Below are 57671 nucleotides of genomic sequence, written 5' to 3'. Positions count from 1 at the left end.
GGTCGCCGAGCGGATGCCGGAGCCGCTCATCGACTACGTCAGGCTGCAGATCTCCGCCGTCCGGGCGAGGTAGTCGATGCGGGAGGCCGGGGCGATGATTGCGGCGACAATGGGGGCGGTGTCGACGAGACGCGCCGAGGGGTCCGGCAGCTTGCTGGCCAGACGCACAGCGCCCGGTGGCTACCGGCATCGGGCGGGTCACCGGATCAGGCGCGCTGAGCCGTAGGCTGGGTCAATGCGGTCCGGACGTGCCCTCGTCGGGCTCACCACGCTCCTGACCATCGTGTTCGCCGTTCCCGAGTGGCGGATCGTCGAGGAGCACCCGCTCCCCGCCATACCCCTGCTCCTCGCCAACACCCTGCCGGTGCTGGCGATCCGATGGAACCCCGTCGCCGTCGTACTCGTCTTCGGTGTCACGTACCCGCTCTGGCTCGAAACGCCCTTCGACGGAGCGCACGAGGGCCATATCCTCCAGTCGTTGCCGCTGATGGTCGCCCTCTACGCCGCCGGCGCCTGGCGCCGGCCACTCTGGCTGCGCGCCATGGCCCTCATCACCCCTGTGTGGATGATGGCCGCGGTCGTCGCCGGCCAGTGGCGGGTGAGCGTGACCGACCTGCTCTACGTCGCTGTGGTCTGCGGCGTCGTCTGGGCCCTCGGAGTCGCCATCGACGACCGGCAGCGCTACGCCGAGGACCTGGAGGTCAAGGCCGAGCAGTTGCGGGCGGCGCAGCAGGCGCTCGCCGAGCGCGCCGTCGCCGACGAACGGTCCCGGCTTGCCCGTGAACTGCACGACGTCATCGCCCACGCGATGAGTGTCATCACCGTGCAGGCCGGCGTCGGCGCGCACCTGATCGCCGCCCGCCCGGCGCAGGCCGCCAAGGCGCTCACCATCATCGAGCGGACCGGTCGGGAGGCGCTGTCGGAGATGCGCCGCATGCTGACCGTGCTGCGCGACCCGGCCCGGAGCGACCAGATCGTTCCGGCCCCCGCACCGCAGCCGGGCCTCGCCGACGTACCGTCGCTGGTGGCCGCCGCAGGCGACGCCGGGGTCGCCGTCACCGTCGCGGTCTCCGGACCGCCGGTGCCGCTTCCACCCGGCCTCGACCTGGCCGCCTACCGGGTGATCCAGGAGTCGCTCACCAACGTCATCAAACATGCTCCGGGCGTACGGACCCAGCTCACCATCAGCTACCAACCTGACCGGCTCACGGTAGAGGTCCACGACCCGGGGGCGGCCGATCCGGCATACATTCCCGGCCAGGGCCTGCGGGGGATGGCCGAGCGGGTAGCCCTCTACGACGGTGAGCTGTCGGCCGCTGGCGGACCCGGCGGATTCCGGGTGACCGCGACCTTCCCCTGGAGGTGCCGAGATCCGAGTGCTGATCGCCGATGACCAGGCGCTGCTGCGGGCCGGGTTCCGGGCGCTGCTCGACTCCGATCCGCAGATCGAGGTGGTGGCCGAGCCGGGTCCAAGCGGCAGTGGTCGCCTACGAGGCGGGGCTGGTTCAGACGCCCTTCTCGACAGCCACGACGTGACCGTGCTGAACCGTGGAACGCAGCCGCTCTGGGACGTGCCGGGTGACGGACGTACCGGGATCCAGGGTGGCCGCTGATGGCCTGCGTAGGCGCGGTTGACGCGTGCTTCGGTTCGGGGCAGGGCTGGAAAACTGGTGCGGTTGGGTTGGTTGGTTGGGGCAGGATGTCGGCATGCTCTGGGGCCGACGCGACAGTGCCGTTCGCCCGCCCTCGGTGGCGGGGGAGAGTGAGTTGCTCGGCGCGGTGCGGGTCGCGGTCCACGAGGCGTGCGATGGCCGGTGGGCGGCGTTGCACCGTCTGGTCAAGGTGTTGCTGAAGGTCGATGCCCTGGGCGACGAGGTGGTGGCGCGGTCGGCGTTGGCGTTGGTCGCCGGGCTGCCGGGGCTGGTGGTGCGGCTCGACGGGCACGCGCGGCCGGCGCCGTACGCCCAGTACCAGGAGCCTGCGATGCGGCGCGCCTCGACATGGTTCTCGGGTGTGTCGCCGGGGCCGGTAGCGACGGCCTTGGCGAGCATGCACGGGGACGGACGGATCCGTGAGCGTGCGGTCGCGGCGATGGTGAGTCAGCCGTACACGGAGATGATGCCGTTTCTGGTACTGCGTACCGCCGATTGGGTCAGGCCGGTGCGGGACCGGGCTCGCGCCGGGCTCGCGGTGCTGCTCGCCGACGACCCTGCGGTCTGCCTGCCTGCGGCGTTGCCGATGGCACTGCGCCTTGACGCGCGCCTGCGTGCTGGCTTCGCGGTCACCCAGGTTCAGGCGGCGGTGCTGGCGGTGACGGAGCAGGTGTGGCGCGGTGTCCTCGGCGAGGGCGGTCGTCGGGAGCGGCGGTTCGTCTTCGAGCTCGTTCTGACGCAGGGCCGGCTGCGTGTGCCGGATCTCGTGACCTTTGCCGAGTTGGATCCCGATGTACGGCTGCGGGCGCGGGCGGCAGAGGCGGCGTGTCGTGAGGCGGTGTGGACCCGTCGGCTGGATATCCTGCAGCGTCTGGCGCGGTCGGTCCGGGCCGAGGTGCGGGTGGTGGCGTTGACCGGACTGATCCGCGCCGGCAAGGACGCCGACGTCGTAGGACACCTGGATGATGACGCGCCGCTGGTACGGGCGGTGGCCCGAGACGCGGCCCGCCGCCTCGGTGTCGACGTGCGGACGCGCTATCGGACTGGCGTCGAGGTCGGTGAGCCTGGTTCGGGGGCGATCGCCGGACTCGCCGAGACCGGCTCCGCAGCGGACGCCCCGTTGCTACAGCGACTGCTCGGCCATGAGCGGGCAAGGGTCCGTGCTCAGGCGGTACGTGGTCTGCGACTGCTGGACGCGGTGGTGCCGGGGGAGTTGGCGGCACTGGTGCGGGATCCGTCACCGGCTGTGGTGCGGGAAGTGACCGCAGCGCTGCGCCCGGTGTCCGGCGCGCTGCCGCCGGACCTACCGTGGGAACTGCTTCGGGATGGGCGAGTGGAACTCCGTCGGGCCGGTTACCGGCTCCTGCGCGGTCGGGGTGTCGACGTGGAGCTGCGCGCCGCACTGATACTGGCCGTTGACGCGAACCCGCGCCTGGCTGAGCGGGGCAGGGCCGATGCCACCCGCATCGCCCGTGACGCGGCGCGGACGACGTGGCGCCGGATCCCGCGGCCGGAACTGCAGGTCACCGGTGCGCAACACGCTGAGCTTGTCGCGTTGGCGGCAAGAGCCGCCGCCGCGCTCGACGAGGAGACCAGTCAGCAACTCTCGGGCTGGCTCGCGAGCAGCCATCCCGGCGAATGACGGCCAGTCCTGAGCGCGGTGAGTTGCGCCGTTGACACGCTCATTCGTCCTCCTGCTCGCCGGTCTGCTCGGTGACGACCGTTCCGTTCAGCCGGCCGCGCAGTGGTGCACCGCAACGCCATTGCGTTAGGGCTGTGGCCAACGGGTCAACCCGCTGCTGACCACCGAGGCTTGTAGATCAAGCCACGTCGGGCAGGAGAATCGCGCCGATCTTGCACTTCCTGTCGCCGATTTAAGCGGGAATGTACCCTCACGTCGGGGCAGAAAGTGCAAGATCGCGATGCAGGATCGGTGGACGAACAGCAGTGGGGGATGGCATCACCGGTCGAGCGCGGCGGCCAGGCGCCTCGCCTCGGTGACCAGTCGGCTCGACCCGCCGCGCGCGGCGACCTCGGCCAGCCCGGGCACGTCGATCCGGACGCCTGTCGCGCCCGCCGTCTCCGCCGCCAGGGTCAGCAGGTCCGCGGTGCCGCGCGGGGCCTTCGGTGCCGCCAGCAGCGAAGGCAACGCGGCGGCGACCAGGCGCCAGAGGCTGAGCGGGGCACCGGCGGCGGCCGCGTCGCGCAGCGGCTGCAGGGTGCGGGTCAGCGTGAGGTCACCGACGGCGGCGAGGGTGCCGAGGTGGGCTCCGACCGTGGGAGCGACCAGGTCGCCGGAGGCAGCCAGCATCAGCAGGGCGTCGACGGCCGCGACCCGGTCGGACTCGTGCCGGGCACCCAGGCCGTACGCGAGGGCGAGGTCGACCGCCGGACCGCCGTCGCCGCCGCACTCGGCGAGCAGCGGCAGGATCGCGGCACCACCGGACAGGTCCTGGTCGGCACCGCTGGCGATGTCGGGCAGCGCGTACGCCGCGACCAGTCCCCGATAGCCGGGCAGCACGGCCGGCCAGAGCAGGGCCGCGTCGCCGACGTAGCTGTCGACCGATCTGGCCGGCACGGTGAGCAGGCCGAACGGGTCGCCGACGCCCTCCGGCGGGCTGAGCACCACGTGGGTCCGCTGCCGAGGCAGCTCGTCGTACCCCCAGTCGTAGCCGTGTCGGCGCTCCCGGCGGGGCAGCGTGACCACCCGTTGGTCCGGGGTCGGCAGGCCGCCGGCACGCAGCCATGCGGCGAGCCGGTCACCGGCGGGCGTGCCGAGCGCCGCGGCCCTGGCCGCGAGGGGCTCGTCGACACGCGCGGGAAGCCGCAGCAGGGCCTGCGTCAGGTCCATCTCCCACGCGTCGCGGTGGCCGAGCAGGGCCAGCCGGTCGTACAGCACCTCCGGATCGATGGCACCGTTCGCCATGGTCGGGGCCGCGAGTAGCCCGGGGTGCCGGGGCGGGCCGACGCGGTCACCGATCTCGGCCAGCCGGGCACGCAGCAACCGGTGCGGCGGGGGTACCCGTGGATCGAGGGACGGTCCTCCGCCCGGCGTGCGGCGGCGCATCGCCGTCAGCGCCGCGATCCACCGTCCCCGTCGTCCGCTCGCCTCGACCGGGTCGGCCGCCGCGTGCAGCACCCCGCCGAGGAGACCGCACAGGCAGCACGGAACCCACGAGTGTTCCGCTGCGCCGGCGCGGTGCCGCCACAGCACCGGAGTCAGGGCGTCTTTCAGCCGGGCCCGGTCGCCGCCGGCGAGCCGGACCACCGCGTCGAGGACCCGTTCCAGGCCGGACGCCGTCGTGGGGCCGCCGAGCAGGGAGGCGACCTCCTCCGCCAGCTCGTCCGGGTCGGTGATGGCCGGGGGAGCGGGCAGCGAGCCAGCCGGTGGTGGCAGGTCGTCGCCCACCGCACCGACCACGACCTGCGGGGCGACCACGTGCCCGTGCCGGGCGGCCAGCGTGCCGGCCCGGTCGCGGATGTCCGCCGCCGGGTGGTCGACAGCTGTCGCGATCACCTCGGCGATCTCCGCCGCCCGGTCGGGGTGCCGGCGGGCGAGCTGGTCCAGCCACGCAAGCTGGGTGCGGACCAGCGCCTTGTCGGGCCGGACCAGCACCGCCCGCGACGTGTCGAGCAGCCCCTCGACCTCCACGCCGTCGAGAGCCCGCAACGACTTCTGCGCCATCGACGCCACCGGCCCTGGGGCGTCGGCGAGCAGGCGCAGGTAGTCGCCGCGATGCCCGTCGACCTCGGTGGCGGTGGGCTCCAGCAGGGCGTGCAGGATGACGAACGCGCGCAACGCGGCCGGCCGGTCGCCACGCAACAGCCGGCTCACGCAACCGTCGAGCAGCATCCTCCGATTCAGGCGGCCCTCGCCGGCCAGTCGCGCCAGCGCGCGCGGCAGGGCGAACGTCTCGTCGGTCATGAACTCGTCGAAGGACATCCGCGTCCCGGCGCCGTCCAGCTCGAACAGGCGCGGCACCAGGGCGTCGAGAAACACGTCCGCCCGGAGCCGGTCCACCAGCGGGACCGGTCGCTGCCCCTCCGGCGGCCACGCCATCAGGGCGAGCCACCCCTGCACGAACTGGTCACCGGTGGGTGCCGCCGCCTTCTCGGCGGTGAGCAGCTCGGCGACGAATGCCCAGCCGTCCGTCGGGTCGTCGCGGCGGAGCCGGTCCGCCAGCCGGTGTGCCAGCTCGCCCAGCCAGGGCACCCCGCGCGTCCGCCCGACCTGGGCCACCAGCGCGGCGTCGACACCCCGCAGCGACACGTTCCGCCGACCGAGCAGCTCGGCCGCCGCGGCGGCGCTCGGCAGGCAGCCGACGGCGGCCACCGCCAGGGCACCCGCCTGATCGTTCCACCACCAGTTGTCGCGCCTCCGGCGCACGTGGGCCACCAGCCCACCGGCGAACGACCGCCGCCCCTGCTCGTCGAGGTCGGTGACCGCGTCGACGGCCGCGCGAACGTCGCCCTGGACCAGGAAATCGAACGGATCGCTCACGCCCCGACCTCCACCGAAGCGCCCAGCATCGACGTGGCGAGCGCGTGCTTGCACGGCCCGCGCTGACCGCGGTGCCGCGCCCACCAGGGACAGGAGCAGGTGTACGAGTGGTCCGCCTGGCGGCGCACCCGGTAGACCTCGTCGCCGTGGCGTACGGTCGCCGCCTCGCCGTCCAGGGTGACCGCGCCCGCCTCGACCAGCGCCCGCGCCGCGACCAGGCGAGGATTGTCCCGCTCGGCCCGGCCGGCGTCGTACGGCAGCACCCGGTGGAAGTAGCCCGCCTCGGTCACGTCGAACCCGACCCGTCCGGCGGTGCCCAGGTGGGCGAGGGCGGCCCGGACCCGGTCCGCCGGGATCCCCGCCGAGGCGGCCAACGCGTGGACATCGATCGTCGGGTCCCAGGACAGTAGTGCGGCGACCAGCGCGGCGTCGTCGGCGACGTCGTCCGTGGCGAGCGCGCTCAGCGCGCCGCCCTCGCCGGAGAAGCCCCGGTAGGGCTCCGGCGAGAGGGTCAGCGACAGCCGCAGCGCGCCGGTGTCGAGCTGCCACACACTCGGCAACGGCGGCGACCCGGCCGCCGCCGGTGGCCCGTACACCCGCAGGCTCTTCGCGTACCTGAGCAGCCCCCGCAGCGTGGCGAGCCGTCCGGCGCCGGCCAGGCACACCGCGCCGGGCACCGGTCGTGAGGTCAGCCGCAGCGAGCGTCCGGCCGGCACCACCCAGAGCACCGACCGGTCGTTGCCCGCCGGCAGCCGGCGCAAGAAGGCGGACGCCTCCGCCGCGGGAATCTCCGCCCGCGGTTGCATGGCCGCGGCGATCAGGTGGACCTCGGCGAACCCGCGCAGCCAACGTCCGGGCAGCGGCACCTTCTTCTCCACCACCTCCCCGTCGAGGGTGGACACCGTCAGGTCGTCCGGACCCACCGACAGGTGCAGCGGGTCGATGCCGCCCACCCGGGCCAGCGACTCCCGCAGCGGAGCGTTCACGTCGACGTTCGTGGTGCCGTGCTCGACGATGTCGCCGTCGAACCCGGCCGGCACGACGTCCAGCCGCGCGTACACCCCGCAGCAGCCGGAGAACGACTCGAAGCGCATCCGGTCCCGGCTGCCGGTGACCACGGGATCGAGGCTCGCCGGGCTGACCGGCTGGTGGTACCGGGTCCGGGCAACTTCCGCGACCGCCAGGAGCCCGGCGGCCGCCGCCTGCGGGGTCGTCAGATAACCCGAGAAGAACCGCGGGTTGACGGCGGGTCCGCCGCTGGTCTGCAGCGCCAGTTCACCGCTGTGCAGTGTGGACGGTCGGAGGTAGCGGTAGGCCTGGAGGGCGTTCACGACTGTAGAACGTACGACCGACCCCCGACATCCGGTGCGGAAGGTCAGTCCGTCAGCCGCACGGCCGGTATGGTCGGGTCGTGTCTGCGTTGGCCGGTGTGCCCCGTCCTGTCGTGGCGCTCGTCGCGGTGCTTGGCGCTGCCGCCTGTGACGGTGCCCCGCCGCCGGTGGCGGTGCCGACCACGGGTGCGACCACGGCCAGCGCCGCCGCCGGCACGCCCACGGCCTCGGCCGGCCCTGTCTTCCGCGCCCAGGATCTGGACCTGTGCAAGCGTACTGATCTTCGGCCGTTGGCAGAGCTGTCCCTGACGGTTGCCCGCACCGATCCGAAGCCACCGCTGGGGCACCCGGGGGCGGCGTGTCTGTTCGAGCTGCGGACCAGGACCGGCCATCAGGCGAACCTGCGGGTGGAGGCGTCCACGCTGGTCAGCGCGGCGGAGGCTGGGCGGCTCTACCGGGCGACGCAGCAGGTGACGGTCATGACCCCGGCCGGCGGCATCCCGGGTCTGGGCGATGAGGCCGAAGCCTTTACCAGGCGCTCTGATCCGGGCTTCAAGTACGCCGAGTACATGGTCCACGCCCGCACCGGCAACCTGGTGGTGAAGGTCTGGTTTTCCGTCGGGGGTGCTTCGTACGCCGCGACCGAAACGCTCAGGTCGAAGGCGCTGACGTTCCTCCGGGCGACGCAGGCGGCCGTACCCATCGTGTGACGCAGCCGTCGATCCTCCGGCCGGCGGCCTCCGGCCGGGCGTCGGCCGGCCGGCCGGCACATGATACTGAGCGGATGCGCGAAGACGACGTGTTGCGGGGTATCGCCGCTCGCGTGGCAGCTCGCGACTACAGCGATGACGTGTTGATCCGCCCCGGCGACCTGGACGCGAACGGCAACTGGCTGCTGAGCCCCGTGCCCGAGGGCACCCGGTGGCTGGTGGTACGCGGGTCGCAGGAGCATCTCGCGGCGCTGGCGGCGGACGTTGTCGACCCGTTGCCGCCGCTCGAACCGGCCTCGGTGCCGGCCGTGGACGACGCCGAACGGGTGCTGGGACATCCGCTGCCACCGCTGCTTCGACGCATCTACCTGGAGGTCGCCAACGGCGGCTTCGGCCCGGTGCTGGGCGTTGCTGGTGGTTGCACGGACGATCTCGGTCGTACCACGGCAGCCTCGAACAGCCGCACCTCGAATCGGATCGGACGTGAGCGTCGTGGCCCGGGTTGAGCGCTGACGCAACTCCCCCGGCGGCCGGCTCGTTGGTGCACCAGGGGCGGACGGAGGCAGACGATGGCGGCGGTGCGGGGTGCCGACCTGCTGCGTCCGCCCACCAGTTCGGGCCGCGCGACGTTCCTGGAGCTGTTCTTCGATCTGGCCTTCGTCGTGGCCCTCACCCGGGTCTCCCAACGATTCGCCAGCCTGAGCGATGACACCGGCTGGGCGCTCGTCAGCGGGTTCGGACGTACTCTGCTGCTCTTTCTCGCGCTCTGGCTGATCTGGTCGCACACGGCGTGGATCACCAGTCGCTACGAACCGGAGCGGCCGATCATTCAGGCCGTCGTGGTCGGCACCATGTTCGCTGGCCTGATCATGGCGGTGACGCTGTCCCGCGCCACGGAGGAGCGAGCGCTGGCGTTCGCGGCCGCGTACCTGATGGTGATGGTGGTGCGGCCGCTGGTGGTCGCCGCCGCGCTGCGGGGTCACCCGCGACGGCTCGTGCCGTTCCGGCTCGCCGTGTGGGCATCGGCGACCGCGCCGCTGTGGCTGGCCGGCGCGTTGGGTCCGGACCGACTGCGACTGCCGCTGTGGGCTGCCGCGCTCGCGATCGACTACGTCGCCTGGGCTCTGGGCTGGCCGCTGCCGTGGCTCGGGGCGTCGAAGGTGGGTCGCTGGCGGATCGCGGGCACCCATCTCGCCGACCGTTACCAGCAGGTGTTTCTCATCGCACTCGGTGAGTCTGTGCTGGTCATCGGCGTGGTTTTCGGCGGCACGGACTATTCCGGCGGGCGGGCCGCCGCCTTCACGGTCACGTTCGCCACCAGCGCGCTGCTCTGGCGGATCTACTTCCACCGCGCCGGTCTGCTGCTGACCGACACGTTGGATCGGGCGGACATGCCCGGCCGGCTGGGTGCGTTGTTGGAACGGACACATCTGCTGATCGTGTTCAGCGTGCTCGTCACGGCAGTCGGCTACGAGTTGGTGATCGACCAGCCGTTCGGGCAGCCGCGGCCCAGTTGGCTCCTGTTCGTGGTCGGCGGTCCGATGCTCTTCCTCGTCGCCCGCATGCGGCTGGAGTACGAGATCTTTGGCCGGGTCTCCCGTTCCCACGCCATCGGATTCGTGGCTCTGCTGCTGTCCACGCCGGCGTTGGCCCGCTGGTCACCGATGGTCGGGCTGAGCGTGGTGGCCGGAGTGCTGACCCTGGTCGCGCTGCTCGACACGCTGCGAAGCTGGGGACAGCCGCTGGAGGTGCCCGCTCCGCCGATCGGGCGGGAGACGACCGACGTTCGCGACTCCGAGGCGTGACCGCACGGGCGCACGCAGGACGAGGTGAGCGCCGGCCGGGTCGCGATGGTCTGGTCGAGGGCATGTCGCCGGTGACCATCGCGACGCGGCCGTCGCGGCGCAGAGGTGTCCGGGATCGTTGCTACAGGCCCAGGCTGCGCAGGGTCGGTACGGTCTGGCCCACCCAGGCGAGGGCGGCGTCCTCGCGGGCACCCTGGGTGCGTTGTGTGCCGGCCAGGAACCACAGGAAGTAGGTGGTGTAGCCGGGTGCGCTGACCACGGTGTGATAGCCCTCGGGCATCATCTGCATCACGTGGTCGCGGATGGTGACGTTCTCCTCGTACCCCTCGTCGGTGTAGACCCGGCTGATACCGAATCCGTCCGCCGGGTTGACGCGGTAGTAGTACATCTCCTCGTGTGCGGCCTCGGCGGGCAGGTCGTCGACCTTGTGCCGGTGTGGCGGGTAGGTGCTCCAGTTGCCCGAGGGCGTGTAGGTCTCGCCGACGATGAGCCGGCGGGCGGGCAGCTCCGGTTGGGCGATCTCGGTGAGGATCTGGTGATAGTTGCGGCCGAAGTTGGCCGCTCCCCAACGGCCGGTCGCGACCTGCTCCGGCGCGATGACATAGGGGTCGGTGGCCAGGTCGCTGGGGGCGCTGGGCAGTGCGATCTCCACGTCGGTGACGGCCTCGACGGTGATCGAGGAGCCGGCCGGGAGGTAGACCGAGTGCGGCTTGCCGGAGAACACGTCCGCACGACTGCCGACCTGTGGGAAGTGGTGGCCCGCGACGGTGAAGTTGGCGGTGCCACCGAGGATGACCGCCAGGATCTCCCGGTCACCGGACTCGCCGGTCCAGGACTCGCCGGCCGACAGCCGCAGCAGGGTGAAGTCCAGCAGCTGACAGGGATTGACGGGCAGCGTGTTCCGGCCCTCGGCGGCGGGAATGGTGCAGTGGTAGCGGTAGTTCATGGTCACCTTTCGGGATGCGGGGCGGTGCGGGTCGGTCGCGGTGGTCACCAGGGGCTGGCCCAGCCGGGGATCGTGGCGCGGGTGAGGGCTTCCAGGTAGAAGTAGTCGCCCCACAGGGTTCCCTCGTCGACGCCGACGTCCTTGGGCTTGTCGTAGACGCCGTGCAGGAGCAGCGCGTTCGAGCCCGGCTGGCCGCCGGTGGAGTAGTGGTCGATGAGTGAGCGCAGGATCTCGGCGGCGGCCGCCCGGTACCGGCCGGCGCTGGCCGGATCGGTGAGGTTGTCGGCGAGTTCGAGCAGGCCGCAGACGGCGATGGCCGCGGCCGAGCTGTCCCGCTCCTGGCCGCTGCCGTCGCCGAACTCCAGGTCCCAGTACGCGACGTGGTCGTCGGGCAGGTGGGCGAGGAAGTGGTCGGCGCAGGTTATCGCGGCGGCGAGCAGCGCGGGATCGCCGAGGTGCCGGTGGTTGAGGCTGAACCCGTAGATGCCCCAGGCCTGCCCGCGAGCCCAGCAGGAGTGGTCGGCGTGGCCCTGCTCGGTCTCGCCGCGCAGCGGGGCGCCGCTGTCGGTGTCCCAGTAGAAGGTGTGGAAGGTGGTGCCGTCCGGACGCACGATGTGCTGGCGCAGTTGCGTGGTGTGCCGGCGGGCCGCGGCGGCGTAGCGGTCGTCGCCGGTGGTCTGGCTGGCCCAGAAGAGCAGCGGTGTGTTCATGAGGCTGTCGATGATGGTGCGGCCCCGTTGGCGGGGGTCGTTGAGGTCGCCCCAGGCCTGGATGATTCCGGCGGGCTCGAGGACGCGCGTCATCAGGTGGTCGGCGGCGGCGAGAGCCGCGCCGCGGGCCCGCGAATCGTTGGTACGACGGGCCGGGGTGACGCAGGACAGGGTGTAGAGGAACCCGAGGTCGTGGGTGTCCAGGTCGATGCCGCGGTCCACCCGATCCGCGAAGCTGTCCACGTGCGACAGCGCGGCCCGCAGGTGGCGGTCGTCACCGGTCAGGTCGTGCGCCAGCCAGAGCTGCCCGGGCCAGAAGCTGGTGGTCCAGCCGACGTTGGCACCCTCGGGTTGGCCGGCGCTCGCCGGCCGCAGCGGGTAGCGGTTGGCGTCGGTGGTGTCCGCGGGGTACCGGTCGCCGAAGGTGGCGATGTTCGCGTCGACGGTGCGGATCGCGGCGGCCACCGCGGCCGCCGTGGCCTCTGCGTCGGAGCTGGGACGGACGTCGGTCGCCGTCATGGATGCTGTTCTCCCTCGTGGATCCGGTCCGGTGCCGGGCAGGCGTGCCAGCGGCGTCCCGGCCCAGTGGCAGGATCGTGGTGGTCAGATGCGTTGGGGTTCGACGGTCGGTGGGTCGAGGGCGGCGCGCAGGGTGAAGCGACTGTTGGCCCAGACGACGTAGAGCAGCGGCGCGGCGGCGAGGCCGAGCGCGATCGCGGGGCGGGCCGCCAGAAGCTGGGCGAGCAGCACGAGCACGAGCAGGGACACGGCGGTGAGGTACCACCGACGCACCGCCAGATACACGCAGGTGCGGGCCACCTCGCGTAACCGCGCGGTGGGCCGGTCGGCGAGGGTCACCAACCCGAGCAGCGCGGTCGCGACGGTGAGGACGATCAGGGTCGCCAGCACCGGCAGGGCAAGTGCTCCGACCCGGTGGCCCCACGCGGCGCGGGCGTCGACGGCGAGCACCACCAGGGCAGTCATGGCCGCCGCCGTCCACAGCATCGCCGGCCGGGCGGTGGCTCGCCAGGCGCGGCCGTAGGTGCGCAGCACACCGCCGGTGTCGCCGGCCGAGTAGGCGGACATGACCGCGAAGGCCGCACAGAGCCCGGGCGCGCAGAGCGGAGCGGTCAGCGCGTACAGCGGCCAGGACCGCGCCGCGTCGGTGGTGAACACGAGCGTCACCAGTGGCAGGCAACCGAGCACCAGCAGCACGTTGGTGGCGAGCGCGGCGTAGATCCCGTCGAAGACGGCGGAAATGCTGTGGTGGCGCGAACGCACGGGCCTCAACCCTTCAGTCCGGTCGAGGCGACGCCCTCGATGAAGTAGCGCTGGCCGAGCAGGAAGATGACAGCGACGGGCAGCACGGACAGCACCGAGCCCGTCATGATCAGCGCGTACTCGGCGTTGTACTGGGTGATGAAGGTGTTCAGCCCCAACTGGATGGTGCGCAGTTCCGGACTGCGCAGGTAGACGAGCGGCCCGAGGTAGTCGTTCCAGGTGGTCGTGAACGTCAGCAGGGCCAGGCTGGCAAGCGCCGGCCGGGACAACGGCAGGATGATCCGTCGGTAGATGCCGTACTCGCTGAGCCCGTCGACCCGCGCCGCCTCGCTGAGTTCCTCGGGGATCGTCTCGTAGAACTGCTTCATCAGGAACACGCCGATCGCGCCGAACGCCTGAATCGCGACGATCGACCACAGCGTGTTCGACAGGTGCAGCTTCGACATGAGGATGAACTGCGGGATCATGTACGACTGCCAGGGCACCGCGATCGTCCCGACGTACGCCAGGAAGAGCAGGTTGCGGCCGGGGAAGCGGACCCGGGCGAAGCCGTAGGCCGCGAAGCTGCCGGTGAACACCTGCAGGAAGGTGACGATCACCGACAGCAGCAGGGTGTTCCACAGCCACGTCGTCATGTCCGAGCGCTGCCAGATGTCGACGTAGTTTCGCCACACCACGGGATCGGGGAGCCAGGTGATCGGGATGGTGAAGACGTCGTTGTTGGTCTTCAACGACGCCACCACCATCCAGAAGAACGGCAGCAGCAGCCCGGCCGCCGCGAGCACGAGAGCGGCGTACCCGAGGAGCCGCCCGCCCCGGGACCGGACCGGTCGGCGGGGCGCGCCGCCATCGCCGGGCGCGGCGACGGCCGGGGTGGACAGGGAGAGGTCGGTCGCGGTCATCAGCTGTTCCTCCGCTTGTTGACCATGAACTGGATGACCGTGATGCCGAAGCAGATGGCGAACAGGACGATGGAGACCGCCGAGGCGTAGCCGAACTGGTTCTCCTCGAAGCCCTTCTGGTAGATGTACTGCGAGAGCACGAGTGTCGACTGGCCCGGTCCGCCGCCGGTCATCACGAGGATGAGGTCGAAGACCTTGAAGCTTTCGATGGTGAGCAGCACCGTGACGAAGAAGGTCGTGGTCCGTAACCCGGGGAGGGTCACGTGCACGAACCGCTGCCACGCTGAGGCGCCGTCGGTCTCGGCCGCCTCGTAGAGCTGGGCCGGGATGGTCTGCAGGCCGGCCAGGAACAGCAGCATGTAGTAGCCCATGTACCGCCAGGTGCCGACGATGATGACCGCCGGCATCGACCAGGTCGCCGACGCGGTCCAGCCCGGCGGATCGTCCACCCCGACGGCACCGAGAAGAGCGTTGATCGGGCCGTACTCCGGGCTGAACAGCTGGTTCCAGACGACCGCGATCGCCACGATCGAGGTGATGTAGGGGAAGAAGGCGATGGTACGGAAGAACCGCACGCCGCGCAGTTTGCGGTTGAGTAGCAGCGCCAGCCCGAGTGCTGCCGCGAGGGTCAGCGGAATGTGGAAGACCGCGTAGTAGACGGTGTTGCGCAGTGCGGTCCAGAAGCTGGAGTCGTCCCACATCCGCCGGAAGTTGGCGGTGCCGGTCCACTCGGCCACTCCGAAGACGTTCCAGTTGGTGAACGCCACGTAGAACAGCACGACGACGGGCAGCAGGGTGAGCAGGGCGAAGCCGAGGAAGTTGGGAAGGATGAACGACCAGCCGGCGACCGTGTTACGCGACACCAGCCGCCGGTTCCTGGGTCTCGTGCGCGGCAATGTTGCCATAGGGAGTCTCCGGGAGCGTTCGGCCTGGGGGCGGGACCGGCGTGCGGCTCAGGCGCGCCGGTCCCGCCATCAGCTCACTGGTTGAGGACTTCGTTCTTGGCGCGGTCCTGCGCCTTGTTCAGCTCCGCGTCGACGCCCTTGCTGTCGGAGAGGATCGCCGAGTGCGTCTCGTTGAGGAGGTTCTGCAGACCGGCGGTGTGCTTCGACACCGGGTTCTCCGGCTTGATGGTGTGCTTGGCGTAGGCGAACTTCGACAGCTCGTCCTGCGGTACGCCGTCCAGCCCGAACAGCGTCGCGGTGACCGCGTCGGTGACCTGGGCCGGGGTGATGCCGATCCCGGTCAGCGCCTTGCCGGCGTCCGGGCCGGCCGCGTACTTGAGGAAGTCCTTGGCCGCGGCGGTCTTGGACTTGCTGATCTTCGGGTTGATCCCCAGGCCGGTCGGGTCACCGAAGGTGACAGGCGTGGCGGAGGTACCGGTGGTGGACTTGTCGAACTGCGGCGCCGGCGCGATGCCCCACTGGAACTTGTCGGCGTCACCGCTCTTGCGCTGGTTGAGCAGCGTGGCCACGTACCAGGTGCCCATCAGCAGCATCGCCGACTGCTGCTTGCCGAACTGCGCCTGGTAGGTGAGCTTGTTGGTCTTCGCCGTGCCGAAGGTCGGCTGCGCGCCGGCCGCCTGCAGGTCCAGTGACTTCTCGTAGTACGGCTTCAGGAAGCCGAAGTTCCCGGAGAGCAGGTCCGCGTTGGGGGTCTGCGCGAGCGCGAATCCCTGCACCGTCGACTGGAAGGTGTGCTGGTACGCGCCGGTCGCGTTCGAGCCGGCCCCCTTCAGCCCGGTGTGCAGTCGCTTCGCCGCGTCGGTGTAGTCGTCCCAGGTCCAACTACCGTCCGGGGGCGTCACCTTCGCCTTCGCGAACAGGTCCTTGTTGTAGAAGAGCACCCACGAGTCCTGCCGGTACGGCACCGCGTACGCCTTGCCGTCCACCTGGTACGACGCGAGCCCCGGGATCGAGGCGAGACCGGAGGCGGCGTCGGAGACGTCGAGCAGCTGACCACCGCTCTGGTACGTGTAGAAGTTCTTGAGGTTCTTCATGACGTAGACGTCCGGGGCGGTGCCGGCGGCCAGGTCGGTGATCATCTGGGTGTCGTAGTCGTTGCCCGGGGCGTACTCCTTGAGCTCCACCGTCACGTTCGGGTGGGTCGCCTTGAAGCCGTCGGCGAGCGTCTTGAACTCGGGCGTGGAAGCCAGGCTCCAGCCGGCCAGGGTGATCGTCACAGGGGCGTTGGGGTCGACTGGCTCGTCTCCGCCCCCACAGCCGGTGAGTACGAGCGTCAGGGCCGTCGCAGCGCTGATGACGGCCGGTATCGCACGCTTCATCCCTTTCTCCTTCAGGTCAAGGGCCCGGATGGGCCCGCACTGCTACCAGGCCGCTTGGGTGGGCCTGGGATGTTCCGTGTCCAGACGGGTCGACGTGCTGATCCCGTCGGGCCAGTCGACCGCCAGGTGGAGGCCGTGGCCGTCCTCGTCGACCACGGCCTGGCATGCCTGCCCGGCCGTGGCCGCCGGCACCCTGGACAACTCGGTGAAGGTGGCGACCCATGCGCCCGGCCGGACGGGGTGGTCCAGCCAGGGCACGACCAGCCCGCCGGCCAGGGGTCCGCCCCGCGGGACGGCGGTGGCGCCGGCCGTCCCGCCGCCCTGCACGCTGGCGAGCAAGCTGGTCAGGCCGGCGCCGGTCACGACCGCCGCCCGGTCGCTGACGGTCGCCGTGGCGTCCCCGGAAACGGCCCAGCCACCGATCCGCAGCCACAGCGTGGCCGCCTCGACGCCGTCGGCGAGGCCGTCAACGCGGGTCAGGCGCAGCTCCCACGGGCCTCGGACCAGCGAGTACACCGTGAGGTGCCCGGCCGGTCGGTGACGGCCCACGTGGCCGCCGCCGTGATCGCGCTGACCCGGATCCGGGTCGACCCAGTGGGCGAGGGCACGTGACCCGGCCACACCCACCCCGTCGGTGTCGACGTGGACGGTCAGCAGGCGCATGCCGGCGCGGTGGGTGACCCGACCCGCGTCGTCGACGAGAGTGACGGACTGGTCGAGCGGGTTGGCCCAGCCGCTGTCGTCGAGGACGGGAGTGGTGGCGGTGGAGTAGCCCAGTCGGGCGTAGAGGGGGGAGTCCGAGACGGTGGCACCCTCGACGGCGTGGTCGGTGCCGTGATTGACGACGCGGACGATGCCGTCGGCGCGGGTGCTGGAGACCAGCCAACCGGGCGCGTGTATCGCCCGGACCGCGTCGCGCTCCTGCACCGGCAGCGGCTCCTCGGGAGCCGTCCACACCGGATGGTCCGCGGGTAGCGCGATGCCGAGCAGGCCCTTGCTGGCCCAGTACGGCGAACCCGGCCCGGAGTACGACTGCGCCAGTCGCGGCCACGGCCCGTGCCAGCCGAGGGTGAGTAGGCCGCGTTCGTCCAGGGCGTCGTTGGCGACGAAGTGGCGCACGATGCGGGTGGCCGCGCCGCGCAACCGGCCGAGGCTGACCGAGGGCACACCGGCGATGGCGCCGACCCAGAACGGCGCCGCCGCGGCGAAGCGGTAGATCAGGCTCCGCCCCTGGATCAACGGAGACCCGTCGGCGCCCACGAGCGCGATCGCGTCGCTCAGGAAGCGGTCGAGGCCGGCCAGGTCCCGTTCGCGGCGCTGCTCGGCCAGGTCGGCGGCGCCGGCCATCCGAGACCACAGCGTCGGGTAGAGGTGCAGGGCCCAGCCCACGTAGTGGTCGTAGGCGCGGTCCGGCCCGTCGGACATCCAGCCGTCGCCGCGGACAAAGCCGTCGTGCGTGGTCAGGTCCTCGTTCATCTCGTCGAGTGAGTGCGGCCCGCCCACCGATCGCAGGAACGTCTGGACGACCAGCCGGAACCAGACCCAGTTGATCCGGGGGTACGTGTCGTCGCCGACCGCCGGGCGCAGATAGTCCACCACCCGCCCCCGCACCGCCGACGGCAGCCGGTCCCAGATCCACGGGCGGGTCAGGTCCAGGACCAGCGCGATGGAGGCCGCCTCCACCTTGGCCTGGGGGTGCTCGTCCAGGCGTACCCAGCGGTCCGGAGAGCGCGGGTCGGTGCCAGCGGTGATGCCGGCCGTGTACCGGTCCACGAGGTCGTCCACGCCCACTGCCTGGGCGCCGGCGATGCGGAAGCCGGCCAGCAGGAAGGTGCGGGCGAAGCCCTCCAGGCCGTCGACGGCCTGTCCGTAACCGCCCGCCGGCCCGGGAAACGTGACGAGGGCGTGCCCGGGCGACGCGAACGGACGGGCGGCGGCCAGCATCCGGTCGGCGAGGGCCAACCAGTCGTCCCGGCTCCAGGTCGCGGCGGTGCTGGCATCCAGGTCTGTCCCCGGTGCCGGCCAGCCGGCCGTCCCGAACGTCATCCGAGGTCCTGTCGCATCGATCCGTCTCCGTGAAGGTGGCGAGCGGGGCGTGCCGCTAATGTGACGCGCAGGCATCCGCAGCGTTTCCGAAGTAAAACGCTCACAACAGAGCAAGTCAATGCTTCTCTTCGACCGATGTGAACACACCTGATCAAAAGGATGCACGTTGCGGCGTCGACATGGCGTCACCGCGGGCACTCGACTGCGCTAAGTGCTCTGATACGATCAAAATCGTTCAGACTCGCTCTATCAGTCCGAGGGGCCATGACCGTCGCAGAGCGCTTCGCGGGCCCTCTGGCTGCGGCCTGGCCGGGCAACCGCACGGACCTGCTGGCACGGGCACTCGCGCCACCGGACGGATCGTTGCCGGTGCCGCCGGCGCGCGAGCGTGCCGTGTGGGCGCACCCGCACGCCCCCACGATGCGACAGCTGCGCACCCGGGCCGAGGACGACCTCGCCACCCCCTGGCCACTCCCACTGGCCCACCAGTACGCCCGGTACTTCCGCGACGGCGAACGCGACACGTACGAGCAGGTGGTCTTCGCCCGGCAGCGGCGCCTGACCCGGGCCGCCATGCTCGCCGCGGTCACCCTCGACCCGACCTGGCTGGACGAGGTGGTCGACGGCGTGACCCTGCTGTGCGAGCAGAGCAGCTGGTGCTGGCCGGCGCATGACGACACCCGCACCGTGCACGGCGCGGTGCTGCCGACCGTGACCGATCCCTATGTCGACCTCGGGGCGGGAGAGGTCGCCGCCCAACTGGCCTGGGTCGACCACCTGCTCGGCGAGCCGCTCGACGCGCACGCCCCCGGCCTGCGGGCCCGGATCCGACACGAGGTCGACAGGCGCGTGCTCACACCGTTCGCCCAGCGCCGCGACTGGCACTGGCTCGGCCTCGACGGCGACGTGCACAACTGGAGCCCGTGGATCCACGGCAACGTGCTCGTCGCCGTACTGCGCCTGGTGGACGACCCACCCCGGCGCGCCGGGCTTGTCGACCTGGTGGTCGAAGGGCTCGACCGGTACGTGGCGTCGCTGCCCGGCGACGGGGCCATCGACGAGGGCTACGGCTACTGGTGGAACGGCGCGTGTCGGGCCCACGAGGCACTCGACCTGCTCGCCCACGCCACCGGTGGCACGTTCGACGGCGTGCCGGCCGACGCCCTGCGGCACACCGTCGCCTTCCCGCACCGGATGCACCTGGGCGGCGGCTGGTACCTCAACCACGCCGACGGGTCGGCCCGGCCCTCCGGGGGTCAGCCCTGGCACGCCCTACACCGGGCCGCCCGCCGGGTCGGGGACACCGACGCGTTGGCGTACGCCGCGGCGCACCGCCGTCCCGACGCGCCCGTTGCGGACGAGGAACACGGCCTGGGCCGGCTGCTGCTGGCGTTGACCGACCCGGCGTGGACCTCCGCCGCCCCGGCGTCCCCACCGCTGCCGCGCGACGTGTGGCTGCCCTCCGTCCAGGTGCTGCTCGCCCGCGCGGCGGCCGGCAGTCCCGGCGGGTTGACGCTGGCGGTCAAGGGCGGGCACAACGGCGAACACCACAACCACAACGACGTGGGCAGCATCGTGGTGGCCCTCAACGGGGTGCCGGTGGTCGTCGACGCCGGGCGTCCCACCTACACGGCGCACACCTTCGGACCCGGTCGGTACGACATCTGGACCATGCGCAGTGACTGGCACAACGTCCCGCACATTCGCGGCACCGCACAGGCGCCCGGCCACACTTTCGCCGCCCGGCACGTCACCGCCACCACCGAGGGCGTCGACGCCGAGTTGCGGCTGGACGTCGCCGGGGCGTACCCGCGCGCGGATGTCCGGCACTGGTGGCGCAGCTCGCGGCTGGAGCGCCACAGTGGACGCGTCGTCATCGTCGACGCCTGGGAGCTCGACCCCTGGGCACCCGACCGGGACCAGACAGCCCCGCCGACCCACGTCCACCTGCTCGTCGCCGGCCAGGTACGGCTCGGCGACGGCCGCGCCGAGGTCACCGCCCTGGACGGCGCCGGCCGGCTCGGGCTCAGCTGGCAGCCGGCATCGGCGCCCTGCGCCGCGACGATCCGGCAGATCGCGGATCCCCTGCACCTCGACGTTTGGGGAGAACAGCTGACCCGGCTCGCGATCGACGTCACCGCGTTCGGCCCAGCCGGCGAGCTCGTCGTCGTCATGCAAGAGCTCTCGCCGCACGAAGCGCTCCTCGGAGGTCCCCCATGACCAAGGACAGTCCCGTCGTCAGCACGGCGGAGTCCTCCCGCGGGCCGCTTCAGGTCGTCCGCCGCCAGCAACTGTTGGCAGCCCTGCAACGCGACGGCTCGATGCGCGTCTCCGACCTGTCCCAGGTGCTGGGCGCCGCACCGGTCACCATCCGGCGCGACATCGCGGAGCTGGCCGCCGAGGGGTTGGTCCGCCGCGTCCACGGCGGGGTCGCCCTGATCCTGCCGGACGACGCCCCGGCGGCAGACGAGGCGTCGGTCGCCGGTCTGACCCCACTGGGCGGGCGCGCCCTCGGGATGCTCGTGCCCTCGTTGGACTACTACTGGCCGGACGTGGCCCGCGGGGTCGAGGGCGCCGCCCGGGAGCTCGACATGCGTGTGGTTCTGCGCGGCTCCTCCTACGACACCGAGGACGACCAGCCGCAACTGGCCCGCCTGGTGGAGCGGATGGGCGTCGACGCGCTCATCGTCGCGCCGAGCATGGACGCGCCGAGCGCCGAGCACACCATCGAGTGGCTCGACCAGGTCGGCGTCCCGGTCGTCCTGTTGGAACGCACCGCCACGGTGGGCAGCCACCACGCGGTCATGGAGTCGGTGGTCACCGACCACGCGCTCGGTGCGGCCATGGCGGTACGCCACCTCACCTCGCTCGGACACCGCAAGGTCGGCCTGGTGCTCGACGCCAACAGCCCCACCAGCCAACACGTACGGCGCGGCTGGATCGACGCCACGATCGAGTACGGCCTCGACCCGGACGCGACGGTGGTGGCCACGGTGCCCGACGCCCGGTCACCGGAGCGGGACAGCGCGCTCAAGGACGTCCTCGACAGGTGCCGGGCGACCGGGACGACGGCGCTGCTGGTGCACGCCGACGCCGAGGCCATCGCACTGGTGCAGCACTGCGAGGAGCGGCACCTTTCCGTTCCCGGCGACCTCTCCATCGTGGCGTACGACGACGAGGTCGCCGGGCTCTTCAGCCCACCGCTGACCGCGGTCCGACCACCGCGACGCTCGATCGGGCGGGCCGCCGTGCGTCTCGTCGCCGACCGGCTCGTCGACCCCGACCTCCCCACCCACCGGATCGTCATCAGCCCGTCACTGCGGATCCGGGGATCGACCGCGGCGCCACCCGCGTAGGTTCTCTTCCGTCCTCGGCCACCGGCGGCGGACATGGCACGATGGCCGTGTCCTGCGCCGCCGGTGGCCGGGCACGACACTGATGGAGTCGGGATGTCAGAGCTGGCCGGCGCGCCGGTGCCGGGGTTGGCGAAACTGTGGACGCACGACCCGGTCACCGCCGGCCCGTACCGGCTGGTCGGCCGGCTGGGCGCGGGTGGGCAGGGGGTCGTCTATCTCGGTGAGGACGACGCCGGTGACCGGGTCGCGGTCAAGATGGTGAACGTCGATCTGAGTGATCCACGGGCACGGTCGCAGTTCGTGAAGGAGATCGCCGCCGCACGCCGGGTCGCTCCGTTCTGCACCGCGCAGGTCCTCTTCGCCGAGGTGGACGGCGAACGGCCCTACGTGGTCAGCGAGTTCATCGAGGGCCTGACCCTGCACCGGCACGTCCGCGAACGCGGTCCGGTGACCGGTAACGCCCTGCACCGGCTCGCGGTCGGCACCGTTACCGCGCTCGCCGCGATCCACAGTGCCGGCGTGGTGCACTGCGATCTGAAGCCGGACAACGTGGTGCTGGGCGAGGACGGTCCCCGGGTGATCGACTTCGGCATCGCCCGCGCGTTGGGCGTCACCGAGACGGCGACCAGCCGGGTCATGGGGACCACCGCGTACATGGCACCCGAGCGGTTCCGCAACGATGCGGTCGGTCCGCCCTGCGACGTCTTCGCCTGGGCCGCCACGATCGCCTTCGCCGCCGGTGGGCGGCCGCCGTTCGGCAACGACTCACTCTTCGCCGTGATGCACCGGGTGCTCAACGACCCGCCCGACCTGCCGGCGCTGCCTCCCGTCCTGGACGAGCTGATCCGGGAGTGCCTGGCCAAGGACCCGGCGGACCGGCCGGCCGCGGAGCGCGTGCTGGTGCGGCTGCTCCGCCAGGATGGCCGGGTCACCGATCCGCTGCGTCGGGACCACCTGCTCGAGGTCGGTAACAGGACCGCGGGCGCGCCCACACCGAACCACCCGCTGCCACCGGTCACACCCACGGCACCGCAGCCGCGCCCGACGCGACCGCAGATACCGACCCAGGCCCAGCCGACCCAGCCGGCGCACGTGTCGGTGCCGACCCGTTCGGCGCCCGTGCCGGTGACCCAGCCGGCGTACCCGCCGGCGACGGAGTCCGTCGTCGGCGCTGGTGATGGCGGCGCGATGCGGCGGCTACGGACGGAGGCCCCGGACGCCTGGGGCATCTCCACCGCGCTCTTCCTCGGCTCGGTCGGCGCCGCCGCCGGTTACGTCGCGTCGAGCGCGGTCGGTCCGGCCGCCGCGGTCGGGGCGGTCGCCTTCGTCGTGGTCTACCTGGTCCGGCTGCTGGTCGCGACGGCGATCGGGGGGCGACCCGACCGGGGGTGAGACGCGCGCTGGGGTCGGGGTCGCCGGCTGGCGTCGCATCGATAGGTTGACTGCCACCGCCCCGCCCGCCGAGGAGGACGTCCCGATGCCCCCAACCGCCACGCGTACGCGGCAGTGGTTGCCGTACACCGCTGCCGTCACCGCCGGCCTGGTGGTCATTGCCGGGGCGTTCGTGGTCGTCCGGCAGCGCGAAGCCGACTGCACCACCACCCTCGAAGTCAACTCCTCCACGGAGAAGTCGGCCCTGCTCGTCGACCTGGCCGAGCGCTACAACCGCGACGACCGGCCGATCGATGGTGGTGGCTGCGCCCAGGTGCACGTCAGCGCGTTGAACTCGGGCCAGGCCACCGAGGCGCTGGCCACCGGCTGGACCGATACCGGCCTGCCGCAACCACAGGTGTGGCTGCCGACGTCGAGTCTGTGGACCGGCCAGCTCCGGCTGCTCGACCAGGCCGCCGGACGGGAGCCACAGACCCCGGCCCAGTACCCGTCGATCGCCAACAGTCCACTGGTGATCGCGATGCCGCAGCCCAAGGCCGAGCTGGTGCGTCAGCGCGGGGCGCTGGGCTGGGGGGAGATCCTGGGCCTGTCCGGGCGGGACGGGTGGGCGAGCTTCGGCAAGCCGGAGTGGGGCCGCTTCACCTTCGGCAAGGACAACCCGAACCTGTCCACCTCCGGGCTGGCGGCAACCATCGCCACGTACTACGCGGCGGCGCAACTGTCCAGCGACCTGAAGCGGTCCGACCTGGCCAACCCCACGGTCACCCAGTTCGTCAGGCGGATCGAGGCCAACGTGGCGCACTACAGCGACGACTCGGTGGACCTGCTGCGCAGTCTTGCCGAGGCGGACCTGGCCGGTGGCGCGGGCCGCCCGGACGACATGAGCGCCATCGTCCTACAGGAGGAACTGGTCAACCTCTACAACACGGGTGCGCTGAGCCCCCGGCAGGACGGGCAGGAGCGGGGTCGCCGGCCGAACGTCCCGCTGGTCGCCGTCCATCCCAAGGAGGGCACGTTCAACCTGGACCACCCGTTCGTGGTGCTGCGCTCTGCCGATCGGCGGCAGCAGGCGGCGGCCGCCGACTTCCAGAAGTTCCTGACCGAGGACGACCAGCAGCAGAGCTTCACCCGCCTCGGCTTCCGCGATCACCAGGGCCGCGCCTCGGCGGAGCTGCTCGCCAGCGTCGGCCCCGAGCCCACCGCCGGACTCACCTACTTCACGCCCCCGGATCCGCAGGTGGTCGACGCGATGCTGGACGGTTGGCACACGCTGCGCAAGAAGGCCAACATCCTGATCGCCCTGGACACCTCGGGGTCGATGGATGTGCAGGTCGGCACCGCAGGTAGCCGTTTCCAGGTTGCCTCCGCGGCGGCGGGCAAGGGTCTCGCGTTGCTCAACACCGAGGACCGGGTGGGGCTCTGGTCGTTCTCCTCCGAGACACCCCCGAAGCGCCCCTACCGGGAGGAGGTCCCGCTCGGCGACTTCGACCAGAAGCGGATCAACAGCAAGATCGCCGGCCTTCAGGTCGCCGGCGGCACCGCCCTCTACGCGACGATCCGGGCCGCACACCGGGAACTGCGCGACAGGTACGACCCGCAGCGGATCAACGCGATCGTCGTGCTGACCGACGGCAAGAACGAGTACAACCAGGACAACGACCTGGACCGGTTGCTCGCCGAGGTGGCCCTGGACCCGGATCGTCCGGTGAAGGTGTTCTGCATCGCCTTTGACCGCGATTCGGACTTCGCCACCCTGGACCGGATCGCCAAGGCATCGGCGGGTAAGGCCTTCGACGCCACCGATCCCGCCACCATCGACGAGGCGTTCGTGAAGCTGGTCAGCAGCTTCTGACGTACTTCCCGGCCGGCTACGGTCCGGGGAGACTCGTCGCGGCCCTCACCGGCCCCCGGGAAACCTGCCCGCGTTGACCAGACCGGCGGGGCCGGGCGTTCGGCGTCCCCCCGCGGCCAGCAACGGCTCACCCAGCAGGAGAGCGACTGTGGCGAGGGTCAGCAGTGCCCCGACGAGGAACGCGCCGCGGACCCCGAACGCCGACAGCACGGCGCCGCCGACGAGTGCGCCGGCTGCGACGCCGACGTTGAAGGCGGCCGAGTTCGCGGCGAAGCCGATCTCCGTGCGGCCCGGACTCACGTGCAGGATGCGTGCCTGGGTGGCCGTGAAGATGGGTGCGGCGGAACAACCGAGCAGCGCGAGGCCGGTGATCACCATGCCCTGATTACCAGCGGACTGAAAGAGCAGCAGCATTGCCGCCGCCTGCGCGGAGACCGCGAGCATCAGCGACGCGCGCGGTTGTCGGTCCAGCAGGTGGCCGAGCGCCACGACGCCGAGGATTCCGGCGCCGCCGTAGACGAACAAGAGTGGGCCTACCATGTTTTCCGGGAAGCCGGCAACCTCGGTGATGAACCCACCGATGTAGGTGAAGCCGGTGTACAGACCGGTCGTCGCCACCGCCGTGGTGAGCAGCACGACCACGAAGTGCCGGCGGTCCGGGGCCGAGCCGAACGCGGCGTGGCTCTCCTCCGGGCGGGTGGTGGGCAGCAGCACGGCGATGAGGGCGGCGACGACGAGCGCGCTGATGCTGAGAACGATGAACGGCAGCTGCCATCGGCTGTGGTGAGCCAACCAGGTGCCGGCGGGAACGCCGAGCAGATTCGCGAGCGAGCCACACACGGACGTCACGGCGAGGACCCGGCCGCGTATCGCGGGTGCGAACAGCCCCACCGCCACCGAACCCATGACGGCCCAGAACACGGCCTGTGCAACGGCCACGACAATGCGAGCGCCCAGCAGGACGCCGTACGAGTCGGTGAGTACGGACCCGACGGTCGCCACGGCCAGTACGACAAGCACGCCGGAGAGCACGAAACGGCGGGGCAGATGCCGGGTGAGTTGCGCCATCGGCAATGACACGACGGCGACGGCGACGCCGTACCCGGTAACCAGGAAGCCGGCTGCCGGGAGGGACACGCCGAGGTCAGCCGACATCATATTGAGCAGGCCGATCGGCAGGTTCTCCGTGGTGTTGAAGATGAAGGCGGAGAGGGCGATGGCCAGCAGGACGCACACGTGGCGTCCGACAGCAAACGACATTCGTCGGTTGTTCCCTTCGAGTCGGCAGGCGTCCGCAAGAGTGTGCCGAATCGTCAGACTGAACGCCACCGGCTCGTCGCATTTCTATTCCGCCTCAGGGATTCCCCTGAGGCGACGACCCTACTTTCGGAACGGTGAAATCGTCCGCAGTGTCGACGCGGCATTCGCAAGCCGTGGATAAGTTGAAGCCGCGCAAGGCCGGCCGGGGCGGCCGGGCGGAACGCACATCGATGTGACCTCGACCGGACGGCGGTAGTCGACTGATGATTCGGGCCACCTTGAAGAGCCTGCTGAGCCGCAAGCTACGGCTGGCGATGTCCGCGCTGGCGGTCGTCCTCGGGGTCGCCTTCGTCTCCGGAGCGTTGGTCCTCACCGACACGCTGGGCCGCTCCTTCGACTCGATGTTCTCCTCGGTGTACTCGGACACCGACGTGGGCGTGACCGGCACGGCGAACGTCGACGTCGCCGAGGTCGATGGCGGTGGAGCGCCGCCGAGCGTGCCGGCGTCCCTCATCGACAGAGTCGCCGCGGTACCCGGCGTGGCGCAGGTGACCGGCGTCGTGTCGGTCGACGGCGTGCGGGTGGTCGGCGGCGATGGAAAGGTCATCCCGTCGGTCGGCGCGCCCCGGGTCGGAGAGAACTGGACTGGGGAAAGCTCGCTGGTCAGGTTGCGGGAGGGCCGAGGTCCTATCGCGCAGGACGAGATTGCCGTCAACGCCTCGCTCGCCAAGGCCGGCGGGTTCGCGGTCGGCGACTCGATCGACGTGTTGACTCTGGTGCCACGGCGCGCCTTCACGCTGGTCGGCATCTTCGGCTACAGCGGCGGGCGGGACACCCTGGGCGGCACCATGTCCGTCGCCTTCACCGAGCCGGTTGCGCAGCGCCTGATGCTCGGCGGTATCGACGTGTTCAGCAGACTCAACGTTCGTGCCGCCGAAGGAGTCGAGCCGATCGAGCTCCGTAATCGGGTGCGCGAGGCGCTCGGTGGCGGCTACCAGGTCAATACCGGTGCGGACCTGGCCGACGAGGCCGCTGCCGGCTTCAGGGACGGGCTGGCGTTCTTCGGCCAGATTCTGCTCGGCTTCGCCGCGGTCGCGTTGTTCGTCGGCATCTTCCTGGTCCTCAACACTTTCTCGATCATCGCTGCCCAACGCACCCGGGAGATGGCCCTGCTGCGCTCGATCGGCGCCAGCCGCCGGCAGGTGATGCTCTCGGTGCTGGGGGAGGCGACGGCCATCGGCCTGGTCGGCGCGGTGCTCGGTCTGGCTGCCGGGGTCGGTGTCGGTGCCGGGCTGGCGTTCCTGGTCAGCCGCTACAGCGGCAACCTGACCCTGGCCGGGCTGAGCGTGCCGCCGTCGGCGGTCGTCGCAGCCTTCGGGATGAGCATCGTGGTGACCGTGATCGCTGCGGTCGTTCCGGCGACTCGCGCTTCCCGCGTCCCGCCGATCGCCGCGATGGTGGACGCCGCCGGGCCGGACCGGCCGCTGACCCGCCTCGCGACGATCGGCGCCACGATTAGCGGTGTCGGCGCGGTGCTCCTGGTCCTCGGCCTCACCGACGTGGTGCCCGGCGCGACTGTCGCCGTGCTCTTCGGGGTGCTCGCCTCGTTCGTCGGGGTTTCGCTGCTTACTCCCGTGCTCAGCCGTCCTGCGGTGGCGCTGCTCGGAACCGCCTTCGCCGGCAGCATGCCGGGCAGGCTGGGCCAGCTCAACGCTGGCCGGAATCCGCGCCGCACCGCGATCACGTCGGCAGCGCTGATGGTGGGCATCGCCCTGGTCACCGCCGTCAGCGTGGTCCTCGGCTCGGCTTCGGAAAGTATCCGTGGGCTGGCCTCCGGGTCACTGCGTGCCGACCTCGTGGTGCGCGGCGAGCAGACCGGGCTCCAGCCGCCGGGCGTGCGTGCCGAGGTGTTCGACCAGGTGGCGGCGCTGCCCGGAGTGCGGGCGGCGGCAGCGGTCTACCGCGACCAGGCCCTTGTCAACGGCGACCAGCGGTACGTGACGGTCATCAATGACCTGGCGGCGCTGACCGAGGTCTTCGCGCTGCGTCCGGTTGAGGGCGATCCACGTACGCTCGGCCCTGGGGACATTGTCGTCGATCAGGACCACGCCACTGACCTGGGGCTGTCGCTGGGCAGCCCGGTGGCCGTCCAGTTCGCCAAGGGGCAGCAGCGGACGTACACGGTCACTGCCATCTACCCGGAATCCGATCTCCCTGGTGGGATGGCCCTGCCGGAGGACGCCGCGCAGTACCTCCGCGCGCCGACGATCTCGCTCGGGTACGTGCAACTCGCCGACGGCGTGCCGGTGGATCATGTCACGCCGCAAATCGAGGCGTTGCTCGCCGAGGATCCGGAGGTCTCGGTGGTCGACCTCTCCAGCTTCGCCGACCAGCAGACCGCGTCGCTCGACCAGATCCGGCTGATGATCCAGATGCTGCTGGGCCTTGCTATCTTCATCGCGATCCTGGGTGTGGTGAACACCCAGGCGCTGTCGGTCATCGAGCGGGTGAGGGAGATCGGCCTGCTTCGGGCGGTCGGGCTGAACCGGACGCAGACCGCAAAAATGATCATGGTGGAAGCGGTGATCATCTCGCTCTTCGGCGCGCTGCTCGGTGTTGTCGTCGGAGGCGCCCTGGGGGCAGCCGCCGTGCAGGTCCTCGAGGAGGAGGGCATTAGTGAACTCGTCGTGCCATGGGGGCAGATGGCTGTCTACTTCGTGGGAACCGGCGTGATCGGTGTGTTCGCAGCGGTCCTCCCCGCGCTGCGCGCAGCCCGGATCAACGTCCTGGACGCCATCGCCACGCCATAGCCTGCTGCCCGTTCCCAGCGATCGACTCAGGCGCTTCGAGGAAGCCGGGGCCTCGTTGGGGACCCCTGCGCCCCGAACACGTCGAGGACGGGCGTCGACGTGGTGCTCGGCAAGTTGGACGACGGCGAGACCGGGCCGTAGACCTCCATCGTGATCGGAAAGTCCGCGGTCGCGGGGAGTCGTGGCAGCGCCGGTTGTGCCCATGGGCACCGGCCGGACCGGGGCCGTCGCGCGAACTGCGGAGCGGGTGACAACGGGCGGTAGGGTGAGTTACCGATCAATACGAACGGTGGTGCCGGTGAGTCTGATCCAGGCGGGTGTCACCGCGACGACGACGATGCTGGCGGTCCTGATCGGTGGGTGGCTCACCGTACGGGCACAGGATCGGCTGTGGCGGCGCGACCAGGATCGACAGTGGCGTGACATTCGGCTGCACGCGTACACCGACTTCGTCGGCGCGGTCCGGGAGTACGTGGCTTTCGTCCTCAACCCGGCCGCCCGCATCACCGCGGTGCCGCGCCCGCGTGATCCAGGTGATCTCATGCCGTTCTTCGACGACGAGGGCAGCCGCTACCGGGAGCGACTGGAGAGCACCAAGACCGCGCTGCGGTTGGTGGCCGGCGACGTCGAGGTGGTGAGCGGTTCGTCGGAGCTGGTGCGCCAGGCCCGGCTCTTGGCGGCCACACGAGCGGGCAGCGGCGCCGAGGCGTTGCCCGCGGATCGGTTCGACGCCCTGTGGGAGGCCGAGCGCCGATTCGTCGAGGTGGCCCGGGCCGAACTCGGCCTGCCCTCCGCGTTCGCGCGCTGACTGACCAGTGCCCGCCGCGCCCGGCGGTGACCTGGGTACGGCCACCGCCGGTCCGGCCCGGCGTCAGAGCCGGGAGGTGAAGGTGGCCAGGAAGCGGTGTGGGGTGACCACGCCGGCGTTGTCGAAGCAGATCACGTCGACGTCGGCGTTCGTGGCGTACGGCCAGGGTTGGGTGAGGTGGCAGTAGTTACTGCCGGCGCCCTGCGCCACCACCTGGGCATGCGTCTCCTTGAGACCCACCTGCGGGAAGGTCGCCAGGTAGCGGCCGGCGGGCACCAGCGGCGCCACCGTGTTCGCGCCGACACCGAGCACCGAGTTGTCGTTCGTCGGACCGCCGACGGCGGTACCGAGGTAACCGAAGTACGACGGTGGGGCGAGGGAGCCGATCACGGGCCGACGACGGTGGTAGGAGAGGACGAAGTCGGTGTTGACGAACGCGCCGGCCTGGTCGTAGCAGAAGACGTACACCTGTACGCCGGTGCCGACCGCGCTCCAGGAGTAGACCTTGCACCGGCGGGGACCGGCGTTCGGCTGCACGGCGGTGACCTGCACGTCGCCGGCGAGCACCCCGGCCAGCCCCACCCCGGGCAGCCGCACCAGGTACTGCCCGACGCCCAGCGGCCCGACCGTGTTCACCACGCCCGTGGAGTTGTAGGACTGCGCCACCAGGGCGCTGCTCCACTGCACGTACGCGTGGGAGGTGCCGGCCGGCAGCACGCCCGAGCTGGTCGTCCAGAGCACGGTGAACGGGGTGTCGTCGCGTGTGCCGCCCGGCTTGTGGCACTGCACGTCGACGATCTCGTCGACGCCGGACTGGAACCAGCGGACCACCTCGCAGTAGTGCCCGGTCCGGTTCACCGGAGTCACGTGCGGCACGCCCCGCGCGCCGGCGCCCACCTGCGGGAAACGCACCTGGAACCGGCCCGGCGCGAGCTTGATGCCGGTGGCCCAGGCGGCCGGGAACGCGGTCTTCCAACTACCCCACTGCCGGCTGGTGTCCAGCACGGTCCAGACCGCGACGGTGGGGTCCTTGACGTACGCGAAGCCCCAGCGGTCGGCGGTGGCCGCCGCGGCCGGTGCCGCCGGCACGAGTGCGCCGGCGGCCAGGACGGCGGCCAGGGCCGCGGTGACGAACGATCGGAGACGCATCTGTTCCTCCAATTCGACGGGAGCATGTCGGGGAGGAGTGTGCGCGTGGTGATCCCATGGTCACAGTCGGCTAGCGAGTGCGGCGGTGTCGGTTGTCCGCTACTGGTGGGCGGTGTCAGGTCACCTGGCCGGCGTCCGTCTCGACGAGCGTGCAGATCGCGACTCTGGTCTCGACGCCGTCGTCGTGCAGCAGGTGACGGGTGCGGGAGAGGTCGGGGAAGGCGCCGTCGAGGGGATGCGTCAGCAGGCGGGAGAGCGCGGTCGCGTACTTGGCAGTCGTGGTCCTGCCCGGAATGAAGATCGACAGTTCGTCCCGGGCGTCGAAGGCCTGTACCTCGACGACGCGGGACAGGGCCGCGAACGCTCCCGCGTCCGCCGTGACGGGCACCTTCACCAACCACCACGGCCCCTCGCCGCTGCTGCTCTGCCGCTTCTGTTCCGGGGTTTCGATGGCCGGGGTCCGCCACGGCACCCCCGCCACGACAGCGCCGCACGACTCCACGGTCCTGACCACCTCCTGCACGGTGGCGACGGCCTCGGACTCGTCCCACTCAGACCGGTCGTGCCCGGCCGGCCGTCCAGCAACCAGCGTCGACACCACTGTCATCTCGGGTGCGTGGCGCAGGTGCACCTCCGGCCACGAGGAGAGAAACTCCCGCGCGTCACGGATCGCCTCGTCCTGGGTCTGTCGCTGGCGCTGCACGTCGCCGCTGTGCGCCTCCAGCAGGGCAGCCGCCGTGTCCGGCTCGTCGAGCGCCCGGCGGACAAGCTTGACACTCATCCCGGTGCCACGCAGCACAGTGATCAGCATGGCGCGTTCGACCTGGTCGAACGTGTACGAGCGGTAGCCGGTCTGCTCGCTCACCTCGGCCGGGACCAGCAGACCCGCGGAGTGGTAGAACCGCAACGCCTGCGGCGACAGATGGCACATCTCGCTGAAATCGCTGATGGACAACATGGCTCCATGCTGGCCCCTGCGGTAACCACAAGGTCAAGCGCCGACGTCGCGCCGCGTTGGCGGGGGATTTCCCCCGAGACGACACCTCCAGCCGATGTCGCAAGCCGTGCCGGTGGCGATGCGTCAGTCTCAGCACATCGGGGTGCGGCTGGTTCGAGACCCCGACGAACTGGGGGGCCGAGGCGGATGGCGCTGCTGTGGTTGCCGCGCTGGCTCCGCCGACCGGTCCGCGCCGCACCGCCCCCCGGCCACGAACTCTTCGTGGAGTGGCACGGCTCGGCCGCGGTGATCTCACACGGGGACGATCCGCCGTCGCTGCTGTGGCAGCTGGTGCGTACCGCCGTCGCGGCGTCCGACGACGTGCTGGTCCTGACCTCCGAGCGCGCCGTGCGCAGCGCCGCCTGCGGTGGCGTGCTGCGCGGGGTGGTCGAGGGTGCGGCCCAGGAGTGGGGCGTCGGACGGGTCTGGGTGGCCGCGAGCGGCCTCGGCCGGCCGGACGAGGCGTACGCCTCCTGGCTGACCCGGCTGGCGGCCCGCACCGGCGTCGAACTGCTCGCCCCGGACGGTCCCGTACACGCCACACCGGACGGCACCCTCTACGCGGCGGGCGGCACGGGCGCCTGGGGTTGGCGGTCCTTCCGGCCGGGCGCCAGCAGCCCGGTGGTCGGCAACCGCTACCCGGCTCCGTCCTGGGAGCCGGCGTTGCCGGACCAGGCGGTGGTGCTGCCTGGGCTGGTGGCCGATCCCGTCCCCGCCGGAGTGCTGCTGCGTGCCTCGGCCGCCGCACCCGCTGCGGTGGGTGACCCGGCCTACGACATGCCGGTGGACCGATACCGGCCGACGCTGCTCCTGCGCCATGTCGGCGAGCCACCACCGGATCCCCGGTCGCTCGCCGGGATCTTCGCGGGTCTGCCGGCGAGGACGATCGTTCGGATCGAGACCGCACTGCTCGACCCGACGGCACCGCCGCCGCGCGCCGACTGGGTGACCGCACTCGCGGCGGCACTCGACGAGTCGGCCGCCGTCGCCGAACCGATGGCGGTGCCCGAGCCGGGCCAGCACCGACGGGCATCCGGCCAGTCACCACCCGTGCTGAGTGACGGTTGGGTACGCGCCAGCAGCCGTCTCTACCGCCACGCGATGGTGCCGGACCTGCTCGCCGAGGTGGTCCCATCCGGCGTCCTGCTGCGTACGGCGGGTGCCCGTCGGCCCGACGGCATGGCCTTCGTCGACCCTGCCGAGTGGGTGCTGGCGGTCGACGTCCGCGACTCCGACCGGCTCGTAGACCAACTGTGCCGGATGCTCGTCGCGGCCGGCGGAGCACCGGGCCTCACCCTGGTGGGGCAGACCGGCGAGGCGACGAGGGTACGCCTGGAAGCGGCGCTGCGCGCCGAGGCGGCACCCCTCGCGGGGCTGCCGGCGGACGTCCGGGCGACCTCGGCGACGGGCACCGGCCAGCCTTCCGGGGCGACCGATCGGCGGAGCAGCTTCGCGAAGCAGGCGATGCTGGCGGTGCCGCTGTCACCGCCTCCGCCGATGGCGGCGGTCGAGGCCACGTCAGCGGAGGCCGCGGCGCAGGGCTGGCCGCCAGCGACCGCGCGCCAGTTCGTGGATCCGGCCGGGGCGGCGCAACGTTCGGTGGAGCCAGCGGTGCCAGCCGGGGCAGTGCACCAGTTCGTGGACCCGACGGCGCCGGCTGCCGCCGCGCGGCGACGCGTCGAGTCCCTGCCGGTCGCGAGACGGTCGGCAGCCGCTGCCGAGGCGCTGCCGAGCGCCGGCGGCCAACCGGCCGTGCAGGATCTGACCGGCGAGCCCTCGCCCCCGCCTCGACCGGCCGCCGGGCCGCCACCGGTGATCACCAGTTCCGGGCCGTATCTGGGCGAGCCCGAACGCCCGGCTGTCGCCAGCGCCCCCGCCTCGGCAGGCGATGAAGCGCTCACCCCCTCGCTTCGAGGCGCGCCTGCCGCGTACCCCGGCGGGCGCGCGGTGCACCGTTACGCGCCGGCCGTGGCGGACCCCGTCGAGGACCGGGCCAGCACCGCAGCGGAACAGCGTGACCTCGCTGCCAGCCTCGGCCCGGCCTTCACCGACTCGATCACCACCGTCAACGCCGCCCTGGCCGCGTGGCCCGCGCTGCGGCAGGGCATCTCCGCGTCGGCGAAGACGGACTTCGTCGCCGTGCACGTATTCTTCGGCCGGTCGGAGGCGGGGGCGGCCCGGCTCAACGCGGGGTTGCGTGCCGGGCGGGCACCGAGCCTGCCTGGCTACCTGCCATGCCTGGTGTCCGGGTTGCGTCGCCTGCCGCCGTACCGCCGGGCGATGCTCTGCCAGGGTCGGGTGGCCGACCAGGCGCGACACCTCTACCCCGAGGGTGGGCTGCTGGTGGAGCCCGGCTTCCGCAGTGTCAGCGGCGCCAGCGACCTCGCCGTGGAGGGTGCCGACGTCGACTACCTGGTCTGGTCGCGTACGGCGCGGCAGGCCGGCGCGCTTGCCGAACAGCAGGATCTGGACGAGGCGGTGTTCCTGGCCGGGGCCCGGTTCAAGGTGCTCGCCGTCCGTGAGGGAGCGGTGGCGGCGGATCGCGTCGGCATTCCGACGACGGCCGTACTGTTGCGGGAGGTGTTGCCCGACGAGCAGTCCGCGTCTGGTCTGGACGATGCCGACCGGAGCGCTCTGAGCCGCCTGGAACGGGCGCTGACCCGGCGGAGAGCCGCCTCGCCTCGCCTGCTCACCGACGCGCCCACCATCGAGCGGCTGCTCGGTCCACCGCTCGGTTACGTGGAGGAAGCCGGGGCGTCCGTCGGTGCCGGCACCGACTGACCCTCCGGTCATGAGGGATAACCCCCAACTCCGCCGGTACGGCGTCGGAAACCGCCGCGTCGGCGTTCGCCGTCGCATGCTCATCCGGTGCGGGTGTGACAGGGGGGTGCAGCCGAAATGCGAACGCTGTCATTGCGACCGCGCGGCAACCTGACGGTGGGCAGCCGGGGAAGCGTCGACGGGTCGGCGTGTGCCAGCGCGCCGTCGCCGAGCACCGGATAGCGGGAGCGGCCCGGCATGGACACCCCCATTCCTGACTGGTTGAACCACATCTTGAACTTCTTCGTCGGCGCGACCTGGCCGACGGGCAGTGAGAGCGGGATGCGGGCGCACTCCGGGGAGTGGGAGCACCTTCGGGACGTTCTGGATGCGGCCCAGGAGACGCTCAGGGCTGAGCGTTCTCGGGTGCCGGCCGTATTGAGCGGGATGTTCGCTGACGGGGTCACGGAGTCGCTGGACAGCCTCGCCGATTATCTCGATCAGTTGCGGTCGACTGCGGAAAACATGCGGAAAGACCTGAAGAACGGTGCGGCCGAACTTCAGGAGAAGAAGATCCTGCTGGTGGTGCAGTTGGCGCTGTTGGCCATCCAGTTGGCCTGGCTAATAGCGTCGCTGTTCGGAGCGTTGGCGATTCCACTGGTGGTTGGTGGGTTCCGCGCCATCATCACCGCGATTCTTCGCAACCTCTTCGTCGAGGTCGGGCAGGAGATCGCGCAGGAGCCGCTGCTGATGATCGTGATCCAGGCGGCGCAGGATGCCGATGGGGTGCGGGAGGGCATCGACTGGAACGCGATCGAGAAGTCTCTGATTCAGACGGTGATCGCGGGTGCGGCTGCCGGTCTGACCAATTCCGCTGCTTCGGGTGTCGTCGACTGGGCGGCGGGCAGGATCGCCAAGGTCGACCGGGTGGGCGCGGACGGCACGCTCTACATCACCGATGGTGTGTTCCGGGCCGGCGCCCTCTTCACGAAGGGCGCGGCGCAGGCGGCCGTGGCGATGCCGGCTACTGCGGCCGGACAGGCTGCGGTGGGTGGGGAGATCGAGTGGCGGCCGTGGACGGCGACCAGCGCCTTCTTCGGTGGCCTGTACGAGGGCAACGCCGCTTCTCCAGGGCAGTTGGCCGACGGCCTCAACCTGCCGTACCGCAACGGGTACGACAAGGCGGCCCCTCTGGGCGGCGACGGGCAGCAGGGCGGTGGCGACTCCGGCGTAGACGGCGAGCAGGAGAAGCCGACGGGCGAACCACCCGCCTACTCCGTTGACGACAAGAGCAGCGGCATCGACTGGGACAACGAGAAGCTGCTCGGCGACGAGAAGAGTGACGCCGGGACCGGAGACACGTCGCCCGCCACCGATGAGGTTCGGCAGTCCCTCCTCGGGGACAGCGGTGTCGGCATCGGCCGGGACGCCGGGCTGGGCGCCGGCGCGTCGAGCGCAGCGGGTCAGCAGGCGTCGACAGACGCGGGAACCGGCGGCATTTCGGAGGGTAGCGCGGCCGGCTCCGGCGTTCAGTCGTCCAACGGCGACGCGGGCGCGGCCGTCAGTCGTGGCGCGGGGATTGCCGATGGCGTGGCGAGTGCCGGCGTGGCGGGCGGCCGTGCGGCGAGTGGTGGGGTGGCGGACAGCCAGGCGGTGGCTGGTGGCGTGGCGAGTGGGGGTGTGGCGGGCGGCCGTGCGGCGAGTGGTGTGGCGGACGGTGGCGTGGTTGCGGGGCAGGGTGCTGGCAGTTCCATCGGCCAGGGTGGGACGAATGTGGCCGGCGGCGTCGCGGGCACGCCAACCGGCGACGGCGTCGCTGACCGGTCGGGCGGAGGGTTCGGCGATGGTTCGTTTGTCGGCTCGAACGAGGATGTCGGCCACCTGTCGGGCGGTTTGCCGGCCGAGACCACGGTTGGTGGCCAATCCGGCGAGGTCGCGCAGCGGGACGGCGCTCGCGTCGGCGGTGACCAGATCACCGGCGGGCAGTCCGCGGCCGGAGCCGCCCCGGAGGCCGATGGTGCTGGTGGTGCCTCGCGCGGTGGTGTGGGGTCGGGTTCGGAGCAGGCTGATGGTGGTGCTGGTGGTGCCTCGCGGGGTGCTGTGGGGTCGGGCTCGGCCGACGGTGGTGTGGCGTCGTCGGGTGGTGTGGCGTCACCGGTGGGTGACGCTGGCGGTGCCCGGGGGGAGGGGCAGCAGCGCGCACAGGTGGGCGCGGGCCAGTCGCTCGATGGCGGCGCCGCCCGATCGGGGGTTCCGACCACGGTGGTCGGGGGCGACGGTGCTCAGGGGGCCGACCGTGCGACCACCGACCCGGGCAGCTCAGCCGACCTGCGCACCGTCTCGGACCCCGGTGTCGAGCAGACACTGGGCTTCGGCACCGACCGGTCGGACGGTGCGGATCCGGCTCTGCCGCAGTCCGCAGAGGCCTCGGCGGGCAGGAGCGATCCCCGCAGCGGCGATGTGGAGCGACTGCTGGCGTCGTCGACCCAGGACGTGTCGCACGTGGTGGCCAACACCCGCGCCGCGTTCGAGGGTGCGCAGGACGCGATCATCGGCGCGCTCCAGGCGTCGCCGCCGGACCGTGCCCCGGAGGTGGCGGCCGCCCGCGACGCAGTCCGGTCGGTCCAGCAGTCGCTGACGCAGGTGGAGGAGTCGCTGCCGAGCCTGTCGAAGCAGCAGGCGAGGGCCGACATCGCGAGGGTGCTGACCGCCTACGACTCGGCGCAACAACAGGTGCGCAGCGTCGCCGGCGCGGCGCTCCTGCCGGCGGTCGACACGCTTGTCGGCCCGAGCCGCCCGGAGGTGGTGGGCGGAGACCGCTCGACAGTGCCGACGTCGTCCGATCAGCGGTCCCATCAGGCTGCTGTCGACCGGGTCGAGCATCTGCCGGCAACGGCGCAGTCGCCGGCCAGCCAGTCGAGCAACGGACCGGCCAACGAGCCGAGCAGCGAGCCGGGCGGCTTGGGCCCGGTCGGGCAGAGGGCGGACGGGGTCGCCCCGGAACGCGGCGATGTGGATCGGCGGTTGTGGTCGGCGGTGGGCCAGTTGCCAGTCTGGGACAGGGCCGCGGACTGCGCCGATCGGGTCGCGGGGGTGCTGCGCCGGGTCGGCGTGCCGATCGTGGCTGAGGTGGATGGCCCGCGAGCCCGGGATGTGGTGGCCCAGTCGCTGGGAGGTTGGTTCGGGCCGGCGGGTGGTGTCGGCCGGCTGGCCGGGTTGTCCGTTGGTGCGATGACGCCTGTGTGGTTGCCGCCGACGGGCAACGGCGAGACGCCCGCGCACATGGCCCTGGTATGGCGTGCTTCCGGGTCACGATTCGTGCTGGTGGAGACGCAGGGGGACGTCTCGCCGGACGGGTCCGACAGTCGGTTCGTCGACTTCGAGGTGGATCGCCCGCCGGGGGAGTTGCGGGGCGCGGTGCGGTTGGTGTCTGACGCCGACGGCGCGTTGCGGCAGGTGGACCTGACGACCGGCGCGGTGCTGGCCGGCGCTGCCGAGTCGGCGCTGCCGACGCTTGGTGACCGGGTGGCGGACGCTCTCCCCGACCGGGTGCCGCAAACCCACGAACCAGGCCTGATCGGCGGCGAGCTGGAGGGCTATGTCCGCATCGGAGCTACGGTGCACCCCGCGACGACCGCCCAACAGGAGGCGTGGCTGGGCGAGACCATCGCCACGGTGCACTCACTGGGGCTGACGGTCAAGGGCGAGAACAAATCCCCGGTGTACGGCCGCTACTCGGACCGCTGGTACCCGTCTCTCGCTCATCTCCGCGCGGTCGAGGGGCGGCATTACCAGGGCCACCGGCAGGAGCTGTGGCTCGCCGCCGAGGTGGTTTACGACCCTGGTGCGGCGGTGCCGGGGGAGGAGGGAACCGTCCCCTTCACCGTGGCGCAGTATCACGGCCTCGGGAAGGCGCTCATGCGGTGGCTGCAGGACGCGGGACGCCTCGGGCTGACGATGGGCGAAGCCCTGCAACCGTCCGCGGACTGGCAACGGGGGCATCTCGACGACTGGCTCAACCAGGTCCCACCGGAGAGCCGCGACTACGCCGACGCGTTGTACCAGGCGTTGCAGACCCCGGACAACGTCCAGGTCGAGCAGGGCATGACCGATCAGACGCTCTTTCATCCGACAAACGTCCATGGGCAGAACATCAACCTGCAGCTCTCCGCGGGCGGATCGCTGGCGGCGCTGCCCACCCTGATGAACTCCGCTCAGTGGGACGCCGCGGGGCTCGGCGTTGCCACCGCCGGCACTGTGTCGGAGGCGGTGGGGGTCGCCGACCGGATTGCCAGGCGTCTGATGGCCGACTTCGTTCGCTCCCTTGCCCCTGGGCAGCCCCTCTCCCCGGCCGACATCGAGGACCTCATGCAGTTCGAGGAGCCGACGCAGTTGCACGGCGCCCTCGTCCAGGTCCTGACGAATGCGACAGGTGAGGTGATCGGCCCGATCGCCGGGTCCAATATCAGCAAGAACTCGGTGCTCCTGCTCAGCCGGCAGGACATGATCCACTACGGTGCGAACCTGCCGCCGGCGGTGCGTGACTACCTCAGCCGCAACATCCTGGACATCACCAACGGAATCGAGAACGCCTACCGGCAGGAGCAGCAGGGCCTCGGTAGTCACCCGGCCGAGCAACAGGGACTGTCGTGGATCGATGCTCTGTACCGGGTCTCCGGCACGGACCGGCGGTATTCGGTGCGACAGCTGATCCAGGAGGGGCTCACCGGCGTGCCGGTGGTGAACATCAGCCAGGGTGACCTCTTCGGAAAGCTGGCCAGCTTCCCCCCACACCTGTCGCCCGACGGCACGCGCGCGATCTTCGTGCTGGAGAAGCGGAACAACCGCGCGCACCAGGACGCCACCCCCGGGATGCAGTACGACCCGTACACCACGCTCGACAGCACCGACGACTTCGTCACCGACATGCTCGCCCTGACGAACGAGGCGCACGAGGTGGCCGAGCGTGCCCGGGCCCGCTCCGAGCAGTGGGCACCCACGGAGACCGCGCCGTTGGGTGGCGTCCAGGCGGCGGCACAGGCGTACGGTGCAGCGCACGGCCAGCTCACGCCGATCCCGAATTCGGTGCTCAACGTCGACGCACAGGGCAACTACTGGCAGTCGACCGCGCAGGGTTGGGAACTGGTCGTCGATCCGGATCTCGGTGGCTACGCCGACAACCCCTGGGTGTACGCGCTGACGAGCGTGCAGACCAACTCCGTCGCCCTGGTGGACCATCTGGTGCCGGCGAGCATCGACGGCGTGCGGCGCGCCGCACAGGAGGTCCTGGACCAACTCGACGGGTTGACGGGTCGGATCGAGGCGGCGTTGCGGGAGGCGCTGACCGACCAGGCAGGCACGGCGGACGGCCCGGACCGCACCGGGCAGGTGGAGACGGCCAGGGCGGTCCTCGACGCGGCCCGGCAGGGGCTCGCCGGTGTGGTCAGCTCGGACCAGAGCCGTTCGGGGCCGGCACGCGAGCACTTCCGCGACGCGCTGCTCCAGGTGGACCACGCCCGCTACGAGGTGAACCGGGCGACCGGTGCGGAGACCGTGCCGACTGTGGAACGCCTGCGGGGCGCGGCGACCGAGACGGTTGACACCGACGTGACCCCGCGTTCGTCCGGCGCGCTGCCGACGTACACCGTGGGTCTGGCCGGCGTCGACGACGCCGCGCAGCTGGTGGCGGCGCTGCCGGGCACCGGACAGGCCATCGTGCAGGCGTTCGTCTCGCTCCGGGACAACCAGCTGGATGACATCAGGACCGCTCTGGGACAGCCGGGCTCGTCGGCCGCCTTTTCCGCCGTCACCGCATTCGACCGGCGACTCTTCGCCCTGGAAGCGGGCCTGGCCGGCATGTCCGAGCAGACGCTGCGGGCTGGCCTCGTCGACCTGGTGCGCGACTATCGGGTCGCCCAGGACCGGCTGCTGGCGCTGACCGGTGACCGGGACCTGCTCCCGCCGGTCGAGGCGATGCTGGAGTCACCGACCTCGGCTGACGACACACCGACCGGCAAGGGGAAGGGCAAGGCGACATCGAACACCCGCGGCGTCGGGGGGCAGGGCTCATCGGCGACCGGGGGCGGTGGGGTTGGCCGGCCGCCGAGTCAGGGCGGTGGCAAGGGCGCAGACCGTCCGGGCGGTGGGAAGGACGCGGACAGCCGGGGCGGGGTCCGGGACGGCGGTGACGGATCCACCCCGGCCCCGCGTGCTCCCAGGGCTTTCGCCGACCATCCCGAGGACGGTGAGCTCTACCCCAATCCGGAGATCCACGCGATGCTCCGGGAAACCAAACTGCTCCTGACTTCGGTGCTCGAACCCGGGCAGCGGGACGCCCAGCACTTCGCCGACAAGGCCGACAGGAGCCTCCGGGACCACCGGGACGAGGTACGGGCGGCGACGCAGACCAGGAACGACCTGACGAACGCCGAGCAGACGGTACGCGACCGGCAGCAGCAGACGGATGCGGCGGTGCAGGCGCTACAGGTCAGCCAGGGCGAGGTGGCCGCGGCAACGACGGCGCTGGCGGACGCGACCGAGCAGCTCGCGCGGACCGAGCGGCAGCACGACGTCCTGCGGGAGACGCGTGCGGACGCCGCGCGGGCCCGGGCCGCGGCCGAGGCCGACCGGGCCGCCGCGCGAGCCGAGATCACCAGGCTGGAGGACGAGCGGGACGCGGCGCAGGACCGGTTGGAGGAGATCGAGGAACAGCTCGACAACCTCAGCCAGGAGAGCCTCGCGACGCTCGCCCAGAATGAGCGCACCGCCGGTCAGCGGCGCCGGATCCACCTCATCGAGGAACAGGCCCGGCGCACCGAACGGCTCGACGCGATCGTCGGGGAGGGTCGGCAACAGGGCGCCCGGGGCAGAGCAGCCGACGCCGCCCTCACCAAGGCCAGGGCCACGATCACCACGACGGACAAGAGCCTGGAGTCGGTGACGGAGAGCCTGCGACAGCAGCGCACCGCCCTGGACGGGGACGACGGCCTGCGGGCACGCCTGCGCCACGCCGAGGAGGAGCACGCCGAGAACAGGGCCACCGCCCAGGCCGCCACGGCGAGCCGAGACGAGGCCGCCGCGCAACGGGATCTGCTGCGTACCGAGGTCGAGCGCCTGCCCTCCGAGACGGACCTGGCGAACACCACGAGCCGCCTGACCCGGGCTGCCCGGGACGCCGGCATGGTGCGTGACACGGCCACGGCGCGAGCCGATGATGCCCGAAAGGCCCTCGACGAGTGGCAGGACCTCGCCGACGAGCGCGAGTCGGACCTGACCATCTTCGGCGATCGTGACGAGGCCGAAGGCGATCGTAGCTACCTGAGTATCGGCGCCGAGGGCGTGATCACCGAGCAGGCCGCGGCTCGGATGCGGGAGCTGGCGCTCGCTGCCGTCCGCCCACTGGGGCGCTGGACTCAGGAGGCGGAGATCCAGGGCGACATCGCCCGCCTGACCACACCTGTGGCGTTGGTGGACGATCTGCCGTCCTCCACCGGGCGCAGCGGCTCGGTACAGGTGGTCGGAAGCGGCCGCCACGCGGTACGGCTGACCTTCCACTCGACGCTCACCCGACACGACGAGCGGGACCTCGCCCCGGACTACCCGCCGCCCCCGGTCAGCCAGGGTGAGAAGCGGCGCTTCTCGGATGTCTCCTCCACCAGTAGCCACAGCAACATCAACTACCGCGATCTGCCGCTGCCCATCCAGGAGTTCCTGGGTCTGGGGACGACCGGCCCGCTGCGGGTGCTCAACGTGTCGGCGGTGCCCCGGCTGACCCACAACCGGCAGACCCGCACCGCCTTCGTCGAGACCGGCACGGGGCCGGCGACCATCGAGCGACTGCGGGAACCAGGCCTGGCGCACTTCTACACCTGGGAGATGAGGGTCACGGCGGAGCCGGCGGGCCGTCCGCCCCGGCTGGTCACGCCCCCGGGGCGACCCACTCTCGACGATCCCGACGACCCCTGGCAGGACATCGAGGGCGACCCGGAGTCGAACAGCGTACGCGAGCGGTTGGTGGTGTTCTTTCCACAGCACATCGCCGTGCCGGACCCTCCGGAGGACACCACAGTGGCGGACGACGCGGCTCTCGCCTCGTACCCGATGTCACTGGACACGCTGCACGACCCAACGGAGCTGCCGTTGCGCATCCTGAGCGAGTTGCCCGGTCTCATCGCGGAGGCCCGTGCCCGGAGCAGGGCCGCCGGGGGCAGGGCCGCCGGCGGTCGGCGCGCCGGCCGTGGCGCGCCGGCCGTGCGCTCGCCCCGCCGTGGTCGTCGGCTCGGTGCCCCGCGGGGGCACCGCTCGGGGCTGCTCAACACGAGGTCACAGAAGCACATTTTCAGCTTCGCCGGGCACGGCAACATGCACAACGTCTTCCAACGGGTGCGCGACAGGGCTGCCTACAGCAACCCGATCCACGACGCGAACGGCAGACTGCTCGGCGTCCTGCGCCTGTCGGGAGTGCCGTTCAAGGATGACACCAGCCGTATCGTCAGCCGGGCCAGCGACAACTCGCTGGAGTTCCTGACCGAGGCGCAGATGACCGAGCGGGGATCGGTCGTGCTGCGCAACGCCTTGGACCTGCCGTTCAGCGGAGGCGTGACGCTTCTGAAGGCGCCGACCGAGGAAACCAAGACTCCCGGCACGTTCTTCTCGGGCGGCCCCTCGGTCACCCTCGGCCTGGGGACCGGTGCCACCATCGGCCACAACAGCGGGGCGGTCTCGTTCGTGGGCCGCGGGTTCCGGTCCGGCCGGGAACCCGACCCGAAACGGCCCGGCCTGGCACCCGACCCCACGGCCACCAAGGCGATCCGACGGGGCATGGTCGCCGACGTCGGCATGAGGTGGAAGCTCGAACTGATCACCGGCGGGAAGGAGCGGCACGCCGCGCCGCCCTCCCGCACGTGGTCCGGGAACTCCGCCGGCCATGGCGCCCGGGTGCGGTACCTGCCGTACACGCTGCGCGACGCGGACAAGGTTCGCCACCCACCGCGCGGCGTCGTCGACGGTGACGGGCCCGGCATGGCGGTCTTCAAGAACTTCACGGTGGCCCCCCAGGGGACCGCCGCGGATCCACGACCGGACCTGGACATGCAGGTGGAGGACTACCTGCGCAGCGAGGGGTACCTGCCGAAGAACGCGCCGGCCACCGAGCTGTTGGCCAAGAACCACAGGCGTCTGCTGGAGACCAGCTCCGGCGCGCACCGGATCGGCATGATCGGTGCCCTGCGCGGCACCGGCCTGTGGGTGCCCTACGACAAGCTCACCGCCTCCGGGACGCACCGGAAATGGATCAAGTACTTCGTCCCCGCCGACCAGGACCCGGAGGTGGGGTACGAGGGCCTCACCGACGAGCTCGGCGCCAACATGACCATCGACTCGTTCTTCCGGCTGGACAGCTTCCGGTCGATGTTCCGGTCCAAACGCGCCGCGCTCGACGGCAACCTCAGCCTGCCGGTCCGGAAGTGGCTGAAGAACCTGCTGCCCGGCTGGACGAACTCGGTGCTCAGCGGCACCGTGATCGGCAAGACCTGGGAGAACATCACCTCCCTCGGGTACGGCCAGGTCCCTGGTCGGTCGGTGGTCCTGGACACCGAGCAGGACCAGGCGATGCACAAGTTCGTCCTCTCCACGAACCTTCGCGCCGAGGCCTACGACGAGGGCCACGACACACCGGACGAGACGTTCGCACCGGGGGACCAACCCGTCTCCTACGAGGCGTGGGTGCCCGACATGCGCGTGCTGACCGCGCCCGCGCCCCGGCGTGAGCCGATCAGTCACCGGACCCTTACCGACTTCGACCACGCCATGCTGAGCCTCGGGCCCAGCCTGCCGAACCTCGCGGGCATCGACGCCGTCCGCGGCAGCGCCGCGCTCGACAAGATGTTCGCGGAACTCGCCACGAGCCAGTTCGCCCCGCTGCAGGAATGGCTCAGCAACCTGCCGGACATACTCGTCGCACGGTGGTCGAAGCTGATCGGCAACAACCCCGGCTGGCCGACCACCCTGTCCGCGCACACCCGCCGGGTCTTCATCAGCGAGGAGCGGCTGCTGGCGGTGATGGACGTGGCGCTGCGCGGCGCGCACTCGTCGGAGCAGGCATTCGAGCCGGGCCTCGTCGCCGACGCGGAGGGCCGGCACGAGTTGCAGGCCTACATCCAGCAGGTGCCCCGGTACGTGCCGCAGCCCCGGGACTACGAGCTCTACGTGGAGGACGGGGTCCCGGTCACCGGCACCAGCGCGTTCACCCGGAGCCGGGAGGAGACGCGCTACCACAGTGGAGGCGCCAATGCGGTGCACCCCCACGGCAATGCGCCGACTGCCACGTACCTCACGTCCACGCGTGAGCGTGTCAGCGATACCACGACGCTGGCGGGCACCGACTACCGGATCAACAACATCAGCGCCCGCGTCTACACGATCACCATCCCGGTCACGATGGTCGGCACCTTCACCGGCGCCTCCCGCAACCTGGTGAGTAGCCTCCGCTCACTCTTCGGCGGGATGTGGGAGGCCGCTCTACCGGCGACGGCGTCGGGCAGCGCGATCGACGTCGAGGACGGCATCCAGGCGCTGGTCAGCATCCTCGACATGGCGACCATCTGGCGGGATCTCGAACGGTCCTGGCCCGACGTCGCCGACGTCGCCGACATCGACGGCAGGCCGGCCGACTTCCAGCGGCCTGTCGACTTCATCGCGGGGCTCCCCCCCGGGCTGCACGCACAGGTCAAGGCCGCCCTCGACCTGTTGCCCCCCGAGCCGGGCGACAAGCCGGGTCCGGACGCCGTGTACCCACCACGACGGATCAGCCAGCGGCTGGGCCTGGGTGACGCCTCGGTGCTGGACATCAGACTTCCCGCCGGTCGGGAGTTGCTGCACCAGACGCTGCGCAGCCTGAAGGTGGACGCCGACGGCGCCACCGACCTGGGTTCCAACAGCTACTCGGCCGGGCTCTACGACTGGATCACCCTGCACGCGTCGAGCATCGTGACGCGCGGCGACATCCGCCGTTACTTCAGCTCCGGGCCGACCCCGTACCCGGTGGTGGTGGCCGGGTTCCAACGCGCGATCACCCACCTGGGCGGCACCATGGTGGTCGACTACAAACTGCTTGCCCGCCCCGACCCCCTGCACGACTCGCTGCGGCTGCACGGCCGGAAGATTCCCCACCAGATCGACCCCTCCACGACCGGCGCCGTCGACGAGAACGGTCGCCCCTTCCCTCCGGTACCCGCGCCAGAGTCCGACATGGAGATTCACGGCACCCACCTGGAGTCCCGGGGCAAGGCGACGCAACGGGTGAAGTCGCACACCGGTCGCCTCTCCGGCCCCGTGCACACGAGGGCGCAGCGGCACAGACCGGTGCGACTGATCGGGGGGACTCCGCAGATCGAGCTGTCTCGGCAGCGGAGCGAGGCCGACCTCGAACGGGACCGGCAGGAACCGCGGGTGATCACCAAGTCCAAGGGTGGGCTGGCCCGGATGTACTACCCCTTCGAGATCAGCGTCGACGTCCAGGTGATGACACTGAAGGATTGGCTGATGACGGCGGTGACGCCGACCATCTTCTCCTGGGCGAAGTCGCTCTGGACCAATCCGGCCGGCGAGGCGGGCCAGCAGTCCTGGCTCAAGGCTGGCGCCGTGCTGGAGTTCATGGCGGCCGACGGTTCCACCCAGCCGCTGGTGCCGGACGGTCCGGGACGCCCGCCCGGGATCACGGTGTTGCGCGGCGACCCGACGGGGCGGGAGACCCTGCACGGGGTCCGGATCAACCCGACCTCCCAACTCAACGAGATGGGCGCGTTCACCCTCGACGTGCTCCGGTCCTTCCGTCCCACCGAGGGGTTGGGACCGGAGTTCCGGGTGAGTTGGTTCAGCGGCCTGCCCAAGCTGCAGGAACTGGTGCTCGAGGTGCTTCCCGGCGTCAACCAGTGGGAGCTCACCGGGTTCGTGGACGGGGAGGTCGGCGGGGGCAACCTCTACTCGTTGCTCAAACGCGGCGGAGTCGAACAGACCTTCCCGAGCGGGGGAATGGGCGTCGGTGTCGACGGCACCTTGACCATCAAGACGATCGCCGCGTCGCCCTGGCGGCTTCCCGCCGAACAGCACAAGCCCCACCCCGGCGACCCCGATGTGCCTGTCGACTTCGTGCCCGGCCACGACGCGAGCGCGGTGTTCGAGTACTTCCCGATCGTCGGCAAGGTCCTGACCTCCACCAGCCAGGTCGAGCAACGACTGACCGTGGCGCTGGCCCCGCTCGTGTCGCTGAACCAGGGCGACGGGGTCCGGGCGGCGAGCAGCCCCACTGTCACGTCGCGCCAACTGGACTCCGGCGACGCGTCGGGCGACAGCGGCGGTGGCACCAGTTCGGCGGGTCGGCCGGAGTTCGGTGCGGCCCCGGGTGGCCAGAGCTTCATCAACTTCACCATCCTGGGCGTGTCGTTCATCGGCTCCGAGACCATCGGCGCAAGCACCCAACTGCGCTGGTCGGACCGGCGCGGCCGGCGTTTCGCGCCGGCCAAGACCGGCTCCCACGAGGAGACACACCCGGTCGTACTGCGTCAACGCGACGTGCTCTTGGAGATCACCGGCAAGACCTCGACGGTGTCGGGCGTCGTCTGGGAGGGCATCGTCGACACGGTCCGCAACGCCGGCCAGACCGTCGGCGACGCGGCCAAGTGGGTCGAGGATCTGGCCGGCTTCGGCGGATCCATCGACGCCCTCGCCGAGCGGCTGAGCCCGGATGCCCCCGTGGGGAGCAGGACCACGCGGACCCGGCTGCTCGCCGGCACCGTGGAGACCCGGATTCCGTTCGCCCTGGTGGACCCCGGCCGGCAGGTCGACGCGGGCGTCTACCTGCCGGGCGCGGCCGACCGAAGCGCCCATGTGGACGCCATCGAGGGGCTGCGGGGTCACCCGGACGCGCCGATGGTGATCGGCCGCGGCATCACCGTGGACGGTACGACCACCATCGGCGGCCGAACGGCCGCGCAGGTCCTGGACACGTTGGAAACGGCGGGCGTCTCCCGGAGGTCGCCCCTGGTCGTGATGGCCGGGACGGACCGGGCGTTCGTCGAGGAGCTGTCCCGGGGGTGGGTCGGTCCCGTGTTCGCCAACCGGCATGTCGTGGTCGACAAGGACGGCCAGGTGCTCGGCTACACAAACGAGGAGGTCCGCGAGGGCCTGCGGGCGGCGCACAACTGGGAGGAGTTCCAGGGTGGTCGGCTGCGCAAGGAGTTGCCCTCGCACAACCTCGCCGACGTGCTGGCCGAGCGGTACGGCGCCGACACCCGAGCGCCGGCTCCGGTCCGTACGGAGTCGCAGCCGGTGTCCCTGACGGCACCGTCGGCCAGCCAGCCGCTACCGCCCGACCACCAGCCCTACGAGGGCGCTCGCAAAGCCGACGGTGTCGGGAAGCCCAGGGGTGTCCTGAAGGCCAGCGGCGGCGGGAAGGCCAGCGACAGCGGGAAGGCCAGCGACAGCGGGAATGCCGGTGGCGCGGGGCGGCAACGGAGGGTGCACTGGGCCCTACCAGAGGATTCCAGCCCGGCTGCCGGCCCTCCCCCCGGCCCCCCCACCCCGGGGCCGGGGGGTGGTGACCTGGCCGGTGCGACGCCTGCCGACCGCAGCGGGTGGACCGAGGTCGGTCCGTCCCGGGTGGCGAGCGAGGTGCTGACCAGGCATCCGTATCTGCGATCGAGCGGCACGGACCCCACCACCCCACGGACCGACTGCGTCTTCGCGTCGATGGTGACGGACCTGCGGATACGCACCAGGGGGCAGGGCTCCTTCGTCGTCCCGGAGTCGGTGGTGACCGAGGTGGGCGTGCTCTCCTGGTACGCCGGGCGTCCGCTGCGGGACGTCACGGGCTTCGACGCGGTCACCGAGGCGATGCGCAACGCGGCAGACGGCGCCGCCGGCATCGTGGTCGTCAACGGTGCCGACGGCGACGTGGCGCACGCGTTCAACGTGTTCCGCGACGACGACGGAGAGGCCACCTACTGGGACGACCAGACCGGCCAGCCCGCGACGGCGCCTCCGGATCCCTCCCGGATCCGGTTCGTGGCCACCACCGAGGGCGTACCCGATCCCGCCGCGCCGCCGCCCGCGCCCGCACCGACGGACGGCGCAGTGAACCTGGCCGGAGCGTCGGCCGACGACGGGCCCGGCAAGCCGGCCCCGCACCGCTGGCCGGCCGACGGGTTCGTCAACAATCCCGACGAGTTCCGGGCCGTCGAGGACGATGTGCGCCACCGTCTCGACGTGGGTGACGATCCCCTCCCGTACCGCACTGGTGGCGTGCTGTCCGGCCTCGCGCCCGGCGCGGACGCGGCGCTGACCCTGACCCTGGGCCTCGACCCGGCGGATCCGGCGCGTGCGTCGGTCGACGGCGTCGCCGTGGCGGCGCGGCTGCGTCGACCGGGGAACGTCACGGTCGCGCCCGATGGCAGCACGGTCACGATGCGGATCACCGACGACTCCGCGGACACCTGGACCGACCTGCGGGAGTTGGTCCGCCACCTGCGCTCCGCCGGCGTACGACAGGTGCAGGGCGGCATCGAGGCCGCTCTCGACTCCGCTGGCGACACGCAGGGCCTGGCCACGCTCGTCGACGGGTACGCGGCCGAGTGGGGCGTGCTGCTGGCGGCGACGGCCGATCCGCACACGGCGCCCGGTGTCCTCCTGCTCACGCCGGACGCGATCGCCGCGCAGCTGCCCGCCGCGCGGCTGGACCTCGGCACCATCCAGGCGCAACTCGCCCTGGTGGTGGCGGTGCGGGCCGTGGACCACACCTCGATCGTGGCACCGCCGGGACCCAGCGCCGTTGCCCGCCCGTCCGCCGCACGGGCCCTGATCGACCAGGTCGGGGCCGGGCCGGCACACCGACGTGACCTGGCCCGACTCTTCCACCTCGGCGGCCGGGTCAGCCGGGACGACGAGACGCGGTCGGAGCCGGCCACCGTACCCCTGGAGGGGTCTTCGGCCCTGACCGGTGCCGGCCTGCGTCGCTTGTTCGGAGAGGTCGTCGCCGCGGGTCGCGTCGTCGACCCAGCTGGTCGGGTCACGGTGGCGGACTGTCTCGCGGTGGTGCGGACGCTGGTGTCGCGGCTGTTTCCGGGTGGCCCGCTGGCGCATGCGGTCCGGGTGCCTCGGACGCGGGACGACTCGGATCTCGGTCGGCCGGCGCAGGCGTGGCTGGGAGATCGGCGGGACTGGGAGCGGCTCGACGGCTGGGACGGGCTGACGGCGCGGCTGGGTGCGGAGGGGCTCGGTAAGGGTGCGGTGGCGGTGGTGTTGGTGCAGCGGACGCGGTCGGGCTTCGGCCACGTGTACGCCGCGTACCACACGGCGGACGAGGGTGTGCTGTGGCTGAACCTGACCGATCCGGGTGCGGTGCCCCGGGTGGGTGCGCCGCAGGAGACACCGGGGGAGTACGACGCGGACGTCCACGCCCGTGCGTTGGTGATCGGTCCGGACGGGGTGGTCCGCGGCGGCGACACGTCCCGTCGGCCGCTGGCCGAGGCCCTGGTGGACCCGGTCGCCAGCAGGGGGTACCGCGGCGGCGGCCTGGAGGGCGAACGCACCATGCCGATGGACCTCCACGCCGACGGCTCGGAGCAGGCGTCATCGGACGGCATTCTCGCCCGTGCCCGCGACGGCAGCTTCCACATCGAGGTGGAGAACAAGGAGCTGCACTATGCCGCCGAGGAGGCCGAGGACGGCGAGCCTCGCGGGTACCTGCTCCCCGGCGACCCGGCCAGCGGCGACCCGGTGTGGGTCGCCATGCCCGAGCTGGTCACCGGGATCATCAGCAACCTTCCCGGCGAGCATGGCCGGATCGAGGACACCGAGAACTTCTGGCGGCAGCTTCAGGAGCTGGAGGACCGGTTCGAGGCGGTCCAGGGTGCACCGGGCCTGCCCACTGTCGCCCTGCCCGCGACTCTCGCCTCCGCCGAGGTGGAGGCCGCGCCGTTGGCCAGCGGGACGATCGGCCCGCCGCCGCGCGGCGACGACGGTGGTTGGCACTGGCACATCTCGATCGGTACGCCGGTCGAGGGCCTGCTGCGGTTCCTGGCGCACGTCGCGCAGCGCACCTGGCGCGACAGTTCCGTCACCTTCACGTCACCCCCGCTCGGCCTGCTCGCCTACCGCGCGAAGGAGAACCTGCAGGATGGGCTCGACTTCGGCGAACGCGAGGCAGCGCACGTGCTGCGGCACTTCGCCGAGGCGGGCCGGGTGCCCAGCGCTCGGGGGCTCGACGCGGTGAAGGGCGTGCTCGCGCTGGTATATGCGCACACGGCCGGGGCCGCCGAATACCTGCTCGCTCCGATGAGCCTGACCAAGGCACACGTCGCTGCCCTGTCCCGGCCCGCGTTGGGCCTGTACGTCCGACAGTTGCCCTGGTGGGCGCGGCTCTACCTGAGCGATCAGGCGGACGTGATCCACAACCGCTTCGCGCGGTTCTACCTCGACCACAACGACGGCTACCTGGACGAGCTCGGAGCCGTGGCGGGCGCGGGGGTCGGTGTGCGGCTGTCGAGCCGTCAACAGCCCTGGACCGCGTCCCGCGCCGCACCACTGATGTCGCCGATGGTGTACCTGCTCTCGGCGCTGCACGGGAGACTGGTCAACCAGCAGCACGTGTTCCCCGGGATGACGACGCACGACCAGCTCGACACGGCGGACGGCAGCCTTTCGGTCGAGCTCGCAGTGGTGGAGGTGCGGTCGTACGGGGCCCGCCGGGGCACTGTCGCGCAGGCCCGCGTGTGGTACCAGGAACTCGCCGGTCTGGCTCGCGACCTGTACCTGGAGGTGAAGGACCTACCACCGCTGCGCGACGAACCGCTGTCGGCGGCCGGACCGACCACCACCGCGCAGGCGAGCCCGGTCACGGCACCGCTCTTCGAAGCCGTCAGCCGAGCCCTCGCCGACGACCTGCCGGGAGCGCTCGACGCGCTTGAGCCGGCCCGCCGACACCTGGGCGTCAGACAGCGGACCCAGTGGGCCAGGCAGCTCACGTCGCTGCATCACACGCGGGTCGTGGTGGGTGGCCCGGGAGCCGGGAGTCCGTTGCTGGGTCTCGCCGCCGAGATCGCGATGCCGCTGATCAGCATCTGGCTGGGCGCGCCCAGCTGGGAAACCGCGATGCGGGAGTGGCAACCACTCAACACTGTCCTCGCCGTCGACGGCGGGCGGCAACTGGTTCCCTTCGTGCAGGAAATTCTCCTGCCGGACGAGTTCGACGACCTCCCCTGGCAGACGGTCGGCGGCGGCGGCGAGACCGCGCGTCGGGCCGCGGCCACCGTCATCGACCTCGCCAGTGCGGGCATCGGGAACGAGGCGCTGGCGCTGCTCGCCGCCGACGGCGCCGAGGCCCGCCGGGACGCGCTGCGCGCGCTGGTGGCCAAGGCCGACCCGGCTGATTACGACCGGCTGCGCCCGCTGATCGAGGTGGCCGCCCCGCCCGCGGCCGACGTCGCGATGCTGACGGCGCTCGGTCACGCCACCAGAAACGACGTCGACGCGGCAGAGCTGATCGTTGCGCAGACAACTGGCGATCTCGACTCCCCGTCCAGGTCCTACTGGGTCGGTCGACTTCGCCAACTGGCGGAGGATGGCACCTTCGGTTTCCCCGAGATGGACCGGCTGATCCTGCTTGTTGCCGACGCACCGGAGAGTCCGTGAACGACTCGGGGCCGCGTCTCGTTTGAACAGGCGCGTCCGGCACACCGTCGGGCGTGGACGGAGGCGAGCACGTGGCACGGGTCGGGCACGAAGAAGGGCGCTACCGGAGGGTCTGGGCAGCGGGGGAACGCAGCGTCAGCGCCGACGACCCGGCGGCGCTGCTCGCCGAACTGATCCCGGGATACCAGGCCGTGCCGGAGGGTAGGCGCCGGGCGGTCCGCACGGAGCATGCCGAGCTGTCCCCGCGCAGGATCCAGCGGTGGTCGGCCCCGGTGCCGCTGGTGCTGATCGATGCGCACTTCGCCGAAGCCGGCGCGGATCGCCCCCGCGAGGCGGCCGGGCGGATCATCTGGCTGGAGACCGAGGACGAGGATTCCTCTGTACGTTCGCTGGCCGTGGCCGGTGAGATCATCCTGGTGATCCGGCAGGACGCGGTCGGTGCGGCAGCGGGTGGGCGTGGCCGCCCCGGCGTCGGGGCGGCGGCCGGATGACGGCGCCGGAGGTGCCGCGACCACGCACCGTGCGGCCGGGAGCCATCCGGCGACGGCGGACGATCGTGGGTCGAGCGGCGCAGTTGGACGCCCTCGACGCGGCCTGTGCGGCTGCCGCGATCGGTGGCCGGTTCGCACTGGTCCGGGGTCCGGCGGGCAGCGGCCGGACGTCGCTGCTGGACGCGGCCGCGGGTGCCTGGCGTACCGCCGGGGTGGTGGTGCTCCGGGTGGCACCTGCCGCAGCGGGCGACACCGCCGCCGGCTTCGCGGCGCTGCTGAACGCCGTGCGCGACAAGTACGAGCTGCTGGCCGACCCGCCCCTCGCCGGCCCGCTGAGCGCGCTCGGTGCGCTCTGCGACAAGCCCGCCGGCGAGTACGCCGGACGTGGCATCGCGTTGGCCCAGCAGGCCGCCGCCGCGTTCGCCCTGATCGGCCGGCGGGGGCCGACGGTGCTGATCGCCGACGACGCCGGTCCCGCGCTGGCCCCGGCGCTGGCCGCCGCCGTCCGCGCCGGTTGCCTCGTCGTGGCCGCCGGAGCGCCCGGCGACGGCCGACTCGGCACGCTCGCCGACGTCGTGGTGGACCTGCCGCCGTTGAGCGCCGAGGCGGTACGCGGGATGCTCGCCCGCCGGTATGCCGTGCCGCTCGACGACGCGGTGCCCGCAGCCCTGTCCACCGCGCTCGGCCCGCTGGCCGGGCACCCCGGCACGGTGCTGGAGGTCGCACACGAGTTGACCCGGGCAGGGCGGCTCACTGTCGTGCGGGGGCATCTGTGTCTGCTGGACCCGCACGCCCCGATCGCGCTGCCGACGGACCACAGCCTGCTTGCCACGCTGCGAGCGCGCGGCCCGGTCGCCGTCCGGCTGGCCACCATGGCCGCCGTCACCCGGTTCGGCGTCGACGACCTGCCGCTGTTCGCCGACGCCACCCGTGGCCGGCTGTCCGACCACGGCTGGATTATCGACGAACTGATCGACGACGGACTGCTCGTCGCCGGGCCGCGGGGCGGGATCCTCCCGCAGAGCCCGGCGCTCACCGCCCGACTGATCACCGATGCCGGCCCGGACGCGGTGGCCCGCCTGCACCGCGCCTGTGCCGCGGCGATGTTCCGCCGGGCCGCGTCCGGACGGCCGGCGGACGGGGCGGCCCTGGCCGACCAGGTCACCTCGGCGGGCGTCGCCCTGCCGTTCGACAGGCGTACGGCGGTGACCCTCGCCGCCACTGCCGACGAGAACACCGACCGTGCGCCGGACCGGGCGGCGCACTGGCTGCGCGCCGCGCTCTGGCACGCCGGTGACGGGCGGGCCGGTGACGACATCCTCGCCCGGCTGCTGCGGCTGCTGGTGCGCACCGGCCAGGTCGCTCGCGTCGGCGAGGTGGTGGACACGGCCATCCAGCGAGGCCACGGCGCGTCGTCCCGGCACGCCGCGGACCTCGCGGCCGCCGCCGCACTTGTCGCCGTGCACACCGGAGTGCCGGTGCCCGCCGCCACCCGGGCCGCGCTGGAGGGAGCACCTGCGGCCCGGGCGATTGTCGACTTCGCCGACCGGTGGCTCACCGGCGCACCGCCCGCGAAGCCGGGGCCGCAGCCGCAGCCGCCCGCGAAGCCGCAGCCGCAGCCGCAGCCGCAGGCGCAGGCGTGGCCGGAGCCGCAGCCGTCGGCCGCCCTCGTCGGCACCGGAGCGCTGCTGCACCCGGCGGAGCTTGACGTCCTGGCCGGCGCCGTGGGTGCCGGCTGTGCGGATGCGGGTCCGGCGACCGAGGCGTTGCTGCTGGCTGGCGAGACGGGGGACGTGGCCGCACTCCTGGGGCTGGTCCTGGGTCCGCACCGCTACGACGTGCCGAAGGACGGGCTCCTGTCCGCGTACCACCGGCTGCACACCTGCCGGGCCGGCGGCGACCTCTCCGGCCTGCTCTCGGCCGCCCGCGAACTCGACCTGACCGGCGCCGAGGCGCTCCTGCCGCGCTGTCTCGCCCGGCTCTGGGCGGCCGAGGCGCTCGGCCTGCTGGGTCGAGCCACGGAGGCGCCCTCCTGGCTGTGCTCGGTCCCGGAGGAACCGCCGTTCGCGGCACTGCGGTGGTGGGCCGCGAACGGGCCGGCCGGGGAAGCCCAGACGGCGCAGCAGGCGGCCCGGCGGTTGGGTGACGGGCGGCGGGCGTACGAGAGCCACCGGCGCCACGGCAGCCGCATCGGGGTCGAGCACCTCCTGGTACGCGCGGCGGGTCTCGCGGCACGGTTCGGTCTCGGCGAGCAGATGGCCTGGTTGACGGCGGTGGTCGATGCCGACGCGGCCGAGCCTCGGCGTCGGCTCAGCAGGCAGACGACACTGCTGGTCCAGGCACTGTGCCGGAGTGATGCGAACGCCGCCGCAGGCGGTGTCGATCTCGTCCGTGCCGGTGGGAACCGCCTCGCCCTCGCGTACGCCTGTCTGGCGCTCGGCCGGGTCGCCGAGGACCCTCGGCCGTGGCTCGTCGAGGCACAGGCGGTGGCGAAGACGATGACCTCTGGTTGGCTGCGGTCCGCCGTCGCCGCCGCGATGCGGGAGCGCGACGTCCGCCAGCCCCGCACCCGTACGCCCCGGACGGGGTTCAGCCCGGTGGAGACGCACATCATCGAGTTGATCGGTCACGGACGGACCAATCGGCAGATCGCGGCGCAGGTGCGGATCAGCGAGAGGACCGTCGAGAACCACCTGACCCGGCTCTTCGCGCGTACCGGCTGCCGCTCGCGTGTCGAGCTGGCCGCGGTGAGCCTCACCACTGACATCCTCGGTCCGGTGTCATGAGCGTCGCAGTGAACCTCCCGGTCGACCTCGACGGGCCCACCCTGACCGTGCTCACCGGTCCGGCCGGCATCGGTCGCACCCATGCCCTGCGCACGCTGCGCAACGCCGCCACGGGGGCCGGCAGACCCGTTCTCGACCTGCGGTTGGCACCGGAGTGTCGGCACGACGCGGGATATCTCGCCGGGCGGATCCTCGCCGCCTTCATCCCGACCCCCACCCGGTTGGCCGCCGGTCGTGGCCACGCCCTCACCGGCGAGCCGCCAGCGCACGCGCTCTCCCGCGTCCTGCGGCGACACCCCGGCCTGGTGCTCCTCGTCGATGACGCCCAGTGGGCCGACGCGGAGTCCGTTGAGGCTCTGCGGAACGTGTTGCACGGGGAGTACCCGGTGCCCGTACGGTGCGTCGCCACCCTCCGTTCCGGCGCAGTCGGTGCGGATCCAGCCCAGTCGGCCGCCCTCGACCACCTGCGCCAGAGCGGGCTCGTGCGGATCGAGCGGCTGCGGCCGCTGTCCCGTGCCGACGTCGACGCGCTCGCCCGCCAGGCGTTGCAGGCAACGCCACACGACTCCCTCTCGACGCAGCTACACCGACTCGGCCGTGGTGTGCCCGCCGCGGTGCTGGCCGTCGTCGAGGGTTACCGCACCGCGGCGGCCCTGCGGATCGTCGAGCGCCGCGCCTACCTGACCGATGCGGCAAGCACACCCCGGATCCCCGCCGAGCACGACCTCACCCGGCCGGTACGGCAGCTGGGCCCGGCCACCCTCACGGTCGCCCGCGCCCTGGCAGTGCTCGAACCGTTGGGCGGGGCCGTCCCCGGGCTGATCGGGCAGGCGCTCGACACCACACCGGAGCAGGCACACCGGCACCTGGATGCCCTGCGCGCGGGGGGTTTCGTGCGGGCGCATCGGCGCGGCTGGCGGATCCGGGTGCCCGCGTTGGCCCTGGCCCTGCGCGCGGGTCTCGGTCCCTACGAACGACGCCGGCTTGCGCAGGTGGCGGTCGAGGCGCTCTGGTCGGGCACCGCCCGGTGCGCGGATCCGGCGTACCTGCCGGATCAGGTCGCCGCCGCCGGTGGCCTGGTCGACGCCGTGCGGGCGGCGGCGCTGCTGCGCCGGCACGCGGACGACGCGGCCGTACGTGCCCCCGCCGCGGCGGCCCGCTGGTGGGCCGGCGCGGCCGACCTCAGCGGCGATCCCGCGGACCGCGCCGAGGCCCTGCTGGCCCGAGCCGTCGCCGAAGTCGGCATCGGTCGGTACGCCGTCGCGCAGGCGCAGATGCGCCACCTGCTCGGCGAGTACGCCGGCACCCTGCCCGACGCCGCCCGGCAGGAGGCCGAACTGCTCGCTCTCGCCAGCGCGCGTGGCGCGCGTGCGGCGCAGGACGTGCAGGCCATCGCGGCCGGCGAACCCTGGCTGCCCGACGGTCCGGTGCCGACCCGGACGACCCGGGCCGTGGCGCTCTGTTTCCTGGACCGCTGGGCCGAGGCCGTGAGTCTGCTGCCGCCCGACTCGACCCGCTCCGACAGCGAACTGCTGATCGGCACGCCGATCACCGTCGGCTGCGCCCCGGTGGCCGACGCTTCGGCTGGCGATCTCCCGGTGGCCGATGCTCCGGCCGGTGACGGCTCGGCCGGCGGCGTCCCGGTGGCCGGGGCTTTGGCCGGTGACGGCTCGGGCCTCGGCGGGTCGGTTCGGGGCGCTGCCCGCCGACGTTTCGCGGACACCGTCGCGCGGGTCAGCCTGGCGGCGGTCGTCGGTGCGCTGGACCGGGCGGATCGTGAGCTGACGGCAGCCGGTCTGACGGTGGACGACCTGCCGCCGCCCGAGCGGTGCCTGGTCCACTGGCGCGCGGGCCGGTGGGACGCCGCGAACGACGCCGCGCTGCTCGGTATCGCAGCCGATCTCCCCGTGACCCGCCCGGTGGCACACAGCACCGTACATCGGGCGGCGGCCGAGATACTGCTCGCCCGTGGTTGGCCGGTGCGGGCCCGAGCACTGCTCGACGCCGCCCGCGCCGACGCCGCCCCGTTGCCGTACCTGCTGGCGCCGGTGGCGGCCGAGGCGGAGTGGATCCTCGGCGACGCGCCGGCCGCCGAACGCGTCGTCGGCGCCGCCCTGGCCGCCGCCACCCGGCACGGGCTGGTCGTCGGCCTGGACG

At 71.9% G+C, this 57671-nt stretch carries 29 protein-coding genes and 1 pseudogene (2 of these 30 running past the window's edge); 18 read left to right on the top strand and 12 right to left on the bottom strand.

Going from position 1 to position 57671, the window contains the following annotated elements:
* From ACFYPM_RS11130 to ACFYPM_RS11115, 4 genes and pseudogenes are all read left to right on the top strand, one after another.
* Positions 1–73 carry the 3' end of a class I SAM-dependent methyltransferase gene (locus ACFYPM_RS11130; RefSeq protein ID WP_387194101.1) on the top strand. The gene continues 677 nt to the left of window position 1, outside the view, so the window shows 73 of its 750 coding nt (coding positions 678–750); its start codon lies off the left edge, out of view; the stop codon is at positions 71–73.
* 162 nt (positions 74–235) lie between these two features.
* Positions 236–1393 carry a sensor histidine kinase gene (locus ACFYPM_RS11125; protein ID WP_387194098.1) on the top strand — a complete coding sequence of 386 codons (1158 nt, stop codon included), beginning with the start codon at positions 236–238 and terminating at the stop codon, positions 1391–1393.
* Positions 1371–1463, top strand: a pseudogene (locus ACFYPM_RS11120) (DNA-binding response regulator); the annotation flags it as partial. The gene ACFYPM_RS11125 and the pseudogene ACFYPM_RS11120, both read left to right, overlap by 23 nt.
* Before the next feature lie 244 nt (positions 1464–1707).
* On the top strand, positions 1708–3294 hold the full coding sequence (locus ACFYPM_RS11115) for a hypothetical protein (protein WP_387194096.1): 1587 nt from the start codon (positions 1708–1710) through the stop codon (positions 3292–3294).
* Between the two features lie 318 nt (positions 3295–3612).
* Here the strand turns inward: ACFYPM_RS11115 and ACFYPM_RS11110 are convergent, their stop codons facing one another.
* Together ACFYPM_RS11110 and ACFYPM_RS11105 are read right to left on the bottom strand one after the other, a co-directional pair.
* On the bottom strand, positions 3613–6153 hold the full coding sequence (locus tag ACFYPM_RS11110) for a DUF6493 family protein (RefSeq protein ID WP_387194093.1): 2541 nt from the start codon (positions 6151–6153) through the stop codon (positions 3613–3615).
* Positions 6150–7484 carry an SWIM zinc finger family protein gene (locus tag ACFYPM_RS11105; protein ID WP_387194090.1) on the bottom strand — a complete coding sequence of 445 codons (1335 nt, stop codon included), beginning with the start codon at positions 7482–7484 and terminating at the stop codon, positions 6150–6152. Before ACFYPM_RS11105 ends, ACFYPM_RS11110 begins: the two co-directional genes overlap by 4 nt.
* A gap of 167 nt (positions 7485–7651) precedes the next feature.
* On the opposite strand from ACFYPM_RS11105, the gene ACFYPM_RS11100 reads away from it, so the two are divergent.
* The 3 genes from ACFYPM_RS11100 (at position 7652) to ACFYPM_RS11090 (ending at position 9999) form a co-directional block, all read left to right on the top strand.
* A complete protein-coding gene (locus ACFYPM_RS11100) occupies positions 7652–8194 on the top strand; it encodes a hypothetical protein (protein ID WP_387194087.1) in 543 nt (180 codons plus the stop codon).
* 74 nt (positions 8195–8268) lie between these two features.
* Positions 8269–8700: a hypothetical protein gene (locus ACFYPM_RS11095; protein WP_387194084.1), complete on the top strand. Its 432-nt coding sequence runs from the start codon at positions 8269–8271 to the stop codon at positions 8698–8700.
* A 63-nt stretch (positions 8701–8763) separates the two neighbouring features.
* The gene (locus ACFYPM_RS11090) at positions 8764–9999 is read left to right on the top strand and encodes a low temperature requirement protein A (RefSeq protein WP_387194081.1); all 1236 of its coding nucleotides are present in this window, start codon (positions 8764–8766) and stop codon (positions 9997–9999) included.
* Positions 10000–10120: 121 nt separating this feature from the next.
* Here the strand turns inward: ACFYPM_RS11090 and iolB are convergent, their stop codons facing one another.
* From iolB to ACFYPM_RS11055, 7 genes are all read right to left on the bottom strand, one after another.
* Positions 10121–10945 (bottom strand): 5-deoxy-glucuronate isomerase, encoded by an 825-nt coding sequence (gene iolB / locus ACFYPM_RS11085; RefSeq protein WP_387194442.1) that lies wholly within the window; start codon positions 10943–10945, stop codon positions 10121–10123.
* A gap of 44 nt (positions 10946–10989) precedes the next feature.
* The gene (locus ACFYPM_RS11080; protein WP_387194078.1) at positions 10990–12174 is read right to left on the bottom strand and encodes a glycoside hydrolase family 88 protein; all 1185 of its coding nucleotides are present in this window, start codon (positions 12172–12174) and stop codon (positions 10990–10992) included.
* An 84-nt stretch (positions 12175–12258) separates the two neighbouring features.
* Positions 12259–12936, bottom strand: a complete 678-nt coding sequence (locus ACFYPM_RS11075) for a hypothetical protein (protein ID WP_387194075.1) — start codon at positions 12934–12936, stop codon at positions 12259–12261.
* A gap of 5 nt (positions 12937–12941) precedes the next feature.
* Positions 12942–13838, bottom strand: a complete 897-nt coding sequence (locus tag ACFYPM_RS11070) for a carbohydrate ABC transporter permease (RefSeq protein ID WP_387194072.1) — start codon at positions 13836–13838, stop codon at positions 12942–12944.
* The gene (locus ACFYPM_RS11065; RefSeq protein ID WP_387194070.1) at positions 13838–14701 is read right to left on the bottom strand and encodes a carbohydrate ABC transporter permease; all 864 of its coding nucleotides are present in this window, start codon (positions 14699–14701) and stop codon (positions 13838–13840) included. The genes ACFYPM_RS11070 and ACFYPM_RS11065 overlap by 1 nt, the downstream gene beginning before the upstream one ends.
* A 116-nt stretch (positions 14702–14817) precedes the next feature.
* A complete protein-coding gene (locus ACFYPM_RS11060) occupies positions 14818–16122 on the bottom strand; it encodes an ABC transporter substrate-binding protein (RefSeq protein WP_387194067.1) in 1305 nt (434 codons plus the stop codon).
* A gap of 42 nt (positions 16123–16164) precedes the next feature.
* The gene (locus ACFYPM_RS11055) at positions 16165–18168 is read right to left on the bottom strand and encodes a DUF2264 domain-containing protein (protein WP_387194065.1); all 2004 of its coding nucleotides are present in this window, start codon (positions 18166–18168) and stop codon (positions 16165–16167) included.
* A 264-nt stretch (positions 18169–18432) separates the two neighbouring features.
* On the opposite strand from ACFYPM_RS11055, the gene ACFYPM_RS11050 reads away from it, so the two are divergent.
* From ACFYPM_RS11050 to ACFYPM_RS11035, 4 genes are all read left to right on the top strand, one after another.
* Positions 18433–20388: a heparinase II/III family protein gene (locus tag ACFYPM_RS11050; protein ID WP_387194062.1), complete on the top strand. Its 1956-nt coding sequence runs from the start codon at positions 18433–18435 to the stop codon at positions 20386–20388.
* Positions 20385–21524: a substrate-binding domain-containing protein gene (locus tag ACFYPM_RS11045; protein ID WP_387194060.1), complete on the top strand. Its 1140-nt coding sequence runs from the start codon at positions 20385–20387 to the stop codon at positions 21522–21524. The genes ACFYPM_RS11050 and ACFYPM_RS11045 overlap by 4 nt, the downstream gene beginning before the upstream one ends.
* A 93-nt stretch (positions 21525–21617) precedes the next feature.
* Entirely contained in the window at positions 21618–22916 is a 1299-nt protein-coding gene (locus ACFYPM_RS11040) for a protein kinase (RefSeq protein ID WP_387194058.1), read from the top strand.
* A 46-nt stretch (positions 22917–22962) separates the two neighbouring features.
* Entirely contained in the window at positions 22963–24768 is a 1806-nt protein-coding gene (locus ACFYPM_RS11035) for a substrate-binding domain-containing protein (protein WP_387194055.1), read from the top strand.
* A 45-nt stretch (positions 24769–24813) separates the two neighbouring features.
* Here ACFYPM_RS11035 and ACFYPM_RS11030 read toward each other — a convergent pair whose 3' ends face one another.
* Positions 24814–26028, bottom strand: a complete 1215-nt coding sequence (locus ACFYPM_RS11030) for an MFS transporter (RefSeq protein WP_387194053.1) — start codon at positions 26026–26028, stop codon at positions 24814–24816.
* Positions 26029–26291: 263 nt separating this feature from the next.
* On the opposite strand from ACFYPM_RS11030, the gene ACFYPM_RS11025 reads away from it, so the two are divergent.
* Complete coding sequence (locus ACFYPM_RS11025; protein WP_387194050.1) at positions 26292–28838, top strand: ABC transporter permease; 2547 nt, start codon at positions 26292–26294, stop codon at positions 28836–28838.
* Positions 28839–29136: 298 nt separating this feature from the next.
* The gene (locus ACFYPM_RS11020) at positions 29137–29646 is read left to right on the top strand and encodes a hypothetical protein (protein ID WP_387194047.1); all 510 of its coding nucleotides are present in this window, start codon (positions 29137–29139) and stop codon (positions 29644–29646) included.
* 63 nt (positions 29647–29709) lie between these two features.
* Here the strand turns inward: ACFYPM_RS11020 and ACFYPM_RS11015 are convergent, their stop codons facing one another.
* Positions 29710–30795, bottom strand: coding sequence for a hypothetical protein (locus ACFYPM_RS11015; RefSeq protein ID WP_387194044.1), 1086 nt, complete (start codon positions 30793–30795; stop codon positions 29710–29712).
* Positions 30796–30910: 115 nt separating this feature from the next.
* Positions 30911–31753, bottom strand: coding sequence for a MerR family transcriptional regulator (locus ACFYPM_RS11010; protein WP_387194042.1), 843 nt, complete (start codon positions 31751–31753; stop codon positions 30911–30913).
* Positions 31754–31939: 186 nt separating this feature from the next.
* Here ACFYPM_RS11010 and ACFYPM_RS11005 point away from each other — a divergent pair, with 186 nt between their 5' ends.
* The 5 genes from ACFYPM_RS11005 to ACFYPM_RS10985 all read left to right on the top strand — a co-directional run.
* Complete coding sequence (locus ACFYPM_RS11005; RefSeq protein WP_387194039.1) at positions 31940–34573, top strand: hypothetical protein; 2634 nt, start codon at positions 31940–31942, stop codon at positions 34571–34573.
* Positions 34574–34810: 237 nt separating this feature from the next.
* Entirely contained in the window at positions 34811–52237 is a 17427-nt protein-coding gene (locus ACFYPM_RS11000) for a toxin glutamine deamidase domain-containing protein (protein WP_387194037.1), read from the top strand.
* Positions 52238–52290: 53 nt separating this feature from the next.
* Positions 52291–52728 (top strand): hypothetical protein, encoded by a 438-nt coding sequence (locus ACFYPM_RS10995; RefSeq protein WP_387194034.1) that lies wholly within the window; start codon positions 52291–52293, stop codon positions 52726–52728.
* Positions 52725–55514: a LuxR C-terminal-related transcriptional regulator gene (locus ACFYPM_RS10990; protein WP_387194031.1), complete on the top strand. Its 2790-nt coding sequence runs from the start codon at positions 52725–52727 to the stop codon at positions 55512–55514. The genes ACFYPM_RS10995 and ACFYPM_RS10990 overlap by 4 nt, the downstream gene beginning before the upstream one ends.
* On the top strand, positions 55511–57671 hold the 5' portion of the coding sequence (locus tag ACFYPM_RS10985) for an AAA family ATPase (RefSeq protein ID WP_387194028.1). Its footprint extends 566 nt past the window's final position; the window shows 2161 of its 2727 coding nt (coding positions 1–2161); it begins with the start codon at positions 55511–55513; its stop codon lies off the right edge, out of view. Before ACFYPM_RS10990 ends, ACFYPM_RS10985 begins: the two co-directional genes overlap by 4 nt.

Source organism: Micromonospora sp. NPDC005203, from assembly GCF_042872705.1.
Taxonomy (GTDB): Bacteria; Actinomycetota; Actinomycetes; order Mycobacteriales; family Micromonosporaceae; genus Micromonospora.
This window is presented reverse-complemented; position numbering and strand designations above follow the sequence as displayed.

Coding starts and splice junctions, on each gene's coding strand:
- ACFYPM_RS11125 (WP_387194098.1), top strand. CDS start 236: ATGCGGTCCGGACGTGCCCTCGTCGGGCTCACCACGCTCCTGACCATC.
- ACFYPM_RS11115 (WP_387194096.1), top strand. CDS start 1,708: ATGCTCTGGGGCCGACGCGACAGTGCCGTTCGCCCGCCCTCGGTGGCG.
- ACFYPM_RS11095 (WP_387194084.1), top strand. CDS start 8,269: ATGCGCGAAGACGACGTGTTGCGGGGTATCGCCGCTCGCGTGGCAGCT.
- ACFYPM_RS11090 (WP_387194081.1), top strand. CDS start 8,764: ATGGCGGCGGTGCGGGGTGCCGACCTGCTGCGTCCGCCCACCAGTTCG.
- iolB (WP_387194442.1), bottom strand. CDS start 10,945: ATGAACTACCGCTACCACTGCACCATTCCCGCCGCCGAGGGCCGGAAC.
- ACFYPM_RS11080 (WP_387194078.1), bottom strand. CDS start 12,174: ATGACGGCGACCGACGTCCGTCCCAGCTCCGACGCAGAGGCCACGGCG.
- ACFYPM_RS11070 (WP_387194072.1), bottom strand. CDS start 13,838: ATGACCGCGACCGACCTCTCCCTGTCCACCCCGGCCGTCGCCGCGCCC.
- ACFYPM_RS11060 (WP_387194067.1), bottom strand. CDS start 16,122: ATGAAGCGTGCGATACCGGCCGTCATCAGCGCTGCGACGGCCCTGACG.
- ACFYPM_RS11055 (WP_387194065.1), bottom strand. CDS start 18,168: ATGACGTTCGGGACGGCCGGCTGGCCGGCACCGGGGACAGACCTGGAT.
- ACFYPM_RS11050 (WP_387194062.1), top strand. CDS start 18,433: ATGACCGTCGCAGAGCGCTTCGCGGGCCCTCTGGCTGCGGCCTGGCCG.
- ACFYPM_RS11045 (WP_387194060.1), top strand. CDS start 20,385: ATGACCAAGGACAGTCCCGTCGTCAGCACGGCGGAGTCCTCCCGCGGG.
- ACFYPM_RS11040 (WP_387194058.1), top strand. CDS start 21,618: ATGTCAGAGCTGGCCGGCGCGCCGGTGCCGGGGTTGGCGAAACTGTGG.
- ACFYPM_RS11030 (WP_387194053.1), bottom strand. CDS start 26,028: ATGTCGTTTGCTGTCGGACGCCACGTGTGCGTCCTGCTGGCCATCGCC.
- ACFYPM_RS11025 (WP_387194050.1), top strand. CDS start 26,292: ATGATTCGGGCCACCTTGAAGAGCCTGCTGAGCCGCAAGCTACGGCTG.
- ACFYPM_RS11015 (WP_387194044.1), bottom strand. CDS start 30,795: ATGCGTCTCCGATCGTTCGTCACCGCGGCCCTGGCCGCCGTCCTGGCC.
- ACFYPM_RS11010 (WP_387194042.1), bottom strand. CDS start 31,753: ATGTTGTCCATCAGCGATTTCAGCGAGATGTGCCATCTGTCGCCGCAG.
- ACFYPM_RS11005 (WP_387194039.1), top strand. CDS start 31,940: ATGGCGCTGCTGTGGTTGCCGCGCTGGCTCCGCCGACCGGTCCGCGCC.
- ACFYPM_RS11000 (WP_387194037.1), top strand. CDS start 34,811: ATGGACACCCCCATTCCTGACTGGTTGAACCACATCTTGAACTTCTTC.
- ACFYPM_RS10990 (WP_387194031.1), top strand. CDS start 52,725: ATGACGGCGCCGGAGGTGCCGCGACCACGCACCGTGCGGCCGGGAGCC.